The sequence below is a fragment of the Enterobacter sp. 725m/11 genome (genome assembly GCF_011683705.1).
Classification (GTDB): domain Bacteria; phylum Pseudomonadota; class Gammaproteobacteria; order Enterobacterales; family Enterobacteriaceae; genus Enterobacter; species Enterobacter bugandensis.
This window is the reverse complement of record NZ_JAAQOK010000033.1, coordinates 1-57671: the sequence shown is the minus strand read 5'-3', so window position 1 is coordinate 57671 and position 57671 is coordinate 1. Positions and strand designations below refer to the sequence as shown.

Here is a 57671-nt window from a genome sequence, read left to right as displayed (position 1 = left end):
AAGGGGACGTAATTGTCTTGCCGGAAAATATTGTAATGGTTGAAGAGGATATAAAAAAAGCAATCCCTGTTTTTTACTATGCTCTCATTTGGAATGAACTTCTCACATGTACAAAAAGCTGTATCTATTTTGATAATCAATTATTAACGATGGAGTCAAAGGATATTCCAGAAGATTACAAGAGAGAGGGGATTGAATCAGTTGTAGTTTTTGATAGAACAATTGATAGTCTTGAGAGGTATGATGTGATCTCCAATGAAAGACTTTCAAGAAAAATTAGCCAGAATTTTTGGGAAGGAGTCGCTAAGTATAATCTTGAGGAAAATTTACTTAAAGATATTACAGAGTGGCCTGGAAAAATTGACCATAGGATGGTAATCCTTGAAGAGTTACCTGCCTTGGTTTCTCTCTTTGATGTAATTTCGAGTAATGATGTTAATACTGTAGTTCTAGGGCTCACCATCCGTGAGTGGGTTAGGGGATATTCTGTTATTACTTATATTTCCAAAAATAAAAAGAAAAAAATACATTATAGTCACAGTGCTCTTGTAGGCATTCTGCGTCTTGGAGGTTTGTCAGAGAGTAGTGCGAAAACATTTATTGATAAGCTTACATTCAGTATGAAAAGTCGAGATATATATGACTCGCCATTAATTAAAGTTGAGGATAATACATATGTATTATTCACTCCTGCTTATACATCCCCTTTAATTAGTAACATCATACTATCAAAATTCGCCTCTGAAGAAGCAGATCTTACGGCAAAAGGATATGGATTTGAAAAGGATATAATAAGTACGCTTGAAGATCATGGCTTAAATGTTAAAAAATTTAAATTTACTCGAGATAAAGAAGAATATGAATATGACGCTGTATTTTTATTAGATGATAAGTTATTTGTTCTAGAATGCAAGAATACTAATTTATCTTCTGGATCCGTTACTAGAGCCTATCAGAGGAAAAAATTTCTTTTTGAAACCACCTATCAAGTCAAGAGGCTCGTTAAAGGTCTTGAGATATATCCGGAAATATTCGAAGAATACTTTGGTTTTGATCTGCATAATTATGAAATAATCCCTGTTATTATGAATAATCTCCCCCATTCAATTCCAGGGAAAATTAATGGTGTTTATGTGACCGATTCATCTTCATTTAGTCGATTAATAAAGTCAAAGTATATAAATGCAACAATGATTTCACATGAGGAAAGGTTTAAGATGTCGGAGTCGAGAGCAATAATAAATCAATGGGAAGGGGAGGTCTTATCTGCAATGGATATAATTAGATCTTTTGAAGAACCTATACAAGTAAATGATTTCAAAAAACACGAGAAAGTTAATGTATACCCGCTTCAAGTTGACAGGGAAAGAGTATTTATTAATAAAATAATTGAAACTGATTATGATAGTATGGTAACTGAACAAAACACAATTTTGAAGTCATTACGTTAAGTTCAATATGAAAATATTATTTTATTGAATATGTATACCCAAAAAATATTTAAGCAAATTATTGTATTAAGTCTCTAAGAAATGAGTATCGTGTGGATTGTTTTCCACCGATACTCATTGCAAAATCACGCAATCCTGCACGCATCCGCTTCCCAGCGATACCCCACGCCGTACACCGCGCGAATAAATGACTGCTCGGCGTCCAGCGCCTCCAGCTTGCGGCGCAGGTTTTTGATGTGGCTGTCGATGGTGCGATCGGTCACCACGCGGTAATCGTCGTACAGGTGGTTCAACAGCTGTTCGCGGGAGAAGACTTTTCCCGGCTCGTGGGAGAGGGTTTTCAGCAGGCGGAACTCCGCAGGGGTGAGGTCCAGCAGCTTGCTGCGCCAGCTCGCCTGGAAGCGGCTCTCATCCACAATCAGCGGGCTTTCGGCGTCCAGCATCTGAAGCTCGCGCTTCGGCCTGCAGCGGCGCAGAATGGTTTTCACGCGGGCCACCACCTCACGCGGGCTGTAGGGCTTGCAGATGTAGTCGTCCGCGCCGATTTCGAGTCCCAGCAGGCGGTCAATCTCTTCGATTTTAGCGGTGACCATGACAATAGGCACGTCGGAGAAGCGACGAATTTCCCGGCACAGGGTCAGGCCATCAACGCCAGGCAGCATTAAATCCAGCAGGATAAGATCCGGCGGAGTCTGGCGCACGTACGGCAGCACCTGGTCGCCGTGGCTGATCAGTGACGGGGCATAGCTGGCCGCGCGTAAATAGTCGATCAGCAGCTGTCCCAGCTTGGGTTCGTCTTCGACGATCAAAATGCGCGGCGTGTTTTCGTCAATCGGTAACTCGGTCATACTTCTCTCGATAAATCCCGTTCCAGAGGTAACTCTACTGTAATGCTAACCCCGCCAAAAGGCGAATGGGCGGCGCGAATGGTGCCATTATGCGCCTCGACGATGTTAACGCAAATCGCCAGCCCCAGGCCGGAACCGCCGCTGGCGCGGTTGCGGGAGCCTTCGGTGCGGTAAAAGCGCTCGAACAATTTTTCCAGCTGTGCGTCCTGCACGCCGGGGGCGGAATCCGCGAAGGTGAGGGCGAAGCGCCCGTTGTCCTGCCTGCCGGAGATATGCAGCCCGCCACCGCTGTCGGTGTAGCGCAGGCTGTTCTCCAGCAGGTTGTTGAACAGCTGCATCAGCCGGTCTTTGTCGCCAAATACCACCGCGCTGTCCGGCAGGGAGAGGTCGATTTTCAGGTTGCGGCTGGCAAACCGTTCCCGGAAGGCGCCGCTGGCAACTTCGAGCACGTTAATGACATCGACGGGCGCCTTCTGGTAGGCCAGTGCGCCTTCGTCGGACATGGAGAGCTGGTGGAGATCGTCCACCAGCTTGGTGAGCGTGCCCACCTCCGCCTGCAGGGAGGCCACCGATTCGGGCGTAAACTGGCGCACGCCGTCCTGAATGGCTTCCAGCTCGCCGCGCAGCACCGCCAGTGGGGTGCGTAGCTCGTGGGAAATATCGGCCATAAAGTCGCGGCGCATCTGCTGGTTTTTCTCCAGCGTGCTGGCGAGCTGGTTAAAGTCCTGCGCCAGCTTGCCTAGTTCGTCCTGGCTGCGGGTGTCGACGCGGGTGGTGAAATCCCCGGCGGCCAGCTTGTGCGTGCCTTCCACCAGCCGTTTCACCGGCGCGAGCAGACCGCGCGCCAGCGGGAAGGTGGCGAGCGCAGCGAGCAGGGTGGAGAGAGCGACGATCAGCCAGCTGGTCCGGCGCTGCTGGCGGTCAAAGTTGATATCGGTGTTGCGCGTCAGGCGCTCCACCGGTGAGGCGATAACCCAGCCGACGGTCGCGTTATTCACCTTAATCGCCCGGCGGGTGCCGTCCGGCGGTATCGGCGCGCGCGGGCCAACCAGCGTGCGCATATCCTGGTCAATCACCCAGAACTGGGTGCGCCAGCCGTGCGGCGGCATGCCCGGGCCAGGCCGATCGTCGCCGGCATCGTGCTCCAGCGAGCGCAGGATCTGGAAAATAAAGCGGTCGTTATTGCGCAGAAAACGCCAGTTGCCGTGCTGGGCGTACTGTTCACTCAGCGCATCGCTTAAGCCCTGTAAACGCTGTTCATTGCCATGCTTGATGTAATCAATAAAACCGCGCTCAAAGCTGATCCGCACCGCCCAGTGCATGGTGATCAGCAGGACGATACAGGTGGCAAAAATCGCCACAAAAAGCTTGCCGGTAATACCCGGACGCCAGAATTTCATGAGCCACTCCTTTTGCCGCGCCTAATCACGACGTTCTTGCTGGTATCATCCGGCACTCTGGCGAAGATGAAAGCGGGCAGGGCGATAATGACCGCCATGCTGAGATAGGTATATAAAAAGACCTGATGCGCCACCGGCGTGTCGACGCTGAGGTGATGCTGGCCGTACATGCCGAGCAGTAAACCCGCGATGGTCACGCCGACGCTCATGGAGAGCTGCATGATCATCGACAGCAGGCTGTTGCCGCTGCTCGCCAGATCGTCCGGCAGGTCTTTCAGCGTCAGGGTATTCATTGATGAGAAGCGCATGGAGTTGATCATCCCCTGGCAGAACAGCACCAGCGGCAGGACGTAGTACCAGCCCATCAGCGCCACGGTCATAAACAGCAGGCTGACCAGCGACAGCCCCAGTGTGGCGGCCACCAGCACGTGACGGTAGCCAAAGCGGTTCACCACCTGCACCACGATGCGCTTCATCCCCATGCTGCCGAGCACCATCGGGATCATCATCAGGCCCGCGTGAAACGGCGAAAACCCCATGCCAATTTGCAGAAACACGGGCGTCATAAACGGCAGCATGCCGCTGCCGATACGTCCGGCGAAGCTGCCGAACAGGCCAAGGCGGTAGGTGGGATTTTTAAATAAGTTCAGGCTGAACAGGGCCTGGTCATTCCCGCGAGCATGCCACAGATACCACAGAATGGCGGTGATGCCGATAACCACCAGCACCCCGAGCGTCAGGGCGGAGATCCCCAGTCCCTTTTGCCCGTCGAGCGCCAGGGTGAGCGTAGCCATGCCCGCCGCCAGCAGGATAAAGCCGAAGAAATCAAAGCGTCGGGTCTGCATTTTGTAGTTCGGCATCAGCGTCAGGGTGGCGATGGCGCCGATGATGCCCACCGGCAGATTGATCAAGAAGATCCAGTGCCAGGAGGCGTACTCCACCAGCATCCCGCCCAGCGCCGGGCCCAGCAGCGGCCCCACCTGGCCGGGCAGCGTGACGAAGGTCATCGCCGCCATGTACTGCTCGCGTGGCACAATCTTCATCACCGTTAACCGCCCGACGGGCACCATCATCGCCCCGCCGACGCCCTGCAGCACGCGCGCCGTCACCAACTGGTCGAGGGTGTTGGCCTGGGCGCAAAACAGCGAGCCAGCGGTAAACAGCACGATGGCGGTAAAGAAGATATTCCGCACGCCCACTTTGTCCGCCAGCCAGCCGCTGGCAGGCAGCATCACCGCAACCGTCAGCACGTAGGAGACAATCACCATGTGCATATGCAGCGGGCTCTCTCCCAGGCTTTTCGCCATCGAGGGGAGGGCGGTGTTGACGATGGTCGTATCCAGCGACTGCATAAAGAAGCCGAAGGCGACTATCCACAATTGCCAGCGAACGTTGCTGGGAAGCTCAGTCATTTACCCGTTTACCGTTTCTCTGTTTTTACGCGAAAAGCGCAGCCGCAGGCGGTCGAAGAACAGATAGACCACCGGCGTGGTGTACAGCGTCAGCAGTTGGCTCATCACCAGGCCGCCGACGATGGTGATCCCCAGCGGCTGGCGCAGCTCTGAGCCGTCGCCGCCCGAGATAACCAGCGGCAGCGCGCCAAACAGCGCCGCCAGGGTGGTCATCATAATCGGACGAAAACGCAGCAGGCAGGCCTGGAAGATCGCCTCTTCCGGCGAGAGGTTGCCGTTGCGCTGGGCGTCCAGCGCAAAGTCCACCATCATGATGGCGTTTTTTTTCACGATGCCTATTAACAGCATAATTCCGATAAGCGCGATCAGGCTGAACGGCGCGCCGAACAGCTCCAGCGCCAGCAACGCCCCCACGCCCGCCGACGGCAGCGTCGAGAGGATGGTCAGCGGGTGAACGTAGCTCTCATACAGGACGCCCAGCACAATATAGACCGTGGCGATGGTGGCCAGAATCAAAATCACCTGCGAGTTCATCGTCTCCTGGAACACCTGCGCGGTCCCGGCAAAGCTGCCGCGCACGGTGGACGGCACGCCGAGCTGCGTCATCGCGCGATTGATCGCGTCGCTGGCCTCGGAAAGCGATGAACCGGCGGGCAGGTTAAAGGAGATGGTCGACGCCGCCGACAGCCCCTGATGGTTCACCGACAGCGGCGCGTTGGCTGGTCGCCAGCTGGCAAAGTAGGAGAGCGGTATCGCCTTGCCGTCGCTGTTGATCACAAACATTTTATCCAGCGCGCTGATGTCCTGGGTGTAGCGAGGGTCGACCTCCATCACCACCTTATACTGGTTCATCGGCTGATAGATGGTGGAGATTTCCCGCTGGCCGAAGGCGTTATTTAGCAGGCTGTTGGCGGCTTCAACGTTGATGCCCAGCCGCGACATGGTTTCGCGGTCGTAGGTGAGCGCCATCTCCGCGCCGTTGTCCTGCTGATCGGAGTTCACGTCCGCCAGCTCCGGCAGGGCGGCCAGCGCCTTACGGATCTTCGGCTCCCACTCGCGCAGGGCGGCTAAATCATCCGAGAGCAACGTGTACTGGTAGCTGGCGTTCGCCTGCCGCCCGCCGACGCGGATATCCTGAACGGCCATCAAAAACAGGTTTGCGCCCGGCTCTTTGGCGAGCTTCACACGCAGGCGGTCAATCACCTGCTGCGCCGTTTCGTTGCGCTCGCCGCGCGGCTTAAGGGTAATGAACATCATCCCGCTGTTAACGCGCGAGCCGCCGGTAAAGCCAGTGACGTTGTCTACAGCCGGATCCTCACGAATGATCTTCATAAAGTCCTGCAGCTTGCCGCGCATCGCCTGGAATGAAATGCTCTGGTCCGCCTGAATGCCGCCCATCAGCACGCCGGTGTCCTGCTCCGGGAAGAAGGTTTTCGGGATGGTGATGTACATCCAGACGTTGAGCCCAATGGTGGCGATCAGCACCAGGCCGACCAGCCGCGTATGGTTCAGCACCCACTTCAGCGATTTGCCGTAGCCTTCCTGCATCGCCATCAGAAAACGACCAAAGCCTTTGCGGCGCGGCTGCGAGTGAGGCTTGCTGCGCTTGAGCATCCAGCCGCACATCATCGGCGTCAGCGTCAGGGAAATCACCAGCGAAATCCCGATGGCGACCGAGAGCGTGACGGCAAACTCCCGCAGCAGCCTGCCCGGCAGCCCGCCCATCAGCAGCAGTGGCAGGAATACCGCCACCAGCGACAGGCTCATGGAAAGTACCGTAAAGCCCACCTCGCGCGTGCCCTGCAGCGCGGCCTGCAGCGGTTTCACGCCCGCTTCAAGGTGGCGGGAAATGTTCTCCAGCACCACGATGGCGTCATCCACTACGAAGCCCGTCGCAATCGTCAGGGCCATCAGCGACAGGTTGTTAAGGCTAAAGCCACACAGGTACATTGCGGCAAAGGTCCCAATCAGCGACACCGGCACGGCCACCGCCGGGATCAGCGTCGCGCGGCCGGAGCGCAGGAACAGGAACACCACCAGGATCACCAGCGCGACGGAGATAATCAACGTTTGCTCCACCTCTTCAAGCGAAGCGCGGATGGTCGGGGAGCGATCCTGGGCAATCTGCAGATCGATTGCTGCCGGGATGGTCTCCTGCAGCTCCGGGAGGCGGGCGCGAATGCTGTTCACCGTCTCAATAATGTTCGCCTCCGGCAGCTTGCGGATCATCAGCAGGATGGCCGGTTTAGCGTTGGTCATCCCGGCGTTGCGCACGTCCTGCACCGAGTCGGTGACGCTGGCGACGTCGCTCAGGCGTACCGCCGCGCCGTTGTTGTAGTGAATAATCAGCGGCTGGTATTCCGCGGCGGTTTTTAGCTCGTCGTTGGTCTGTATCTGCCAGCGGTGGCTGCCGTCCTCAATCGCCCCCTGCGGTTTACGCACGTTGGCGCTGCTGATGGCGGAGCGAACGTCGTCCAGCGACACGCCCTGGTTGAACAGCGCCTGCGGGTTCAGGCCCACGCGCACGGCGGGCAGAGAACTGCCGCCAACGCTCACGTCACCCACGCCGTTGATTTGTGAGATCGTCTGCGCCAGCTGGGTCGACGCAAAGTCGTAGAGCTGCCCCTGTGAATAGGTGTCCGAGATCAGCGTCAGGATCATGATTGGCGCGTCGGACGGATTGGCCTTGCGGTAGGTCGGACGGCTCGGCATCCCGCTCGGCAGAAGGCTTTGCGCGGCGTTGATGGCCGCCTGCACGTCACGGGCGGCACCGTTAATATCCCGGTCGAAGCTGAATTCCAGAATGATGCGCGTGCTGCCCAGCGAGCTGCTGGAGGTCATCTCGTTGACCCCCGCAATCCGCCCAAGAGAACGCTCCAGCGGCGTGGCAACGGACGAGGCCATGGTCTCCGGTGACGCACCCGGCAGCGAGGCGCTGACCATGATCACCGGGAAATCCACCTGCGGCAGGGGGGCTACTGGCAGCAGCCGGAAGCCCAGTACGCCGCACAGGGTAATGGCGACGGAGAGTAAAATCGTCGCCACCGGACGGTAAATGAAGAGGGCGAAAAACTTCACTTACGCCTCCTCTTCACGTTTCGGGAAACGGCTTTTGGTCCACATCGCCAGGCGGTCAAACAGCAGATAGATCACCGGCGTGGTGAAGAGCGTCAGCACCTGACTCACCAGCAGGCCACCGACCATACCGATACCCAGCGGGCGGCGCAGCTCCGCGCCGACGCCGGTGCTGAGCATCAGCGGCAGCGCCCCCAACAGGGCGGCCAGCGTGGTCATCAGGATCGGGCGGAAACGCAGCAGGCAGGCCTGGAAGATGGCATCGCGCGGCGACATGCCCTGCTCGCGCTCGGCGGCCAGCGCAAAGTCGATCATCATAATGGCGTTTTTCTTCACGATCCCGATAAGCAGGATGATGCCGATGATGGCAATAACGTCCAGCTCGCTGCCCGCCAGCATCAATGCCAGCAGCGCCCCCACGCCCGCCGTTGGCAGGGTAGAGAGGATGGTGATCGGGTGGATAAAGCTTTCGTACAGCACGCCAAGCACGATGTACATCGCCACGACCGCCGCGACGATCAGCCAGACGGTGTTGCCCAGCGCGGCCTGGAACGCCAGCGTGCTGCCCTGGAACTGGGTCTGAATGTCGGACGGGAAGCTGAGCGCTTTTTCAGCAGCCTGGATGGCTTCCACCGCCTCGCCCAGCGAGTAACCGTCCGGCACGTTGAAGGAAATGGTGGTGGACGGGAACTGATCCAGGTGGTTAATCGACAGCGGGGTATAGCGCTCCTCCACCGTGGCGATGGCGCTCAGCGGCACAATGCCGCCGTCTTTGCTGGTCAGGCGCACCGAGTCCAGCGCGGCCAGGCCGGGGGTGTGCTCGGTGTTGTGCTCCAGCACCACGCGGTACTGGTTCGCCTGGGTGTAGATGGTGGAGATCAGGCGCTGACCGAAGGCGTTATACAGGGCGTTGTCTACGTCCGACATGGTGATGCCCAGACGGCTGGCGGTGTCGCGGTTAACGTTGACGTAGGCCGCCAGCCCCTTGTCCTGCCAGTCGCTGCTGACGTCGGCGAGCTGCGGCAGGGTGTTAAGTTTTTCAACCAGCTGCGGCACCCAGGTGCTGAGGGCGTCAAGCGACGTAGCCTGGAGCGTGAACTGATACTGCGTGCGGCTGACCTGGGTATCAATGGTCAGATCCTGAATCGGCTGCAGGTAAAGCTCAACGCCCGGCACGCGGGCCACGGCGCTTTGCAGGCGCTCGATGACGGCGTTCACGCGGTCGTCGCGCTCATCCAGCGGCTTGAGGTTGATCTGCAGACGCGCGCTGTTGAGCGACGGATTGGTGCCATCCACCCCCACGTAGGACGTCAGGCTCTCAACCGCCGGGTCTTTCATGATGATTTCAGACACCTGCTGCTGGCGCTGCGCCATGTTCGCGAAGGAGACCGACTGCGGAGCCTGAAGCGTGCCCTGAATAATGCCGTTATCCTGGATGGGGAAGAAACCTTTCGGAATAAAAATCCACAGCATTACGCTGAGCGCCAGCGTGCCCAGCGCCACGCCAAGCGTTGCCCACGGATGGTTCAGCACTTTCGCCAGCACGCGACCGTAGGCGGCAATAATTTGCTCGAACATCCGCTCGGAGGCGCGGGAGAAGCGGTTTTGCTTGCGCAGAGACTCGTGGCTCAGCATGCGGGCGCACATCATCGGCGTCAGGGTCAGCGACACCACGGCAGAGATCAGAATGGCGACCGCCAGCGTCACGGCAAACTCGCGGAACAGCCGCCCGACGATGTCGCCCATAAACAGTAGCGGGATCAGCACCGCAATCAGGGAGAAGGTCAACGAGATAATGGTAAAGCCGATTTCCCCTGCGCCCTTCAGCGCGGCGGCCAGCGGCTTTTCACCTTTCTCGATATAGCGCGAGATGTTCTCGATAACGACGATGGCGTCATCCACCACGAACCCGGTGGCGATGGTGAGCGCCATCAGCGTCAGGTTGTTAATCGAAAAGTCGAGGAACACCATCACCGCAAAGGTCCCGACCAGCGAGAGCGGCACGGCGACGGCGGGGATAATGGTTGCCGGAACGTTGCGCAGGAACAGGTAAATGATCATTACCACCAGCGCAATCGCCAGCATCAGCTCGAACTGGGTATCGGTGACCGACGCACGAATGTTGGTGGTGCGGTCGGAAAGGACTTTTACGCTGACCGATTTCGGCAGGCTTTCAATCAGCTGCGGCAGCATGGTGCGGATGCTGTCGGCGGTTTCGATGATGTTGGCGCCCGGCTGGCGCTGCACGTTCATCACGATCGCCTGCTGCTTGTTCGCCCACGCGCCGAGCCAGCTGTTTTCCGCGCCTTGTTCCACGGTGGCGACGTCGCCCAGGCGGATCGGCGCGCCGTTCTGGTAGGCCACAATCAGCTGACGGTATTCGTCGGCGGACTGCATCTGGTCGTTTGCCGAGAGGGTGACCGCACGGGTCGGGCCGTCAAGCGAGCCTTTTGCCGAGTTGACGTTGGCACTGCTGATGGCGGTGCGGATGGTTTCGCTGGTCAGCCCCAGCGCGGCAATCGCCTGTGCGTTAAGCTTCACGCGCACGGCCGGGCGCTGGCCGCCCGCCAGCGTGACGAGGCCGACGCCGGAGACCTGAGAAATCTTCTGCGCCACGCGGGTTTCGACCATGTCTTCGACCTGGGTCATCGGCATGGCGGAGGAGGTGACGGCAAGCGTCATGATCGGCGGATCCGCCGGGTTCACCTTGCTGTAGACCGGCGGGTTAGGCAGGTCCGACGGCAGCAGGTTGGTGGCGGCGTTGATGGCGGCCTGCACTTCCTGCTCGGCGACGTCCAATGACAGCGTTAGCTGGAACTGCAGCGTCACGACGGATGCCCCGCCGGAACTCTGGGAGGACATCTGTTTTAACCCGGACATCTGGCCAAACTGGCGCTCCAGCGGGGCGGTAATGGCGGACGTCACCACGTCCGGGCTGGCGCCAGGATAGAGAGTGACAACCTGAATCGTTGGATAATCCACCTCCGGCAGCGCCGACACGGGCAGGAAGCGGTAGCCAATGATCCCGGCCAGCAGGATCGCCACCATCAACAGCGTGGTGGCGACAGGGCGGAGGATAAACAGGCGTGACGGCCCACCTGTAGAGCTCGGGGGCATAACCTGCATCAGGAGGTCGCTCCCTGTTTCGCAGGTTCAACCACCTCAACTTTCGCGCCTTCGGTGAGGCGGTCGATGCCGTCGGTGACCACGCGGTCGCCGGCGGAGAGTCCGGCGCTGATGACCACCGTCTGGCTGTCCTGAATCCCGGTTTTCACCAGATGCTTGCTCACTTTATTGTCGCTGTTCAGCACCCAGACAAAGCTTCCTTCGTTACCCATCTGCAGCGCTGCGGTGGGGATCACTACCGCGTTCTCTTCGGTAGCGACCAGCATTCGCGCGTTGACGAACTGGTTCGGGAAGAGAGCATCGTCCTGGTTGTTAAAGCGCGCCTTCAGCTTGATGGTGCCGGTGGTGGTATCGATCTGGTTGTCCAGACTAAGCAGGGAACCCTCGCTCAGCTTCTGCTTGTTGGTGCGGTCCCAGGCTTCCACCACCAGGCCTTTACCGGCTTTTTGCGCCTGCATGACGGTTGCGATATCGCTTTCCGGCAGGGTAAAGACTAAATCAATCGGGTGGGTCTGGGTGATCACCACGATGCCCGTGGTGTCGCCGCTCGAGATCTGGTTACCGATATCGACCTGCTTCAGGCCCACGCGTCCGTCAATCGGCGCGGTGATGCGGCTCCAGTCGAGTTGCAGCTGCGCGCTGGCGACGGCGGCCTCGTCGGCTTTGATGGTGCCCTGCGTTTCGCTGACCAGCGACTGCTGGGTGTCCAGCTCCTGACGAGAAACGAGGTTGGTTTTCACCAGCTGCTGGTAGCGCGCCAGATCGCGACGGGCGTTGGCGAGGGTGGCTTTGTCTTTCGCGAGCTGCCCCTGCGCCTGAGCGAGGGCGACTTTAAACTGGCTCGGGTCGATTTCCGCCAGCAGATCGCCCGCTTTGACCTGCTGACCTTCCTGGAAGTGGATCGCGATGAGCTGACCGTCAACGCGGCTGCGCACCGTGGCGGTGTTGGCGGCGGTGATGGTTCCGAGCCCCGTCAGATAACGCGGAACGGCTTTGCTCACCGCCGTTGCCGCCTGAACCGGTGCCAGCGCGCCGCCGCGCATGCCGTGACGGCCGCCGCCAGTCGGGCGCTGGGCCTGGCTGCTGGCGCCAGCGGGAGCGGCGGAGTTCGCAGACTGACTGTGCCAGTACCAGGCGGCGGCAAGGACCACCACAATGATGCCAGCGGCGATTGCCCAGCGGGATTTGTTACTGCCTTTCATCGTTATACGTTCTCATCCTGAATACTTCGGGGAATGATACTAGTTTAGTCAGCTAACACAGCGGAAAAATGGAGGAAATATGGAAGACTGTCAGGAATGGTCTGAGTGTGGCGATCGTTTTAGCCGGGTAAGGCGAAGCCGCCACCCGGCACAACCGCATTAGCTAAACATCACCTGCGCCCAGCGTGCCAGCCCTGCGGTAACGGAGCCAAAGTCATCCCCACCGGCAATCGGAATGCCCGGCAGTTGTTCCGCCAGCGCTTTCTTGATCAGCGGCGAACGGGCGCTTCCGCCGGTCAGGTAGATCACATCCGGCTTCTCTTTGCCGTTCTCCAGCGCCAGCTGGACCTGCTCCAGAATGCGCTGCAGCGGCTGAGCAAGCGCCGTCTCCAGCCCCTCCTGTGAAATCGCCGTGGCCAGATCCTCGCTGATAAACGGCAAGGAGACCGCATGTTCAGGACGGTCGGAAAGGGCGATTTTGCACTCCTCCGCAGTTCGCACCACGCGGTAGCTCAGGCGCTGACGCCACACTTTATAGAGCAGGGCGACCTTCTCGGCATCCTGCGCGTCGCGCACCAGATCGTTGAGGAAGCGCCCGTTCGCGGTGCTGTAAAAATCACTCTGCGCCGGAACGTCGTTGATGGCAATCGCGTTCCACCACGGCAGGATCGGGAGGGCGATGCCTTTTTCCGTTTGCCCGCCCATGCCCAGCAGCGGCATCAGGCTCTTAAAGGCCAGGGCGATATCCAGATCGTTACCGCCTACGCGGCAGCCGCTGTGCCCGAGCAGGCTGTTTTCGCGGTCACGACGGTGATGCCACTGCGGTCCCATCAGCAGCAGCGAGCAGTCCGTTGTACCGCCCCCGATGTCGACGACCAGCACGCGCTTCTCTTCCGTCAGCGTGGCTTCAAAATCCAGCCCCGCCGCAACCGGCTCGTACTGAAACACCACGTCGCGGAATCCCGCCCGGTGCGCCGCACGCTCAAGTATCCCCTGCGCCTGCTGGTTGGCTTCGTCACCGCCCAGCCCCTGGAAGTTGATCGGGCGGCCAATCACCGCCTGGGTGATAGTATCCGGCACCTGCGACTGCGCCTGATTGCGGATATGCAGCATCATGGCGCACACCAGATCTTCAAACATCGCCACCTGCTGCGGCTTCAGGCCGCTCGCGCCGAGGAAGGATTTTGGCGATTTAACGAAGTAGACCTCTTCCGGGTCTTCAATGTAATGCCCGAGCGAGGAGAGGCCAAACTGCACGCTTGAAGGGGTAACGTCGATGTCTTCCTCGCGGTTAAAACTGACCGCCCGACGCAGCAGCGCCTGGGTCTCCGCCGCGGTAGCCGGAACCTGATGGTGGCGGAACAGCCACTCGCTCACCGCTTCGCGCGTCGGCGCGCAGAGCATTGATGGCAGCAGCGTGCTCTCTTTTTCCATTTTCAGAAGCTGCGGTTGGCCGTTTTGCATGATCGCAACCGAGCAGTTTGCCGTACCGTAGTCAAATCCAATAAACACGATTAATCCCCATGCCGGTGAGAAGGGGCGAGACTTTAACGAAATGTCTGCATCGCGACAACAGGAATATGAAAGCAAGGCAAAACAAGGTCTTTCCGTTTATGCTGATAAAAATAAAAAAGGAGCAGCGATGTATACCCTGACGTGGCAACCCCCTTACGACTGGCAGTGGATGTTTGGCTTTCTCGGCGCGCGTGCGGTGACGGGCATTGAAACCGTCACTAGCGACTACTACGAGCGCAGCTTTGCCTGCGACGGCCATCAGGGGATATTTCGCGTGACGCCGGATATCGCTACCCATACGCTGATTGTGACGCTCAGCCCGGGGTTGGTTCCGGTTGCGCAGACGTGTCTTGAACGCATCGCACGCCTGTTCGATCTCGCCTGTAACCCGCAGCACATCGCGGATACGCTGGGGGATCTAGGCGCTGCCCGCCCCGGCTTGCGTCTGCCGGGGGCGATGGATGCGTACGAGCAGGGCGTACGGGCCATTCTCGGGCAGTTGGTCAGCGTGGCGATGGCGGCGAAACTGGCTTTCCGCGTTGTCGCCCTGTGCGGTGAGCCGGTGAAGGATGCACCGGGTTATGTCTGCTTTCCCTCCCCGCAAGCGCTGGCCGCTGCCGATCCGCTGGCGCTCAAGGCGCTCGGGATGCCGGTAAAACGCGCGGAGGCGCTGATTCATCTGGCGCAGTCGGTTGTTGACGGGACGTTTCCGTTGACGCCGCCTGAGGACATTGAGGCGGGCATGAAGGCGCTACAGCAGCGGCCGGGCATCGGGCGCTGGACGGCAAATTACCTGGCCCTGAGAGGCTGGCAGGCGAAAGATGTGTTCCTGCCGGATGATTATCTGATTAAGCAACGCTTCGCCGGGATGACTCCCGCGCAGATCCGTCGTTACGCCGAGCGCTGGCAGCCGTGGCGCTCCTACGCGCTGCTGCACATCTGGTATACCGACGGCTGGACGCCGTCAGTTGATGGCGAAATAACTGGTGTTGAGCAGTAGATCCAGCGGCTGCGGCTCGGCGATGGTGTCGCCATAGATAAAATCAATGCCGATGCCGGAAAGCGTATCCATCATGATGGGCTGGTTGCAGGGGCCCGCGATGGTTTTCATCCCCAGACGCTGGGCGTGGCCCTGAACGATGGTCACCATCATCTCATCCATCAGATTACCATACACGTTGCTCACCACCTCGGCGTCGAGCATCAGATAATCGGCCATGTTCGGGCTCAGGTGGCTGAAGACGTTCATGTCGCGCCCTATCTGGCTGAAGATCACCCGGCAGCCCGCCTGGCGAAGCTTTTGCAGCCCTCGCTGCAGATTCTCATCCGGGTTACACACCACGTCGCCCGCGATAACCAGATGCAGCAGACGGCCCGGCATGGGGCTGTTATCGAGCAGGTCGAGGAGTTCATCGACCAGCGTTACGCTGGCTAAACCGGCGGCAGAAAGCGGCAGTGCTACCCCCATCCCTTTACGGGCGACCTGTGCGGCAGAGGTGCGGAAAAACTCACCAAAGATACGTCTGTCGAGGGCGTGCAGCAGTTCGGGCTCCGCCAGACCAGAACGGAAGGCGTGCTCCTCCTGGACTTCACCCTGGCTGGTCCACAGGCGTAGCGAAATCAGCCAGAAGTTACAGCTTTCCGGTATGCGCGGGGAGGCGACGCTGCGGGCTATCATCATCAGATGATTGTCTTTGATCATATGCCACTGTTCGTCCAGCGACATCATGCTGCGCGCGCTCCGATCCCGCTCCTGCTGCGGTTCGTACACCGTCACGATGCCGCGGCCGCTGTTTTTCGAGGCATAACAGGCAATATCCGCCTGCGACATCACTTCTGACGCCTGGTTATTATGCTCATCAATCAGCGTGATCCCTGCGCTGGCGCCAATCCGGTGCAGGCGACCTTCCCACATAAAGTGATAGTCATTGATGGTATGGATCAAACGACCGGTGATATAGCGCGCGCTCTCAATATTGCAGTCCGGCAGCAGCAGCCCAAACTCGTCGCCGCCCAGGCGCGCCAGCACGTCGCTGGAGCGAAGCATGGTTAACATCATGGAAGAGAGTTCCCGCAGCAGGGCATCTCCCGCCGCATGGCCTGCGGTATCATTGACGGCTTTGAAGCGGTCCAGATCGATAAAGACCAGCGCATGACGCTGACGCGTCTCGCGAACGGTTTGCAGAAGCCGTTTGAGATGGTTTTCGAAGCTGACCCGATTTGCCAGGTGGGTGAGGGCATCGTGCGACGCGCTGTAGCTTAGCTGACGCAGCATTTTGCGCGACTCGGTGACGTCCTGAATAACGATCACCGAGCCAATACTGTGCCCATCAAGGGTACTGAGTGGCGTAATGCTGTAGTGGATATCAAACGATCCGCCGGTGCGGCAGTTCAGCACTACATCCTGGTCGATATCGGAGCGTGACATATCGCCGCTGTGAATATTCTCCATCAGCTGGCCCCGTTCCCCAAAGGTGATGTGTAACACCTTCAGGATCGGCTGGCCGATGGCCTCGGTCTGCAGCCAGCCGCTCATCTTCTCGGCGACCGGGTTCATAAAGGTGACGTTCATGTCGATATCGGTACAGAGCACCGCTTCGCCGATGGAGTCGAGCGTGATGTGCAGACGCTCTTTTTCCTGGAACAGCGCTTCGTTAAGCTCCTTCACCTCGGTCATGTCCATATTGATGCCGAGCAAACGTTCGACTTCACCCTCTTTATTCAGCACCCGGTTTGCCAGGGAGCGTATATGGCGCACGCCTTCCTTCACGCGGATACGGAATTCAAGCTTAAACGGCAGACGAGAAACCAGTGAATCCCGCAGCACCTGCTCCGCATGGGCGCGATCCTCCGGCAATATTCTTTCGTGCCAGAGCTGCCAGGTGGGCTTGATGTGCGGCGGAATTTCATACAGCTCAAACATCCGCTTATCCCAGCTGATGATGTCTGGCTCCAGATCCCACTCCCAGATGCCGATGCCGCCCGCTTCGTTGGCCAGCGTAATGCGCTCCATCAGCCGTTTATTGACCCACTCGGTCTGCTTCAGATCGTTAATGTCTTCAATCTGGGCGATGAAATAGAGCGGCGAGCCATCGGCATGGCGCACGACGGAGACGGCCAAAAGCGCCCATACGACCTCTCCGTTGCGCGTGTAATAGCGCTTTTCAAGGGTGTAGGTGTTGATCTCGCCGTTGACCAGCTGTTCCAGCTGTTCCAGGTCGGTATGCAAATCTTCCGGCCAGGTGAGCTGCTGGAAGGTGAGCGACTGTAGCTCGGTCTGGCTGTAACCGAGGAAATTGCACAGCGCCTTGTTGGCCTGAAGCCACTGGCCCTCCATGCTGACTAACGCCATACCGATGGCGGAATACTCCATTGCATTACGAAAGCGCTCTTCGCTCTCGGTGATGTGTTTGCGTTCGGCACGGAAGGCATACATCACCATGGTCATCACGTTAGCGGGGAGGAGGAGCATCAGGAACGGCAGCCACGGCGCGTTCATCATCGGCCCGGCATGTTGGGTGGTCAGCGCCGAAGGGTTATGGGCAATCATCAGTGAAACGACCATCACGGTAACCAGAAACACCATGAACGCTTCCATCCGCGGCAAGCGCACGGCGCTCCACATCAGCAGGACAATCACGCAGGTAAAGGGCCACGGCAGCCAGGTGATGGATGCCCAGCTGAGGGCCAGCGTTACGGCCATGGTAACCAGGGTTTCCAGCAGCAATCTCGGATCACGGTGGCGGAGCAGGTAATGGGATTTAAACAGCAGCCCCAGCGGCACCAGCGCCAGCGCGCCAATGGATTCAGATAGCACCCAGACGATGAAATTACGCAGCGGCTCAGGGCCGGGGATCAGAAGCGTCATCAGAATACCGCCCACCAGCGGCGGCACCAGCGCGCTGCCTATTGCCAGGCGGATCCAGTCGTTTAAATTTTGCAGCGGGTTGTACCACGGAAGCAGCTTGCGCAGTAACACGGCACCGATGATGGCCTCAATAACGTTTATTGCGGTGTAGGTGGGGTTTATCGACGCCCAGGAGAACAGCATCCACGAGGCCAGAATATTGCCAAATGAACAGGCCAGGGCTATCCCGGGCCACATTTTTCCTGCATGGCGGTAAAACGCCACCATCATAATGGCGGTAGGAAACCAGAGTGGCGCCAGCAGGGTACCGAAGCGGGTAAGCTCCAGCGAAAATAAGGTAAAGATAAAGGTGACCAGGCCCAGACAGACAAGTCGTAATAAAGGATGTGGGGTGGTAACCAAAACCCGCTGGTATTGTTTATTCATTACCGCTTTATCCAGAGACGCCATGCCGTCAGGAGAGAAGTGCGCACGAGTGAATTTGATAATTTGGTTTATGCTAGTACAAACAATTTACAATTCATATGGCGACTGCTCATAATTTGACATCATAGACTTATTAAATAGTTACTCGCTAAAAAATTCCTGTTAAACGCTGAAAAAACGGTCATTAAAATTTCTCTCAGGGATCAATGCGCCACTTTTCAGCCTGTCTCGCAGAACCTGCGCATTCGACTGGTATCACGCCCCCGAAATCCCTATAATTGCCGCGTTTGACGCTCCGGCGTCGTCCTTCCTTAACATCCAGGTTATTCAGGTCGCTAAATTTATGACTGATAAGTCTCATCAGTGCGTCATTATAGGCATCGCCGGCGCATCGGCTTCAGGTAAAAGTCTAATTGCCAGTACGCTTTATCGCGAACTGCGTGAACAGGTAGGTGATGAGCATATCGGCGTCATTCCCGAAGACAGCTACTACAAAGATCAATCCCATCTGTCGATGGAAGAACGTGTAAAAACCAACTACGACCACCCGAATGCGATGGATCACAGTTTACTGTTCCAGCATTTAGAAGCGCTTAAGAGCGGCCAGGCGATCGAACTGCCCGTTTACAGTTACGTAGAACACACCCGTACCCAGGAAACGATCCGCATCGAGCCGAAGAAGGTCATTATCCTTGAAGGCATCCTGCTCCTGACCGATGCCCGCCTGCGTGAATCCATGAACTTCTCCATCTTCGTCGATACCCCGCTGGATATCTGCCTGATGCGCCGCATCAAGCGTGACGTTAACGAGCGCGGCCGTTCGATGGACTCCGTCATGGCGCAATACCAGAAAACGGTCCGTCCGATGTTCCTGCAGTTTATTGAACCATCCAAACAATACGCCGATATCATCGTGCCTCGCGGGGGCAAAAACCGCATTGCTATTGATATCTTAAAAGCGAAAATCAGCCAGTTTTTTGAATAAGCCGCGCGAATTGTGTACCGTTCAGAGATAACCTGGTTTTACCCTGAGCGTTCAACGGCTCAGGGTACGATGCATGAAAGGAGAAAGAACCATGCGTCTTTGCGATCGTGATATTGAAGCCTGGCTGGATGAAGGCCGCTTGTCTATTACCCCACGTCCCCCCGTGGAGCGCATCAATGGGGTGACCGTTGATGTACGGTTGGGGAATAAATTCCGCACCTTTAGCGGCCATACTGCGCCGTTCATCGACCTCAGCGGGCCGAAGGATGAAGTCAGCGCCGCGCTCGATCGCGTCATGAGTGATGAAATCATCATTGACGAAGGTGAAGCTTTTTATCTGCACCCGGGTGAACTGGCGCTGGCGGTGACGTATGAATCCGTGACCCTGCCTGCGGATCTCGTCGGCTGGCTTGATGGCCGTTCTTCTCTGGCCCGCCTGGGGCTGATGGTTCACGTAACCGCGCACCGTATCGACCCAGGCTGGTCCGGCCGTATCGTGCTGGAGTTCTTCAACGCCGGTAAACTGCCGCTGGCGCTGCGACCCGGAATGATGATCGGTGCATTAAGCTTTGAACCGCTCACAGGCCCGGCAGACAGGCCTTATAACCGCCGCCAGGACGCAAAATACCGCGACCAGCAGGGTGCGGTTGCCAGCCGTATTGATAAAGACTGATCGTTAGTCCATTGAGGATGCCATGAGAAGAGTTCTGACAACGCTGATGATTTTGCTGGTAGTGCTGGTTGCTGGCCTTTCGGCGTTGGTTCTGCTGGTTAACCCGAATGATTTCCGCGCTTACATGGTGCGGCAGGTCGAGGCACGCAGTGGTTACCAACTGAAGCTTGACGGGCCGCTGCGCTGGCACGTCTGGCCGCAGCTCAGCATTCTCTCTGGCCGCATGTCGTTAACCGCGCCTGGCGCGGCACAGCCGCTGGTCTCTGCGGACAACATGCGTCTCGATGTGGCGCTGATCCCGCTCATCTCCCATCAGCTGCAGGTTAATCAGGTGATGCTGAAGGGCGCGGTCATTCAGCTTACCCCGCAGACCGAAACCGTGCGCGACGCGAATGCGCCGGTTGCGCCGCGCGAGAATACCTTACCGGATGAACCGTCCGATACGGGCTGGTCCTTTGATATAGGCAAACTGAAAGTGGCCGATAGCGTGCTGGTGTTCCAGCATGAGGATCAGGAGCAGGTCACCGTTCGCAACATCAACCTGCAGATGGAACAGGATGAACACCATCTTGCGTCGCTGGAATTTAGCGGACGGGTAAACCGCGACCAGCGCGATCTGTCCCTCTCGTTGAATGCAAACGTGAATGCGTCGGACTACCCGCATCAGCTGACGGCCGACATCCAGCAGCTTAGCTGGCAGCTGACGGGAGCGGATCTCCCGACCCAGGGGATCGCCGGGCAGGGGACGCTGCAGGCCGTATGGCGCGAAGAGCAAAAACAGCTGGCGCTGGATAACCTTAACCTGCAGGCCAACGACAGCAGCCTGAAAGGGCAGGCGAGCGTCACGCTCGACGATAAGCCGAAGTGGGTGCTGAACCTGCAGTTTGACAAGCTCAACCTGGAGAACATCCTGCCACCGGTGCCGGCAAGCGCAACGGACAGCGATGCCGTGCAGACGGGGCAAAGCCAGTCACCGGTGTCGCGTCCGGTTATCTCATCCAACCTTGAACAGCCTGACTATAACGTGCTGCGCGGCTTCACGGCGGATATTCTGCTGAAAGCCAACAGCGTGCGCTGGCGCGGTATTGATTTTACCGACGTGAGCGGCCAGATGTTCAACCACAACGGGTTGCTGGTAATTTCAGAACTGAGCGGCAAAATGGGGGCGGGTCACCTGTCACTTCCGGGTACGCTGGACGTGCGTAAGGACGTTGCCAGCGCTGAATTCCAGCCGCGTCTCGACAACGTTGAGATTGGCAGCATCCTCAAAGCCTTTAACTATCCGATATCCCTGACGGGTCAGCTGACGCTGGCGGGCGATTTCTCAGGCACCAAAATTGATGCCAACGCCTTCCGCCGCGAGTGGCAGGGCGAGGCGCATGTTGACCTGAAAGATTCGCGAATGGAAGGGCTCAACTTCCAGCAGCTGGTTCAGCAGGCGGTGGAGCGCAGCAGCGATGTTAAAGCCCAGGAAAACTACGACAGCGCAACTCGCCTCGACAGCTTCACCACTGACCTGACGCTGGATAACGGGGTGCTGACGCTGGCCGGGATGCAGGGAACTTCATCTATGCTGTCGTTAACCGGAGAAGGCTCGCTGGATCTGGTCAAAGAGACGGCGGACACGCGCTTTAACGTCCGGGTGCTTTCCGGCTGGCAGGGCGAAAGCAAGCTGATTGACTTCCTCAAAGAGACGCCGGTTCCGCTTAGCGTATACGGCAAATGGCAGGCGCTGAACTACAGCCTTCAGGTAGATCAGATCCTGCGTAAGCATCTGCAGGATGAAGCGAAGCGTCGGCTCAACAGCTGGGCGGATCGTAATAAAGATTCCCAGAACGGCAAGGATGTGAAGAAGCTGCTGGATAAGCTTTGACGGCGGTGCGGCCTGATGCCCTCACCCGGACCCTCTCCCACGGAGAGGGAGCAAACACCAAAACGGCAACGGGGTTGCCGTTTTGGTTTACCTAAACCTCAAAATCCAGCTCTTCCTCATCCCGCAGTGGAATAAGCTGCACTTTCTGCACGCGATGGTTTTCAATCTGCAGGGTTTTAAGCAGATAGTCGCCCACCTGAACCTCTTCTCCCGGCTGCGGGATGCGCTGCAAATACTCCATCAGCAGACCGGCAATGGTGTGGTATTCCCGTTTTTCATCCAGCGGTAGCGGCACGTACTGCACAAGGTCTTCCAGCGGCATGTGGCCGTTGGCCGTCCACGAGCCGTCAGCGTTTTTCTGAATGTCGTGGCGGGCATCAATCTCATCCACCTCGTTTGGCAGATTACCAGCGATGGTTTCCATTACGTCGCTGAGCGTGACCAGCCCTTCCACCGAACCAAATTCATCCACCACAAACGCGAAGTGGGTGCGCGCGTTGCGGAACTGCTCCAGCGCTGAGAGCAGCGGAAGCGCTTCCGGGAAAACCAGCGGCTGGCGTACCAGCGCGCGGAGGTTGAGCGGCTCGCCGTGTAGCTGCTGCTGGAGCAGGTCAATCACGTGTACCACCCCCAGCAGCTCCTCTTCCTCTTCACCGCCGGTGACCACCACCCGGGTGTGCTGGTTTTTATCCAGCAGGGCACGGATCTGCTCTTCCGGTGCCGTGAGGTCAATATGCTCAATGTCATGCCGGGAGGTCATGATGCTGCTGACCGTGCGCTGATTCAGGTTGAGCACGCGCTCGATCATCAGCCGCTCCTGCGGGTTAAAGATTTGCCCGTCGCTGTGATCGGCCAGCAGGGCAGAGGATTCGGCGTCCAGCTCGGCATCCTCTTTCCTGCCGCTCAACAGGCGCATCACGGTGTCGGCCGTGCGCTGGCGCAGGGTCTGATTCGCGGAGAGAAACCGGCGGCGGTTAAATATCGCCAGCTGGTTGAGCGCTTCAATCATGACGGAGAAGCCAATGGCGGCGTACAGGTAGCCTTTCGGAATGTGGAAGCCGAAACCGTCGGCGACCAGGCTGAAGCCAATCATCAGCAGGAAGCTGAGACAGAGGATCACGATTGTCGGGTGGCTGTTCACAAAGCGGGTCAGTGCTTTGCTCGCCATCACCATCAGCGTGATGGCGATAATTACCGCGGCCATCATGACGGCGAGATGGTCCACCATCCCGACGGCGGTAATCACCGAATCCAGGGAGAAGACCGCATCGAGCACCACAATTTGCGCCACCACCGGCCAGAATCTCGCCCCGCGTCGCTGGGTCGGGTTCTCGCTGTCCTTGCCTTCGAGCCGCTCGTTAAGCTCCACCGTGGCTTTGAACAGCAGGAACAGCCCGCCGAAGAGCATGATCAGGTCGCGCGCGCTAAAGCTCAGGCCGCGAACGGAGAACAGAGGCTGAGTGAGTGTGACCATCCAGGAGATAGAGGCCAGCAGCAGTAAACGCATCACCATCGCCAGCAGCAGACCCGTCACGCGCGCGCGGTCGCGCTGGGAAGGGGGCAGTTTTTCAGCGAGGATGGCGATAAACACCAGATTATCGATACCGAGCACTAATTCGATGACGACCAGCGTCACCAGCCCGGCCCAGATTGATGGATCGGCAATCCATTCCATAGTAATAGCAATACCTTCTGTTATATGACGAATGTCACACTTCGATCATGGATAAAGCTGGGGGAAAATGCAATGTCGGGCTGAGATTTCTCTTAATACGATGCGTAAAAAAGAGAGCAGTCTCAGATGAGTGTAAATAAGCAAAATACGTATATTTTATTATTTTGAGTGCTTTTTAGGATATATCGCAGATAATGGTTTTTACTCTCTTTTTGTCAATATAAAGAAAATCCTAAAAGGTCAAAACTTTGCTCTTAATATTAATCTTAAAAACAGATATTAGGACAGTTGTCTCCTTGCCTGCTATTAGGTTAGCTGCAACAATTCTCCCAGCATCAAATGTTAAATCTTGTTGTTGCTATTATTGTTTTGGTCTTCGGAATGGTCATTCATTATCCGTTGTGTATTTCAAGCGGCTGATATATTTCCAGAAGACCTTACTCAAGAGGGTGTCTATCCATAACACATTGTTTAGTCAGTGGATTGGTAACTGAAAGCCAAGGGCGGTAGCGTGCCTGAAAGCGTGTGAATCAGCCTCGATTATTCTGTCAATAGCCAATGGATGAATAAGCTTTTTTTAGGACTGATGCCAGTTATATTTCTATTTGATTAACTGCATGCTGAAACCCAATACGTCTCAGGCTTATTTAAATTGCACAGGATAATTACTCTGCCAAAGTGATAAATAATCAATGATGAAATCCAAAATGAAATTGATGCCATTATTGGTGTCTGTGACCTTGATGAGTGGTTGCACGGTCTTTCCCGGCAGCAATATGTCAACAATGGGTAAGGATGTGATCAAGCAACAGGATGCCGATTTTGATCTCGACAAAATGGTGAATGTTTATCCACTTACGCCACGTCTGGTCGAACAATTACGTCCACGTCCGAATGTTGCCCAGCCGAATATGTCTCTGGACCAGGAAATTGCCTCCTATCAGTATCGCGTGGGGCCGGGCGACGTGATCAACGTGACCGTCTGGGACCACCCTGAACTGACCACGCCAGCGGGCCAGTACCGTAGCTCAAGCGACACCGGGAACTGGGTACAGTCAGATGGCACCATGTTCTATCCGTACATTGGTAAAGTACATGTCGCCGGGAAAACGCTTGCCGAGATCCGTAGTGATATTACCGGCCGCTTAGCGCAGTACATCGCCGACCCGCAGGTGGACGTTAATATCGCCGCATTCCGCTCGCAAAAAGCCTATATCTCCGGTCAGGTGAACAAATCCGGCCAGCAGGCCATCACCAACGTTCCGCTCACCGTTCTGGACGCCATTAACGCCGCGGGCGGCTTAACCGACGGCGCCGACTGGCGCAACGTGGTGCTGACCCACAACGGCAAAGAGCAGCGCATTTCGCTGCAGGCGCTGATGCAAAACGGCGACCTGACCCAGAACCGCCTGCTCTATCCAGGCGATATTCTCTACGTACCGCGCAACGACGATCTGAAAGTCTTCGTGATGGGTGAAGTGAAGAAACAGAGCACCCTCAAAATGGACTTCAGCGGCATGACCCTGACCGAAGCGCTGGGCAATGCTGAAGGTATCGATCTGACCACCTCTAACGCGACCGGTATCTTCGTCATCCGTCCGCTGAAAGGTGAAGGCAGTGCGAAGGGCAAGATTGCCAACATCTACCAGCTGGATATGTCCGATGCGACGTCTCTGGTGATGGCGACGGAGTTCCGTCTCCAGCCATACGATGTGGTTTACGTCACCACCGCGCCGGTTGCCCGCTGGAACCGTCTGATCAACCAGTTGCTGCCAACCATCAGTGGCGTTCGCTACATGACGGATACGGCGCGCGACATTCATACCTGGTAATCCGCGATGTTTAACAAAATTCTGGTGGTATGCGTGGGGAACATTTGCCGTTCCCCCACGGCTGAACGGCTGTTGAAACAGTACCAGCCCGAGTTAACGGTCGAGTCCGCAGGGCTGGGCGCGCTGGTGGGAAAAGGTGCCGACGAGCGCGCCACGAGCGTGGCCCGCGATCACAACCTCTCTCTTGACGGGCATATCGCCCGCCAGGTCACCGGCCGCATGTGCCGGGAGTATGACCTGATTCTGGCAATGGAAAAACGACATATTCATGCGCTATGCGATATCGCTCCGGAGATGCGCGGCAAGGTGATGCTGTTTGGTCACTGGGACAACGAACGCGAAATCCCCGATCCGTATCGCAAGAGCCATGAAGCCTTCGAGGCGGTTTACACCTTACTTGACCAGTCTGCCCAACAGTGGGCGCAGGCACTGAAAGCTCAGCAGGGATAACAATGACAGAAAAAACAAGACCTTCTGCCGCCCCGACTTCGGGCAGTGATGAAATTGATATTGGTCGCCTGGTCGGCACGGTTATCGAGGCAAAGTGGTGGGTGCTTGGCATTACTGCCGTGTTTGCCGCAGCGGCCGTCGTGTATACGCTGTTCGCCACACCTATCTACAGCGCCGACGCGCTGGTGCAGATCGAGCAGAATACCGGCAACTCTCTGGTGCAGGATATCGGCTCCGCGCTGGCGAACAAACCGCCAGCATCCGACGCTGAAATTCAGCTGATCCAGTCGCGTCTGGTGCTGGGTAAAACGGTTCACGACCTCGGACTCGACATCTCCGTCACCAAAAATACGTTCCCGATCTTCGGTGCCGGCTGGGACCGTCTGATGGGGCGCAACAATGACACCGTAAAAGTCACTGACTTTGTGCTGCCGAAAGGGGCGGGGGATCAAACCTTTACCCTGACGGTGCTGGGCCCGAAACAGTATCAGCTGACCAGCGATGCGGGCTTTAGCGCACGCGGCGAAGTGGGGCAGATGCTGAACAAAGACGGCGTTAGCATGATGGTTAGCGCGATCCACGCCCAAGAGGGCGGTGAATTCACCGTCACCAAATTCTCCACGCTGGGGATGATCAACAATCTGCAGAACAACCTGACCGTCACCGAAAACGGTAAGGACACCGGCGTGCTGAGCATGACCTTTACCGGTGAAGATAAGGATCAAATTCGCGACATCCTGAACAGCATAACCCGCAACTACCTTGAGCAGAACGTCGAGCGCAAGTCGGCGGAAGCGGCGAAAAGCCTGGCGTTCCTCGCTAAACAGCTCCCGGAAGTGCGTGCCCGTCTGGATGATGCCGAGAACAAGCTGAACGCCTACCGTCAGGATAAAGACTCCGTCGACCTGCCGCTGGAGGCGAAATCGGTTCTCGACTCGATGGTGAATATTGATGCGCAGCTCAACGAGTTGACCTTCAAAGAGGCGGAGATTTCCAAGCTTTACACCAAACGCCACCCGGCCTACCGCACGCTGCTGGAGAAGCGCCGCACTCTCGAAGAGGAGAAGGCGAAGCTGAACGACCGCGTGACCGCGATGCCGAAAACGCAGCAGGAGATCGTCCGTCTGACCCGCGACGTGGAATCCGGACAGCAGGTTTACATGCAGCTGCTGAACAAACAGCAGGAGCTGAAAATAACCGAGGCCAGCACCGTGGGTGACGTGCGTATCGTCGACCCGGCCATTACCCAGCCTGGCGTGCTGAAGCCGAAGAAAGCGCTGATTATTCTCGGCAGCATTATTCTTGGCCTGATGCTCTCTATCGTTGGCGTCCTGCTGCGCTCGCTGTTCAACCGCGGCATCGAAAGCCCGCAGGTGCTGGAAGAGAGTGGTATCAACGTCTATGCCAGCATTCCGCTGTCTGAGTGGCAAAAATCCCGTGACAGCGTCAAGACCATCAAGGGCGTTAAGCGTTACAAACAGAGCCAGCTGCTGGCCGTGGGTAACCCAACCGACCTGGCGATTGAAGCGATCCGCAGCCTGCGTACCAGTCTGCACTTCGCCATGATGCAGGCTAAAAACAACGTCCTGATGTTAACCGGCGTCAGCCCGTCAATCGGTAAGACCTTTGTCTGTGCCAACCTGGCGGCCGTGGTGAGCCAGACCAACAAGCGCGTGCTGCTGATCGACTGTGATATGCGTAAGGGTTATACCCACGAACTGCTGGGCACCAACAACGTGAACGGTCTGTCGGAAATCCTGCTGGGTCAGGGAGAGATTAGCCAGAGCGCCAAGCCGACCTCGATTCCGAGATTCGACCTGATCCCGCGTGGTCAGGTGCCACCGAACCCGTCTGAACTGCTGATGAGCGAACGCTTCACCCAGCTGATTGAGTGGGCGAGCAAAAACTATGACCTGGTGCTGATCGATACGCCGCCAATTCTGGCCGTGACCGATGCCGCCGTGGTTGGCCGTCATGCGGGTACCACGCTGATGGTGGCGCGCTATGCGGTGAATACCCTGAAGGAAGTGGAAACCAGCCTGAGCCGCTTCGAGCAGAACGGCATTGAGGTGAAAGGGGTCATCCTGAACTCCATCTTCCGTCGTGCGACCGGGTACCAGGATTACGGTTATTACGAGTACGAATACAAGTCTGACAGCAAATAACAAAACACCCCCCCTCACCCTAACCCTCTCCCCAGAGGGGAGAGGGAACTGTCCGGTGCCGCCTTTCACCCTCTCCCCTCAGGGGAGAGGGCCGGGGTGAGGGGTAGGAGGAAAAGATGACCACACAACGCCCTTTAGTTTCTATCTATATGCCGACATGGAACCGTCAGCAGCTGGCGATCCGCGCTATTAAGTCGGTCTTACGTCAGGATTACGATAACTGGGAACTGATCATCGTGGATGACTGTTCTTCCTCGTATGAACAGCTGCAAAAATTTGTCACCGAACTCAACGATCCGCGCGTGATGTATACCCATAACCCGATTAACTCCGGGGCGTGCGCGGTGCGTAATCAGGCGATTATGCAGGCCAAAGGGCAGTATCTGACCGGCATCGACGATGACGACGAATGGACGCCGAACCGCCTGTCCGTCTTCCTTTCGCATAAAGAGCAGCTGGTCACGCACGCTTTTCTGTATGCCAACGACTATGTCTGCCAGGGCGAGGTTTACTCGCAGCCCGCGAGCCTGCCGCTGTACCCGAAATCACCGTACTCCCGTCGCCTGTTCTACAAGCGCAACATTATCGGTAATCAGGTCTTTACCTGGGCGTGGCGCTTTAAGGAGTGCCTGTTCGATACCGAACTGAAGGCCGCGCAGGATTACGACATCTTCTTGCGGATGGTGGTGGAGTACGGCGAGCCGTGGAAAGTGGAAGAGGCCACGCAGATCCTGCACATCAACCACGGGGAGATGCAGATCACCTCCTCACCGAAGAAGTTTTCAGGCTATTTCCATTTTTACCGCAAGCACAAGGACAAGTTTGACCGTGCCAGCCGCAAGTATCAGCTCTTTACCCTGTATCAGATCCGCAATAAGCGCATGAACTGGCGCACGCTGCTGACGCTGCTGTCGGTGCGTAACGGCAAGCGCCTGGCTGACGGGCTTCGGGGGAAATAATGTTTCTGGAAGATTGCCGCGCAAACAGCTGGAGCCTGCGCCCGTGCTGCATGGTTCTGGCGTACCGCATCGCGCACTTTTGCTCGGTGTGGCGCAAGAAAAACGTACTGAACAATATCTGGGCGGCACCGATTCTGGTGCTGTACCGCATCATCACCGAATGCTTTTTTGGCTATGAAATCCAGGCCGCTGCCACCATTGGCCGCCGCTTTACCATCCACCACGGCTATGCGGTCGTCATTAACAAGTTCGTGGTTGCGGGCGATGATTTCACCATTCGCCACGGGGTGACGATCGGCAACCGCGGGCCGGACAGCCTGGCCTGCCCGGTGATCGGTAATAACGTCGAGCTGGGGGCGAACGTGGTGATGATTGGCGACATTACGATTGGTAACAACGTGACGATCGGGGCGGGCAGCGTGGTGCTGGACAGCATTCCGGATAACGCGCTGGTGGTGGGAGAGAAAGCCCGCGTGAAGGTGATTAAATGAACATTCTGCAATTTAACGTACGCCTCGCAGAAGGCGGAGCGGCAGGCGTGGCGCTGGATCTGCACCAGCGTGCCTTGCAAAAAGGACTTCAGTCCCGGTTTATTTACGGCTACGGCAAAGGCGGCAAGAAAAGCGTCAGCCATGATAACTTCCCGCAGGTGCACAAGCACACGCCGCGTCTGACCTCTGTTGCCAACATTGCGCTGTTCCGCCTGTTTAACCGCGATCTGTTTGGCAACCTGAACAGTCTTTATCGCACCGTGACCCGCACCAGCGGCCCGGTTGTGCTGCATTTTCACGTGCTGCACAGCTACTGGCTGAATCTGGAAGAGGTGGTGGCGTTTTGTCAGAAGGTGCAGGCCCACAAGCCCGACACCCGCTTCGTCTGGACGCTGCACGATCACTGGAGCGTAACCGGACGCTGCGCGTTTACCGACGGCTGCGAAGGCTGGAAAGATAGCTGCCAGAAATGCCCGACGTTGAGCAACTATCCGCCGGTGAAGGTGGATCGCGCGCATCAGCTGGTAGACGGAAAGCGTCAGTTGTTCCGCGACATGCTTTCGCTCGGCTGCACGTTTATCTCCCCGAGCCAGCACGTGGCCGACGCCTTCAACAGCCTGTATGGGGCAGGGCGCTGTCAGATTATCAACAACGGTATCGACGTGGCGACGGAAGCCATCCTGGCCGAGCTGACGCCGGTGGCGGAAACCGCGGGCAAACCGAAAATTGCCATCGTTGCGCACGATCTGCGCTACGACGGCAAAACCAACCAGCAGCTGGTGCGCGACATGATGGCGCTCGGCGACAAAATTGAACTGCATACCTTTGGTAAATTCTCGCCGTTCGAAGGCGCTAACGTGGTGAATCACGGGTTTGAAACCGACAAGCGCAAGCTGATGAGCGCCCTGAATGGTATGGACGCGCTGGTGTTCAGCTCCCGCGTGGATAATTACCCGCTGATCCTCTGCGAGGCGCTCTCCATCGGCGTGCCGGTGATTGCCACCCACAGCGATGCAGCGCGCGAAGTGCTGGAAAAATCTGGCGGAAAAACCTTCGCCGGGCACGAGGTCCTGCCTCTGGTGCAGCTGCCGAAGGCGCAGATCGCCGAGGCCGTTTTTGGCACTGACCTGGAATCGTTCCGCAACCGCAGCCGCAAGGCCTACAGTGGACAACAGATGCTGGAGGAGTATGTCTCGTTCTATCAGAATCTGTAGTTATCTGCTGCTGCCGCTGATCTACCTGCTGGTTAACGTTAAAATTGCCCAGCTCGGCGAAAGCTTCCCGATAACCATCGTAACTTTTTTGCCCGTTCTGCTTCTGCTGTATGTCGATAAAATCAACCTGAAGAAGCTGATGATTGCCCTGGGGCTGGGCACGGGCCTGACGCTGTTTAACTACATCTTTGGCCAGTCGCTGGATGCCAGTAAATACGTCACTTCAACCATGCTGTTTGTTTATATCGTTATTATTATTGGCATGGTCTGGAGTATTCGCTTCAAAACTATTTCACCGCACAATTATCGGAAAATCCTCAGGTTCTTTTATATTGCCGTTGCGTTAATTGTTGTGCTTGCCGCACTGGAAATGACGCAGATTATTTTGACCGGTGGCAGCAGCCTGATGGAGATAATTTCGAAATATCTCATTTACAGTAACAGCTATGTACTGAACTTCATTAAGTTTGGTGGTAAGCGTACAACGGCGCTCTATTTTGAACCGGCGTTTTTCGCTCTGGCGTTAATCTCAATTTGGCTCAGCATCAAACAGTTTGGTATCAAAACGCCTAAGACCGATGCTATGATTCTTGCAGGAATCGTTCTGTCTGGATCGTTCTCAGGGGTAATGACATTTATCCTGTTTTACCTGCTGGAGTGGGCGTTCCAGTACCTGAACAAAGATGCGATTAAGAAAAAGCTGCCGCTGGCGATAATCTCTCTGACGGTATTTTTAGTGGGCGTCATATTCGCGTTTCCGTACATTTCAGAACGTCTGGGTGATTTGGGAACGGAAGGGTCATCGTCCTATTATCGCATCATTGGTCCGCTGGTGATGGTGGGTTATTCCTTAACCCACATCGATGGTGTAGTAAGATTCGGCTCACTTTACGAATATGTTGCATCATTCGGAATCTTTAACGGTGCGGATGTCGGTAAAACCATAGACAATGGTCTGTATCTGTTAATTATTTATTTTTCATGGTTCGCCGTGCTGTTGACGCTGTGGTATCTGTTTAAAGTTTTCAAAATGATGATCAACGCGTTTGGTGATAACCAGAACTTTCGCGTGCAGCTTTATCTTTTTACGCCGGTGTCGCTGTTTTTTACCGGGTCAATATTTAGCCCGGAATATGCTTTCTTGATTGTCTGTCCGTTTATTTTGCGTAAGGCGCTTAATATTACGAACGTATGACGAAATGAGGTGATTTATGTTTCTTAGCGTCATTACTGTCGCTTTTCGTAATTACGAAGGGGTGGTAAAAACCTGGCGCTCGCTGCGCAACCTGGCGCGCGATCCAAGCCTCACCTTTGAGTGGATCGTGGTCGACGGCGGCTCGAACGATGGCACGGCGGAGTTTCTGGAAAAACTCAACGGTGAGTTCAACTTACGCTACATCAGCGAGAAAGATAAAGGCATCTACGATGCGATGAACAAGGGCATTACTATGGCTCAGGGCCGTTATGCCATCTTCCTCAACTCGGGCGATATTTTCCACGACGACGTGGCGCTGTTTGCTCGTCAGCTGGCGCGCCAGAAAGAGGATGCCATGTATATTGGCGATGCGCTGCTCGATTTTGGCGACGGGCATAAAGTCTGCCGCAGCGCCAAGCCAGGCTGGTATATCTACCATAGCCTGCCGGCCAGCCATCAGGCCATTTTCTTCCCGGTAAACGGTCTTAAAAAACAGCCTTACGATTTGCAGTACAAGGTGTCATCCGATTATGCGCTGGCCGCCAGCCTGTATAAATCAGGTTACCCGTTCCGTCGACTTAAAGGGCTGGTGTCTGAATTTTCGATGGGCGGCGTGTCAACGTCTAATAATCTGGAATTATGCCAGGATGCAAAAAAGGTGCAGCGACAAATATTACGCGTGCCGGGATTCTGGGCGGAATTGTCTTATTTATTACGCCTGCGTACGACAGGTAAAACGAAAACCTTATATAACAAAGCCTGAATATAAGGAAACGCAATGCAGGATTTAAAAGGTTTCTCCGTGCCGAAAGGTTTTCGGGGCGGGAACGGTATTAAGGTACAGCTGTGGTGGGCGGTTCAGGCAACCTTATTTGCCTGGTCGCCGCAAATACTGTACCGCTGGCGAGCCTTTTTATTGCGCCTGTTTGGCGCAAAAATCGGAAAAAACGTAGTTATTCGACCTTCGGTGAAGATTACCTACCCCTGGAAATTAACCCTCGGGGATTACGCCTGGGTAGGGGATGACGCGGTGTTATATACCCTGGGCGAGATTACGATTGGCGCAAATTCGGTGGTTTCACAGAAGTGTTATTTGTGCACCGGCAGCCACGACTTTATGAGCCCGCATTTTGATATTACCGCTTCGCCTATTGTGATCGGTGAAAAGTGCTGGCTGGCAACGGATGTTTTTGTTGCACCAGGTATTTCTGTTGGCGATGGCACGGTAGTCGGTGCCCGCAGCAGCGTTTTTAAATCGCTACCGGCAAATAAAGTTTGCCGTGGCAACCCCGCAGTGGTGATACGCGAACGCGTTGAAACTGATTAAATTCATAAGTAGAGGAATATAAACATGTCTAAAGTCGCTCTCATCACCGGCGTTACCGGGCAGGATGGTTCTTACCTGGCAGAACTGCTGCTGGAGAAAGGGTATGAAGTGCACGGTATTAAGCGTCGTGCGTCTTCTTTCAACACCGAACGTGTGGATCACATCTATCAGGATCCTCACGCGGCGAACCCGAAATTCCACCTGCACTACGGCGACCTGACCGATACCTCCAACCTGACCCGTATCTTGCAGGAAGTACAGCCGGATGAAGTGTACAACCTGGGGGCGATGAGCCACGTTGCGGTCTCCTTCGAGTCCCCGGAATACACCGCTGACGTTGACGCCATGGGTACCCTGCGTCTGCTGGAGGCGATTCGCTTCCTCGGTCTTGAGAAGAAAACTCGCTTCTACCAGGCATCTACCTCCGAGCTGTACGGCCTGGTGCAGGAAATTCCACAGAAAGAGACCACGCCGTTCTACCCGCGCTCTCCGTATGCGGTAGCAAAACTGTACGCCTACTGGATCACCGTGAACTACCGTGAATCCTACGGTATGTACGCCTGTAACGGCATTCTGTTCAACCACGAATCCCCGCGCCGCGGCGAAACCTTCGTGACCCGTAAAATCACCCGCGCGATCGCCAATATTGCTCAGGGTCTGGAATCTTGCCTGCACCTCGGCAACATGGACTCCCTGCGTGACTGGGGCCATGCCAAAGACTACGTGAAAATGCAGTGGATGATGCTGCAGCAGGAACAGCCAGAAGACTTCGTGATCGCGACCGGCGTGCAGTACTCCGTGCGTCAGTTCGTTGAAATGGCTGCGGCACAGCTGGGCATCAAGCTGCGCTTCGAAGGCACCGGCGTGGAAGAGAAGGGTATCGTTGTATCCGTGACCGGCCACGACGCGCCGGGCGTGAAGCCAGGCGACGTGATTGTCCAGGTTGATCCGCGCTACTTCCGTCCTGCTGAAGTAGAAACCCTGCTGGGTGACCCAACCAAAGCGCACGAGAAGCTGGGCTGGAAACCAGAAACCACTCTGCAGGAGATGGTTTCCGAGATGGTGGCCAAAGATCTTGAAGCAGCGAAAAAACACTCCCTGCTCAAGTCTCATGGCTACGAGGTTGCCATCGCGCTGGAGTCCTGAGAATGACAAAACAACGTATTTTTGTCGCCGGTCATCGCGGAATGGTGGGTTCCGCGATTGTCCGCCAGCTGGAACAGCGCGGTGACGTAGAGGTGATTGTCCGCACCCGTGACGAGCTGAACCTGCTCGACAGCCGTGCGGTACAGGACTTCTTTGCCAACGAACGCATTGACCAGGTGTATCTGGCGGCGGCGAAGGTGGGCGGCATTGTCGCTAATAACACCTACCCGGCGGATTTCATCTACGAGAACATGATGATCGAGAGCAACATCATTCACGCGGCGCATCTGCACAACGTGAACAAGCTGCTGTTCCTCGGTTCATCCTGTATCTACCCGAAGATGGCGAAGCAGCCGATTGCCGAGAGCGAACTGTTGCAGGGCACGCTTGAAGCCACTAACGAGCCGTATGCGATTGCCAAAATTGCCGGGATCAAGCTGTGTGAATCCTACAACCGTCAGTATAACCGCGACTATCGCTCGGTGATGCCGACCAACCTGTACGGACCGCACGACAACTTCCACCCGAGCAACTCGCACGTGATCCCGGCGCTGCTGCGTCGCTTCCACGAGGCGACTGCCGAAAACGCCCCGGACGTGGTGGTGTGGGGCAGCGGAACACCAATGCGCGAGTTCCTGCACGTGGACGACATGGCGGCTGCCAGCATTCACGTGATGGAACTGGATCGCGAGGTGTGGCAGGAAAACACCGAGCCGATGCTGTCGCACATTAACGTGGGTACCGGCGTGGACTGCACCATCCGCGAGCTGGCGCAGACCATCGCGCAGGTGGTGGGCTACAAGGGCCGCGTGGTGTTTGACGCGACCAAACCGGACGGCACGCCGCGCAAGCTGCTGGACGTGACCCGTCTGCATCAGCTGGGCTGGTATCACGAGGTCTCACTGGAGCAGGGGCTGGCCAGCACCTACCAGTGGTTCCTGGAAAACCAGCACCGCTTCCGGGGGTAATGATGTTTTTAAGTCAGGAAGATTTTGCCACGGTAGTGCGTTCCACTCCGCTCATCTCGATTGATTTGATCGTGGAGAACGAACGCGGCGAGTTCTTGCTGGGAAAACGAACCAATCGTCCTGCACAGGGCTTCTGGTTCGTGCCCGGCGGGCGCGTGCAGAAGGATGAGACGTTGGTTGATGCGTTTGAGCGTCTCACTCTGGCGGAACTGGGCCTGCAGTTGCCGATGGCAGCGGGCCAGTTTTACGGGGTCTGGCAGCACTTCTATGACGATAACTTTTCGGGCACCGGGTTCTCCACGCACTACATCGTGCTGGGGTTCCGCCTGAAGGTGAGTGAGGCAGACCTGCGTCTGCCTGATTCTCAGCATGACGATTACCGCTGGTTAGCGCCAGAGGCGCTGCTGGCAAGCGACAACGTCCATGACAACAGTCGGGCGTACTTCCTCGCGGAACGTCAGGCCGAGGTGCCAGGACTATGAAAATCCTCGTCTACGGAATTAACTACTCGCCGGAATTAACCGGTATCGGGAAATACACCGGCGAGATGGTGGAGTGGATGGCGAGCCAGGGACATGACGTGCGGGTGATTACTGCCCCGCCGTACTACCCGGAGTGGAAGGTAGGCGAACGCTATTCCAGCTGGCGCTATCGCCGCGAAGAGGGTGCCGCGACCGTCTGGCGCTGCCCGCTCTACGTGCCGAAACAGCCCTCGACGCTGAAACGTTTAATTCATCTGGGCAGCTTTGCCCTCAGCAGTTTCTTCCCGCTGATGGCGCAGCGTCGCTGGAAGCCGGATCGCATTATCGGCGTGGTGCCGACGCTGTTCTGCACGCCGGGCATGCGCCTGCTGGGAAAACTCTCCGGCGCGCGCACCCTGCTGCACATTCAGGATTATGAAGTGGACGCCATGCTCGGTCTGGGTATGGCCGGGAAAGGCAAGGGCGGCAAGGTGGCGAAGCTCGCCAGCGCCTTTGAGCGCAGTGGCTTACACAACGTGGATTACGTTTCGACGATCTCTCGCTCGATGATGAATAAGGCGCAGGAGAAGGGCGTCCCGGCGGAGAAGGTGATCTTCTTCCCGAACTGGTCCGAAGTGGCGCGTTTTCGCGACGTGACGGAGCAAGAGGCTCAGGCGCTGCGCGCCCGGCTCGGCTTGCCTGAAGACCAAAAAATCATTCTTTACTCAGGCAACATCGGCGAAAAGCAGGGGCTGGAGAGCGTTATTGAAGCGGCCCAGCTGCTGATCGAACAGCCGTGGACGTTTGTGATTGTCGGACAGGGCGGGGGAAAAGCGCGGCTGGAAAAGATGGCCAGTGAACGCGGCCTGACCAACGTGAAGTTTTTCCCGCTGCAATCGTACGACGCGCTGCCCGCGCTGCTGAAAATGGCGGATTGCCATCTGGTCGTGCAAAAACGCGGCGCGGCGGATGCGGTGCTGCCGTCCAAGCTGACCAACATTCTGGCAGTGGGCGGTAACGCGGTGATTACGGCCGAAGCCGAAACTGAATTAGGCCAGCTGTGCGGCAGCTATCCGGGGATAGCCGTGTGCGTGGAGCCGGAATCCGTTCCCGCGCTGGTCACCGGCATTGAACAGGCACTCGCCATGCCAAAAGTGAACACGGTGGCACGTGAATATGCCGAACGCACGCTCGAGAAAGAGAACGTGCTGAGCCAATTTATTGCAGATATACGGGGATAAATCATGAGTCAAACCACTTTGTATCCGGTTGTGATGGCTGGTGGCTCTGGTAGCCGGTTGTGGCCGCTGTCCCGCGTGCTCTATCCAAAACAGTTCCTCTGCCTGAAAGGGGATCTCACCATGCTGCAGACGACGGTAAACCGTCTGCACGGCGTGGAGTGTGAAAGCCCGGTGGTGATTTGTAACGAACAGCACCGCTTTATCGTTGCCGAGCAGCTGCGCCAGCTGAACAAGCTCACGGAAAACATCATCCTGGAGCCTGCCGGACGTAATACCGCGCCCGCGATCGCCCTGGCGGCGCTGGCGGCAAAACGCAGCAGCCCTGACTGTGACCCGCTGATGCTGGTCCTGGCGGCAGATCACGTTATCCAGCAGGAAGACGCATTCCGCGACGCGGTGCGTGCCGCGATCCCTTACGCCGAGAGCGGCAAGCTGGTGACCTTCGGCATTGTGCCGGATCTGCCGGAAACCGGCTACGGTTACATCCGTCGCGGCAGCGTAACGCCGGGTGAGGGCGACAGCGTAGCGTTTGACGTGGCGCAGTTTGTCGAAAAACCGAATCTCGAAACCGCGCAGGCCTATGTCGCCAGCGGTGAATATTACTGGAACAGCGGGATGTTCCTGTTCCGCGTCGGACGCTATCTCGAAGAGCTGCGCAAATACCGCCCGGATATTCTGAACGCCTGCGAAAAAGCGATGGCGGTGGTGGACCCGGATCTCGACTTTATCCGCGTGGATGAAGAGGCGTTCCTCGCCTGCCCGGAAGAGTCTATCGACTACGCCGTGATGGAACGCACGGCTGACGCGGTGGTGGTACCGATGGATGCAGGCTGGAGCGATGTGGGCTCCTGGTCCTCCCTGTGGGAGATCAGCGCCCATACCCCGGAGGGTAACGTCCATCACGGCGATGTGATTAGCCACAAAACCGAGAACAGCTACGTTTACGCCGAGTCTGGCCTCGTCACTACCGTCGGGGTGAAGGATCTGGTGGTTGTCCAGACCAAAGACGCGGTGCTGATTGCCGACCGTAACGCCGTGCAGGACGTTAAAAAAGTGGTTGAGAAGATTAAGGCCGATGGCCGTCACGAACACCACATTCACCGTGAAGTGTACCGTCCGTGGGGCAAATATGACTCCATCGACGCGGGCGACCGCTATCAGGTGAAGCGCATCACCGTGAAGCCGGGCGAGGGGCTGTCGGTGCAGATGCACCATCACCGCGCTGAACACTGGGTGGTGGTGGCGGGTACGGCCAAAGTCACCATCGACGGCGAAGTGAAGCTGCTGGGTGAAAACGAGTCCATTTATATTCCGCTGGGCGCCACGCACTGTCTGGAAAACCCGGGGAAAATTCCTCTCGACTTAATTGAGGTGCGCTCCGGCTCGTATCTGGAAGAGGACGATATTGTGCGCTTCCAGGATCGCTACGGCCGCGTGTAGCACGCCGCATCATGCCCGGCGGCGCTGCGCCTGCCGGGCCTACGAATGACAAAAATAAATTTGGCCATTAAGTGGTCAGGGCCAACTGTTGCCTGAAAAAGGGGTCATCATGGAAAAATTAACCTGTTTTAAAGCCTACGATATTCGCGGCAAGCTGGGCGAAGAGCTGAATGAAGACATCGCGTGGCGCATCGGCCGCGCGTACGGCGAATATTTAAAACCTAAGACCATCGTGCTGGGCGGCGACGTGCGTCTGACCAGTGAATCCCTGAAGCTGGCGCTGGCAAAAGGGCTGCAGGACGCGGGCGTGGACGTGCTGGACATCGGCCTGTCCGGTACCGAAGAGATCTATTTTGCCACCTTCCACCTCGGCGTGGACGGCGGTATCGAAGTGACGGCCAGCCACAACCCGATGGACTACAACGGCATGAAGCTGGTGCGCAAGGGCGCGCGCCCGATTAGCGGCGACACCGGTCTGCGCGACGTGCAGCGCCTCGCGGAAGCCAACGACTTCCCGCCGGTGAACGACGCGAAGCGCGGCAGCTACAAGCAGATTAACCTGCAGAAAGAGTACATCGACCACCTGCTGGGCTACATCAACGTGGCGAACCTCAAGCCGCTGAAGCTGGTCATCAACTCTGGTAACGGCGCGGCAGGCCCGGTTGTCGATGCGCTGGAAGCCCGCTTTAAGGCGCTGAACGTGCCGGTGACCTTCGTCAAGGTACACAACACGCCGGACGGTAACTTCCCGAACGGTATTCCTAACCCGCTGCTGCCGGAGTGCCGCGACGACACCCGTAACGCGGTGATTAAGCACGGTGCCGATATGGGCATCGCCTTCGACGGCGACTTCGACCGCTGCTTCCTGTTCGACGAGAAAGGGCAGTTTATCGAAGGCTACTACATCGTTGGCCTGCTGGCGGAAGCGTTCCTCGAGAAAAATCCGGGCGCGAAGATCATTCACGATCCGCGTCTTTCCTGGAACACCGTCGACGTGGTGAAGGCCGCGGGCGGCGAGCCGGTGATGTCTAAAACCGGCCATGCCTTCATCAAAGAGCGCATGCGCGAAGAAGACGCCATCTACGGCGGCGAGATGAGCGCGCACCACTATTTCCGTGATTTTGCCTACTGCGACAGCGGGATGATCCCGTGGCTGCTGGTGACCGAGCTGCTGTGCCTGAAGGGGCAGAGCCTGGGCGAGCTGGTGCGCGACCGTATGGCGGCCTTCCCGGCGAGCGGGGAGATCAACAGCAAGCTGGCGCAGCCGGCCGAGGCGATTGCCCGCGTTGAACAGCACTTTGCCATTCACGCGCTGGAGATTGACCGTACGGACGGCATCAGCATGGCGTTCCCGCAGTGGCGCTTTAACCTGCGTTCGTCCAACACCGAGCCGGTGGTGCGTCTGAACGTGGAATCCCGCGCTGATACGGCGCTGATGGAAGCCCGAACGAAGGACATTCTGGCGCTGTTGAATCAGTAACAATTGCCCCTCCCGGCGGGAGGGGGAACCGAATACAGGAACAACGATGACGAATCTAAAAAAACGCGAACGAGCGAGAACGAATGCATCGTTAATCTCTATGGTGCAGCGTTTTTCTGATATCACCATCATGGTCGGTGGATTGTGGGCGGTGTGTCGGATCAGCGGGCTGCCGTTCTTATATATGCATCTTCTGATGGCCCTGATTGCGCTGGTTGTGTTTCAGATGATCGGCGGAATGACCGATTTCTACCGCTCGTGGCGCGGCGTGAAAATGACCACCGAACTGATGCTGCTGCTGCAGAACTGGACTCTGAGCCTGATCTTCAGCGCCGGTCTGGTGGCGTTCAGCCATGATTTTGACAACCGCTTTGTGACCTATCTCTGCTGGTACCTGTTAACCAGCGTCGGCATGGTGGTGTGCCGTTCCCTGATCCGCTTTGGCGCGGGCTGGCTGCGTAACCGCGGCTATAACCGTCGTTTCGTCGCCGTGGCGGGTGATTTACCGGTCGGGAGAGTGCTGCTCGACAGCTTCCGCAAAGAGCCGTGGTTAGGGTTTGAAGTGGTGGGGATTTACCACGACGCGAAGCCGGGCGGCGTGCCTGCGGACTGGGCGGGCAATTACGCGCAGCTTATTGAAGACGCGAAGGCCGGAAAAATTCATAACGTCTATATCGCCATGCAGATGAAAGACGAAACCCGCATCAAGCAGCTGATGCGCGAGCTGGCGGACACCACCTGTTCGGTGATCCTGATCCCGGACGTGTTTACCTTCAATATTCTGCATTCCCGCATTGAAGAGGTGAACGGCGTACCGGTGGTACCGCTGTACGACACGCCGCTGTCGGGTATCAACCGCGTGCTCAAGCGCGTGGAAGATATCGTACTCTCTTCCCTGATTTTACTGCTCATTTCCCCGGTGCTGTGCTGCATCGCTCTGGCGGTGAAGTTGAGCTCTCCCGGCCCGGTTATCTTCCGTCAGACCCGCTACGGCATGGACGGTAAGCCAATCATGGTGTGGAAATTCCGCTCCATGAAGGTGATGGAGAACGACAAGGTAGTGACCCAGGCGACGCAGAACGATCCGCGCGTCACCCGCGTGGGGAACTTCCTGCGCCGCACTTCGCTTGACGAGCTGCCGCAGTTCATCAACGTCTTTACCGGCGGCATGTCGATTGTTGGCCCGCGTCCGCACGCGGTGGCGCATAACGAGCAGTACCGTTCGCTGATTGAAGGCTACATGCTGCGCCATAAGGTGAAACCGGGCATCACCGGCTGGGCGCAGATCAACGGCTGGCGCGGCGAGACCGACACGCTGGAAAAAATGGAAAAACGCATCGAATTCGATCTGGAGTACATCCGCGAGTGGAGCCTCTGGTTCGATATCAAGATTGTTTTTCTGACCATCTTCAAAGGCTTCGTGAACAAAGCGGCGTACTAAGATGAGCTTACGTGAAAAAACCATCAGCGGCGCCAAGTGGTCAGCGATGGCGACCATCGTCATCATTGGCCTCGGCCTGGTGCAGATGACGGTGCTGGCGCGCATTATCGATAACCACCAGTTCGGCCTGCTGACCGTCTCGCTGGTGATTATCGCGCTGGCCGACACGCTGTCTGACTTTGGTATCGCCAACTCGATTATCCAGCGCAAAGAGATCAGCCATCTTGAGCTGACCACGCTCTACTGGCTGAACGTCGGGCTGGGCATTTTCGTGTTTGTGCTGGTGTTCCTGCTGAGCGACACCATCGCCAGCGTGCTGCACAACCCGGATCTCGCCCCGCTGATGCGCACGCTGTCGTTTGCCTTTGTGGTGATCCCACACGGGCAGCAGTTCCGCGCTCTGATGCAAAAAGAGCTGGAGTTCAACAAGATCGGCATGATTGAAACCAGCGCGGTGCTGGCGGGCTTTACCTTTACCGTGGTGAGCGCCCATTTCTGGCCGCTGGCGATGACCGCCATCCTCGGTTACCTGGTTAACTCTGCCGTGCGTACGCTGCTGTTCGGCTACTTTGGCCGCAAGATTTATCGTCCGGGGCTGCACTTCTCTCTCGCGTCCGTCTCGTCCAACCTGCGCTTTGGCGCGTGGCTGACGGCGGACAGCATTATTAACTATGTGAATACCAACCTCTCGACGCTGGTGCTGGCGCGCATCCTGGGCGCGAGCGTGGCGGGGGGCTACAACCTGGCCTATAACGTTGCGGTTGTTCCTCCTATGAAGCTGAACCCCATTATCACCCGCGTGCTGTTCCCGGCGTTCGCCAAGATTCAGGACGACACCGAGAAGCTGCGCGTCAACTTCTACAAGCTGCTTTCCGTGGTGGGGATTATCAACTTCCCGGTGCTGCTGGGGCTGATGGTGGTTTCCAGCAACTTCGTGCCGCTGGTGTTTGGCGAGAAGTGGAACGGCATTATCCCGATCCTGCAGCTGTTGTGCGTGGTGGGGCTGCTGCGCTCCGTGGGCAATCCGATTGGTTCTCTGCTGATGGCGAAGGCGCGCGTGGATATCAGCTTTAAGTTCAACGTGTTCAAAACCTTCTTGTTTATTCCGGCGATTATCGTCGGCGGGCATATGGCGGGCGCCATCGGCGTCACGCTGGGCTTCCTGCTGGTGCAGATCGTCAATACCGTTCTGAGCTACTTCATCATGATCAAACCGGTGCTGGGCTCCAGCTACCGTCAGTACATCCTGAGCCTGTGGCTGCCGTTCTATCTCTCATTGCCGACCCTGGCGGTGAGCTACGGTCTGGGCATTATCCTCAGCGGGCATCTGCCGCTGGCCGCGCTGCTGGCGGTGCAGGTTGCCGCAGGCGCGCTGGCGTTTGGCGTGATGATTGTGCTGTCGCGCAACGCGCTGGTGGTAGAGATGAAGCGCCAGTTTTGCCGTAACGAAAAAATGAAAACGCTGCTTCGCGCAGGCTAGTTCTTTAAGAGGCCATTATGAAATTATTAATTCTTGGCAACCATACCTGCGGCAACCGTGGCGACAGCGCCATCCTGCGCGGTTTACTGGATGCAATTAACACCCTTAAGCCTGAGACTGAAGTGGACGTGATGAGCCGTTATCCGGTCAGCTCATCCTGGTTACTGAACCGCCCGGTAATGGGCGACCCGCTTTACAGCCAGATGAAACAGCACAATAACGCCGCGGGCGTGATGGGGCGCGTGAAGAAAGTGCTGCGCCGTCGCTACCAGCATCAGGTGCTGCTTTCCCGCGTCACCGACACCGGCAGGCTGCGCAACATCGCGATCGCGCAGGGATTTACGGACTTCGTGCGTCTGCTTTCCGGCTATGACGCCATTATTCAGGTCGGCGGCTCGTTCTTCGTCGATCTTTACGGCGTGCCGCAGTTTGAGCATGCGCTGTGCACGTTCATGGCGAAAAAGCCGCTGTTTATGATCGGCCACAGCGTCGGGCCGTTCCAGGATCCGCAATTTAACCAACTGGCAAATTATGTGTTTGGCCACTGCGACGCGCTGATCCTGCGTGAATCGGTCAGCCTCGACATGATGAAGCGTAGCGAAATTGACACCTCTAAAGTAGAACACGGCGTGGATACCGCCTGGCTGGTGGATCACCAGGACGATAACTTCCAGCCGAGCTACGCGGTGCAGCACTGGCTCGACGTGACGGCGAAACAGAAGACCGTTGCGATTACCCTGCGTGAACTCGCCCCGTTCGATAAGCGTCTTGGCACCACCCAGGCAGCCTATGAGAAAGCGTTTGCCGACGTGGTGAATCGCGTGCTGGACAGCGGTTACCAGGTGCTGGCGCTCTCAACCTGTACCGGCATCGACAGCTACAACAAAGATGACCGCATGGTGGCGCTGAACCTGCGCAATCTGGTGAACGACCCGTCCCGCTACCACGTGGTGATGGACGAGCTGAACGACCTGGAGATGGGCAAACTGCTTGCAGCCTGCGACCTGACCGTGGGTACCCGTCTGCACTCGGCAATTATCTCCATGAACTTTGGCACGCCGGCCATCGCCATTAACTATGAGCACAAGTCCGCCGGGATTATGCAGCAGCTTGGTATGCCGGAAATGGCCGTGGATATTCGTCATCTGCTGGACGGATCGCTCGGTGCAATGGTGGGGGACACCCTGGGTCAACTGCCTGCGATCAATGAACGCCTGGCGGTGGCGGTGAAAGCCGAGCGCGAGAAGGGCATTGGGATGGTGAAATCGGTACTTGACCGCGTGCGGGAGGGGAAATGAAGGTTGGTTTCTTCTTGCTGAAATTTCCGCTGTCTTCTGAGACCTTTGTACTGAACCAAATTACCGCGTTTATCGATATGGGATATGACGTGGAGATCGTTGCCCTGCAAAAGGGCGACACCAAAAATACCCATGCGGCGTATGCCCAGTATGGGCTGGAGGCGAAGACCCGCTGGCTGCAGGACGAACCGGCCGGGAAGCTGAGCAAGCTACGCTACCGGGCCAGCCAGACGTTACGCGGGATCCACCGCGCGTCGACGTGGCGCGCGCTGAACGTTTCCCGCTATGGATCGGAATCTCGCAATTTAATTCTGTCGGCCATCTGCGGGCAAACGGCGCAGCCGTATCGTGCCGACGTGTTTATCGCCCACTTTGGCCCGGCGGGGGTCACCGCCGCGAAACTGCGTGAGCTTGGCGTAATTGACGGCAAAATTGCGACCATCTTCCACGGTATCGACATTTCCAGCCGCGAGGTGCTGAACCACTACACGCCGGAGTATCAGGCGCTTTTCCACCGCGGCGACATGATGCTGCCCATCAGCGACCTGTGGGCCGGACGACTGAAAAGCATGGGCTGTCCGGGGGAGAAAATTGCCGTGTCGCGTATGGGCGTGGATTTAACGCGCTTCACTCGCCGCCCGATTAAGGTGCCGGGAAAACCGCTGCAGATCATCTCCGTAGCCCGTCTGACCGAGAAGAAAGGTCTGCACGTGGCCATCGAAGCCTGCCGACAGCTGAAGGCGCGCGGGGTGGCGTTCCACTATCGCATTCTCGGCATTGGCCCGTGGGAACGTCGTCTGCGCACGCTTATCGAACAGTATCAGCTGGACGATGTCGTCGAGATGCCGGGCTTCAAGCCGAGCCATGAGGTCAAGGCCATGCTCGATGAGGCGGACGTGTTCCTGCTGCCTTCGGTAACGGGCGCCGATGGCGATATGGAAGGCATTCCGGTGGCGCTGATGGAGGCGATGGCCGTTGGGATCCCGGTGGTATCGACGCTGCACAGCGGGATCCCGGAGCTGATCAAATCTGATCATTCCGGCTGGCTGGTACCGGAGAATAACGCGATGGCTCTTGCGGATCGATTGGCTGCCTTCAGCGACATCGACCAGCAGGCGCTGGAGCCTGTGCTCCAGAATGCCCGACAAAAAGTTGAAACCGATTTTAACCAGCAGGTAATCAATCGCCAGTTAGCGAGCCTGCTGCAAACGCTGTAACGCCGAGGTTGTATGCTGAAAAAGATTACCCGACGCACCTTTGTCTCTTCTCTGTCTGTTCTGGCGGCCTCGCCGCTGCTGTCGTCCCGCATGGCGCGGGCGGCAAGCGGAAAGACGGTCTCCATTAATCAGTACAATAACAACGACTGGATCGCCGCTTTTAAGCAGGCGTTTAAGGACGGTGACACCGTCGTTGTCCCGGCCGGACTTACCTGCGAAAACATCAATACGGGCATTTTCATTCCCGACGGTAAAACGCTGCTGATCCGCGGAGCGTTGACCGGCAACGGACGTGGGCGTTTTGTGCTGCAGGAAGGCTGCAAAGTGATCGGTGAAGGCAGCGGGCGCACGGAGAACATCACGCTCGACGTTCGCGGCTCGGACTGCGCGATCAAAGGGCTGGCGATGAGCGGGTTTGGGCCGGTGACGCAGATTTACATTGGTGGCAAGAAACCTCGCGTGATGCGCAATCTGGTGATTGATAACATCAGCGTGAGCCAGGCTAACTACGCCATCCTGCGCCAGGGCTTTCACAATCAGGTTGATGGCGCCCGGATCACCAACAGCAAATTCAGCCATCTGCAGGGCGATGCGATCGAGTGGAACGTTGCCATCAATGACCGCAATATTCTGATCTCCGATCATGTGATCGATAACATCAACTGCACCAACGGCAAGATCAACTGGGGCATCGGCATCGGCCTCGCCGGCAGCACCTACGATAACGACTACCCGGAAAAGCAAACCGTGAAGAACTTCGTGGTGGCAAATATCACCGGCAGCAACTGTCGCCAACTGGTGCACGTTGAGAACGGGAAACACTTTGTTATCCGCAATATAAAGGCCAAAAATATTACCCCCGATTTCAGTAAGAAGGCGGGTATAGACAACGCAACGGTCGCCATTTATGGCTGTGATAATTTCATTATTGATAATGTCGACATGGTCAATAGTGCCGGAATGTTAATCGGCTATGGCGTTATTAAAGGCGATTATTTGTCCATACCCCAGAACTTCAAGCTCAACAATATTCACCTCGATAATCGCCAGCTAGCGTATAAGCTGCGCGGAATTCAAATTTCATCCGGTAATGCGACCTCCTTTGTCGCGATCACCAACGTGGAGATGAAGCGGGCGACGCTTGAGCTGCACAATAAGCCGCAGCATCTTTTCTTACGTAATATCAACGTGATGCAGGAGGCAGCTATTGGCCCCGCGCTGAAGATCAACTTCGACCTGCGTAAAGATGTGCGGGGTAAATTTATGGCCAAAGACGAAACCTTGCTGTCGCTGGCGAACATTAAAGCGGTGAATGAGAAGGGGCAGAGTTCGGTGGATATTGACCGGGTGGATCAGCAGGTAGTGAATGTGGAAAGGCTGAATTTTGCGCTTCCGCACAGATAATCGACAACTTTCTTTTTTGAGACTATTCCTGGCACAGAAGTGTGATCTATTCAGATTACAACTACAGAAATTTGTGGGGCTAAGGCGTAACATTGTCAAAGGATTACGGCAAATCATGCTGGCGAAAACATGTTTAAGAGCTATAATTCGTCAACCATTTTAAGGTGGAAGAAATAATGATTAATTTGAAAGCAGTCATTCCGGTAGCAGGCTTGGGCATGCATATGCTGCCAGCCACTAAAGCAATCCCTAAAGAGATGCTGCCGATCGTCGACAAACCGATGATTCAATACATCGTCGACGAGATTGTTGCTGCAGGGATCAAAGAAATCGTCCTGGTTACGCATTCTTCTAAGAATGCCGTAGAAAACCACTTCGACACCTCTTACGAACTCGAAGCGTTGCTTGAGCAGCGCGTTAAGCGCCAGCTGCTGGCGGAAGTGCAGTCAATCTGCCCGCCAGGCGTAACCATTATGAACGTGCGTCAGGCACAGCCGCTGGGTCTGGGTCACTCGATTTTGTGTGCCCGTCCGGTAGTGGGTGATAACCCATTCATCGTTGTTCTTCCGGACATCATTATCGATACCGCTTCAGCCGATCCGCTGCGTTACAACCTGGCGGCAATGGTGGCGCGTTTCAATGAAACGGGCCGTAGTCAGGTGCTGGCGAAACGCATGAAGGGCGATCTCTCCGAGTACTCCGTTATCCAGACAAAAGAAGCGCTGGAGACGGAAGGGCAGGTGAGCCGCATCGTTGAGTTCATCGAAAAACCCGATCAGCCGCAGACGCTGGATTCGGATCTGATGGCGGTTGGCCGTTATGTCCTGAATGCCGATATCTGGGCGGAGCTGGAAAAAACTGAGCCAGGCGCCTGGGATCGTATCCAGTTGACCGATGCAATTGCAGCACTGGCGAAAAAACAGTCCGTTGACGCGATGCTGATGACAGGTGACAGCTACGACTGCGGTAAGAAGCTGGGATACATGCAGGCGTTTGTGAACTATGGACTGCGCAACCTGAAGGAAGGGGCGAAGTTCAGAAACCGGATTGAAAAGCTGTTGGCTAACGACTGATATTCATTCCGCGTCCATAACAAACGGCAGTTATCATTTTTGGTGTTGAGACATAACCAAAATGATAACTGCCGTTTTTTGTTATTAATTTTAATGATTACATAGGGTTATCTGATTCAAATCTCAGCAGCTTTGTAGCGATTTGTGCTTGTTTCTCTGGTCGTTTAGGACGACAATTAACGCCAGTTTTTGTCTGTAACCAGACAAGCAAAATCATTAATCAAACATCGCTCAGTGCACTGGTAGCTGTTAAGCCAGGGGCGGTAGCGTGCCTGGCATTTACAATTGAATTTTAAACGAACAGTTGTGAACGAGACAGTCTCACGCAAATCTGCACTACGTGCGGGCGTAAATATCAGATTGAGCGGATAGGGGATGTCAATGAAAGTAATGGTGACGGGCGGGACCGGGTTTCTTGGAACTGCTTTAGTCCAGGCGTTGAAGTCATCAGGACACGAGGTGATATTAACAACGCGCAAGCAGGAGAACCCTGAACAGGGCATTTACAACCTGGGTGATATCTCAGCAAATACCAACTGGTTAAATCTCCTGCAAGGATGCGACACTGTCATTCATACCGCAGGAAGGGCGCATATCCTTAATGATGATGCTCAGGACGCTTTAGCGGAATTTCGCCGTGTCAATCACGACGCAACGATGAAATTAGCGAGCGATGCTGCGACCAGCGGAGTTAAACATTTTATCTTTGTAAGCTCAATCGGCGTTAACGGTAATGCCACCTCAGGGATCCCATTTACTGAGGCCTCGGAACCACAACCCACTTCTGATTACGCTATTTCCAAGCGAGAAGCCGAGCAGAGCCTGCTTAATCAATTTGCAGAAAGCGATATGGCGATCACCATTGTTCGCCCGGCGTTGATTTGTGGTGAAAATGCACCGGGTAATATACAGCGCCTTTTAAAACTGGTTTCTAAAAACCTACCGTTGCCCTTTAAAAATGTCAGGAACAAGCGAGCGCTGGTGTCTCTGGATAATGTCGTCAGTTTCATCAGCGAATGCGTGGTAAATGAGAAATCTAAAAATCAACTCTATTTACTGGCCGATGCAGAACGTCCTTCAACCGAAGATATGATTAATGCCTTTGCCTCAGGAATGGGCATTAAAGCGAAACTGGTCTCATTTCCAACGGGTATCTTCAGGTTATTGCTTTCTTCAGTTGGTAAACGAGGTATTTACGATCAGCTGTTTGGCGATCTGGAAGTCGATGCCTCTAAATCCCGGGAACATTTAAACTGGACGCCCCCGATAACGCTTTTTGAAACAATGAAAAAAACGGCGAAATATTATATCGAAGGTAATAAATAATGATGAGTTTTGGGATTTTGATATTCGCTTTTTTAGTATCATGCGCGCTGACCTGGGGGCTACGCGGTTATGCCATTAAGCATAACGTTATTGACCGTCCAAACCAGCGAAGTTCGCATTCGGTACCAACCCCACGAGGGGGGGGGGTGGCTATCGTTCTGACGCTCCTGGCGGCGTTAGTCTGGTTTTATTTCAGCCGCGCGCTGACGCTGGATAGCTTCCTGGGGTTATTTATTCCAGGATTGATTGTTGCCATCATCGGTTTCCTTGACGATCACGGCCATATCGCGGCACGCTGGCGTCTGTTGATGCATTTCCTGGCGGCAGCAATCGGCATCTACTTCTTAGGTTCTTTCCCTGTCATTACGCTGTTTGGTTATGACGTTTCCTTATCCTGGGTGGGTATGATTCTGGGCTGCGTTTATCTGGTCTGGATGCTTAACTTATATAATTTTATGGATGGGATTAATGGCTTAGCGAGCTCGCAGGCCATCACTTTTGCCGCATGTAGTGCGGTATTGATCGTTATCAACCAATATTCAGACGCACCAGGCAATCTTTATCCTCTCACGCTTGCCCTTATTGGTGCCGGAGCCGGCTTTCTTGTCTGGAACTTCCCGGTCGCGAAAATCTTCATGGGTGATGCCGGAAGTGGTTTTCTTGGGATAACAATCGGACTGATGATCCTGCATATTGCGAAAGTAGACTCGCACTTCTTTATTGCAGAATTATGCCTGCTGGGCGTTTTTATCGTCGATGCCACGACAACGTTATTGAGGAGGCTCGTAGCAGGTAAAAAGGTCTATGAAGCACATGCCAGCCATGGCTACCAAATCCTCGCAAGAAAATATGGCAGCCACGTCCCGGTGACATCATTGGCAATTGCCGTCAATCTGCTGTGGCTTTTCCCCTTCGCCTTTTTTATTGCCTCAGGCAAAATTGATGGTGTTGTGGGGCTGCTCATCGCCTGGTTCCCGCTTCTCGTTGTTGCGCTGAAATGTGGTGCAGGCGTTAAAGACAAAGAGAGCAACGTCAATGCATGACTTATTGATTTTGGGCGCAGGTGGTCATGGTCGTACGCTGTACGAGACAGCGAGACTGCTGGGATATAAGGATATCGTTTTCCTCGACGATAATACCTCTGCTTGCCAGGAAATTAACCAGCTGATTATCGGAAAAATTTCCGAACTACAGTTACATATCGGTAAGGTCAGTCATGTCGCTATTGGCATCGGAAACAATAAAGTCAGAGGGCAGCTCTATCAGCAACTGCTCGACTTAGGTATTCATCCTGTAACGCTTATACATCCCTTTGCATTTGTCAGTCCATCGGCGACCCTTGCTGAGGGAACTGTTGTGTTAGCGGGAGCTGTAGTGGGTGCCAACGCAAAATTAGGTTTGGCGACGATTGTGAATAGCCACTCGACCATAGATCACGATTCCATTCTTGGTGATTTCGCTCATTTAGGTGTCGGTGTCCATCTTGCGGGCAGCGCTGTGATTGGGAAATCAGCGTTTCTCCAGGCGGGGACAGTGGGCGGTTATAATACTAAAGTAGACGATTACTCAGTGTGTCCTGCTGGTACTATTTTATAAACTGAATGCAAGCTTTAGTGAGGCGACCAGTTTTTAGTATGCTAAATTATTTAATATCTTTACCCAGACCAATTAAGCGAATTATTACTCTCTTTATAGATGTTATACTGCTCTTATGCGCTTTTTGGTTTGCATTTTGGGTGCGTATTGATTCAATGACTCCGATATATAGCACGGAACATTGGCTTTTTATTTTCTCAATAATTTCAGTTACTCTGGCAATATTTGTTAAGTTAGGGCTGTATCGGGCCGTAATCCGTTATATTACTGCCAAGATATTATTGGTCGTAACGATGGGGATGGTCATATCGTCCATTTTGCTTATTATCGCAGCGTTCTATACCAACCTCTATTTGCCGAGAACGATTCCGTTTATCTATTTCTCATTCGGCCTGCTGCTTGTTGCCGGATCACGGCTTGGAATGAGGATGTTGGTGAATCGTGGGTTGAATCTGGGCACCCGGGTAGTTATTTATGGTGCAGGTGCATCGGGTCGTCAATTACTGCCTGCGCTGAGCCAAATGGACGAATATTACCCCGTTGCTTTTGTCGACGATAATCGCGCCCTGCAAGGTCAGGTGATTCACGGGGTAAGCGTCTTCGCACCAGAAAAACTGCCCTGGCTGGTTGAGAAATACGAAGCGAAGAAAATTCTGCTGGCCATGCCAAGCGCAAGCCGGGCCAGAAAAAACGAAGTCATTAAAACCCTTGAAGGTCTGCCGTGTGAAGTGCTCTCCATCCCGGGAATGGTCGATCTGGTGGAGGGGAAGGCAAGTATTGATTCCTTGCGCAAAGTCGTTATTACAGACCTGCTGGGCCGCGATCCTGTCTCACCCATTCCGGAACTGATATCCCGTAATATCAACGGGAAAACAGTGATGGTTACCGGGGCAGGGGGGTCTATAGGGTCTGAACTTTGCCGACAGATAATTAAAAATAAGCCAAACCAGCTTATTCTGTTCGAATTGTCTGAGTTCTCCCTCTATTCCATTGATTCTGAACTGCGTAACCTGAATCTGGGTCAGGATTTTAAGGTTAAAATCTATCCAATCCTCGGAAACGTTCAGGATAAAGAGCATCTCGAAAGGTTAATCAGAGCATTCAACGTCGACACAATTTATCATGCTGCGGCGTACAAGCATGTACCGCTTGTCGAGTTCAACGTACTTGATGGCGTGCGCAATAATATCTTTGGTACGTTGAGCTGCGCTCAGGCTGCGGCAAGTTGCGGTGTTGAAAACTTTGTCTTGATTTCGACTGATAAAGCCGTTCGCCCTACCAACACCATGGGGGCGACCAAGCGCATGGCGGAGTTGGTGCTGCAAGCGCTGGCGAAGGAATCCAGTAAAACCTGCTTCAGTATGGTTCGTTTCGGCAACGTGTTAGGCTCATCAGGCTCAGTTGTGCCGTTATTTGAAAAACAGATTGCTGCAGGTGGACCGGTGACGCTGACTCACGAAGATATCACGCGTTACTTTATGACTATTCCTGAAGCGGCTCAATTGGTTATCCAGGCGGGAGCCATGGGCACGGGCGGCGATGTTTTTGTTCTGGATATGGGGGAACCCGTCAAGATCATCGACCTTGCGCACCGCATGATTACGTTGCAAGGGCTTACCGTTCGCGATGATAAAAACCCTTATGGTGATATCGCGATAAAAACAACGGGTCTGCGGCCTGGTGAGAAACTGTATGAAGAGTTGCTTATCGGCGACAATGTATCCATTACGCAGCACCCGCGTATCAGGACTGCTAACGAGGTGATGTTGCCGTGGAGTGAGATGAGCATTATCCTCGGTGACCTCGACAACGCCTGCTGTCAGTTCGACTACGAACGCGTGCGAGAGATACTTTTACAGGCACCTGCAGCATTTAATCCAACCGACGGTATCTGCGATTTACTTTGGAATGTAAAGGTAAGTTAAAATAGCAGATTGTCAGTTTCTCCGCCTTGGAAGCTTATCAATAGTTACCTGGGCGACAGCAACTAATTAATTGTTTCTGATAACATTAAGAGCGAAATAAACGTGAAAATTCTGGTCACTGGTGGAGCAGGCTTTATTGGGTCTGCGGTGGTACGACACATTATTAATGATACGCAAGATTCTGTTATTAACGTCGATAAACTGACTTATGCAGGGAATCTTGAATCGCTGGCCGAAGTCTCGCACAGCGAACGCTATCATTTTGAACATGCCGATATCTGCGACAGCAATGCCATGGCGCGTATTTTTGCAGAGCACCAGCCGGATGCGGTGATGCACCTGGCCGCCGAAAGCCACGTTGATCGCTCGATCACCGGCCCGGCAGCCTTTATTGAGACTAACATTGTTGGTACCTATGTACTGCTGGAAGCAAGCCGCCAATACTGGTCAGCGTTAGATGCTGATAAAAAAGCGTCTTTCCGTTTCCACCATATCTCAACAGATGAAGTCTATGGCGATCTTCCGCATCCGGATGAAATGGCCAAGGGAGCTGAACTGCCGCTGTTTACTGAAAAAACGGCCTATGCCCCAAGCAGTCCCTATTCTGCTTCTAAAGCATCCAGCGATCATTTGGTCCGTGCCTGGCTGCGTACCTATGGTTTCCCTACCATTGTGACTAACTGTTCTAACAATTACGGTCCATATCACTTCCCGGAAAAACTTATCCCGCTGGTCATTCTCAATGCGTTGGAGGGTAAAGCCCTGCCTGTTTACGGTAAAGGAGACCAAATCCGCGACTGGCTGTACGTAGAAGATCACGCCCGTGCGTTATACACCGTGGTAACCCAGGGCAAGATTGGCGAAACCTATAACATCGGCGGCCACAATGAGAAGCAGAATCTTGATGTGGTAAATACCATCTGCTCATTGCTGGATGAAATCGTGCCGAAGGAAGGTTCCTATCGTGACCAGATAACGTATGTGGCTGACCGCCCGGGTCACGATCGCCGCTACGCGATTGATGCAGAGAAAATTGGTCAGGAGTTGGGCTGGAAGCCTCAGGAAACTTTCGAAAGTGGCATTCGTAAAACCGTAGAATGGTACCTGGCGAACACAAAATGGGTAGAGAACGTGAAAAGCGGCAGCTACAAGTCCTGGATTGAAGAAAACTATGGAGATCGCGCCTGATGAATATTCTTCTGTTCGGTAAAACCGGTCAGGTGGGTTGGGAGCTACAGCGTGCTCTGGCACCGCTGGGCAATTTGATTGCGGTTGACGTCCATTCGCAGGAGTATTGCGGTGATTTCAGCAACCCTGAAGGCATTGCAGAAACGGTGCGCCGCATTAAGCCTGATGTCATCGTCAACGCGGCTGCGCATACCGCCGTCGATAAGGCCGAGTCAGAACCTGAATTTGCTCAGCTGCTGAATGCCACGAGTGTCGAGGCGATTGCCAAAGAGGCCCAAATATTGGGAGCCTGGGTTGTTCACTACTCTACTGATTACGTATTCCCGGGTAATGGCGATACGCCGTGGCTTGAGACGGACGCCACAGCGCCGCTTAATGTGTATGGCGAGACCAAACTTGCGGGTGAAAAAGCCTTAAGTGAAAATTGCTCACGCCATTTGATCTTCCGGACTAGCTGGGTTTATGCCGGTAAAGGGAATAATTTTGCGCGTACCATGCTGCGACTGGCAAAAGAGCGTTCTGAGCTGTCTGTTATTAACGACCAATTCGGGGCCCCTACGGGTGCTGAATTATTAGCAGACTGTACGGCTCATGCTATTCGGGTTGCCCTGAATAAACCTGAAGTGGCAGGGACTTATCATCTGGTTGCCAGTGGTACAACAACCTGGTACGACTATGCCTCTCTGGTATTTGATGAAGCGCGCAAAGCAGGAATTGAACTGGCATTAAAGCAACTTCATGGCGTGCCGACCAGTGCGTACCCTACGCCTGCAAAACGTCCGGCAAACTCGCGCCTCAATACGTTAAAGTTCCAGCAGAATTTCAACCTCGTACTGCCTCAGTGGGACGTGGGGGTTAAGCGTATGCTGACTGAGTGGTTTACAGCGACAGCGATTTAATAATGATCGGGATGCCTGGGAGTGGGCATCTTATGACTATAGAGATGATGAAATGAAAACGCGTAAAGGTATTATTCTGGCGGGTGGCTCTGGTACTCGTCTGTATCCAGTGACAATGGCTGTTAGTAAACAATTATTGCCTATTTATGATAAGCCGATGATTTACTATCCGCTTTCAACGCTAATGCTGGCTGGTATTCGAGATATTTTAATTATTAGTACTCCGCAGGATACACCGCGTTTTGAACAACTTCTGGGTGATGGAAGCCAGTGGGGGCTGAATCTGCAATATAAAATCCAGCCAAGCCCGGATGGTCTGGCGCAGGCTTTCATTATTGGCGAAGAATTCATTGGTAACGATGATTGCGCCCTGGTGTTGGGGGATAACATTTTCTATGGTCACGACCTTCCTAAATTGATGGATGCAGCGGTTAATAAAGAAAATGGTGCAACGGTTTTTGCCTATCACGTGAACGATCCTGAGCGTTACGGTGTTGTCGAGTTTGATAAAAATGGTACCGCCATCAGCCTCGAAGAAAAACCGCTGGAACCGAAGAGTAATTATGCAGTGACGGGACTCTATTTCTACGATAACAGTGTCGTTGAGATGGCGAAGAATTTAAAACCGTCAGCACGTGGTGAACTGGAAATCACGGATATTAACCGTATTTACATGGAGCAAGGAAAGCTTTCCGTGGCTATGATGGGCCGTGGCTTTGCCTGGCTTGATACAGGGACTCACCAGAGCCTGATTGAAGCGAGTAACTTCATTGCAACTATTGAAGAGCGTCAGGGGCTGAAAGTGGCTTGTCCTGAAGAAATTGCTTACCGCAAAGGATTTATTGATGATGAGCAGGTTAAAAAACTCGCTGCTCCGTTGTCAAAAAACCAATACGGACAATATTTACTGAAAATGATCAAAGGTTATTAATTAATGAATATCATTAAAACAGAAATACCCGATGTGCTAATTTTTGAGCCGAAAGTTTTTGGTGATGATCGTGGTTTCTTTATGGAAAGTTTCAATCAGCGAATTTTCAACGAAGCCGTTGGTAAAGAAGTGAATTTTATTCAGGATAATCACTCTAAATCCAGCAAAAATGTACTTCGTGGTTTGCACTACCAACTACAGCCCTATGCTCAAGGTAAATTAGTCCGTTGTGTCGTCGGTGAAGTTTTCGATGTCGCTGTCGATATTCGTAAAGACTCACCCTATTATGGGAAATGGGTTGGCGTACATTTATCTGCAGAAAATAAAAAACAATTATGGATCCCTGAGGGATTTGCTCATGGATTTTATGTTCTGAGCGATACAGCAGAATTTGTGTATAAAACAACTAATTATTATTCTCCTGAACATGAGCGTTCAATCTTATGGTCAGACAGCGAACTGAACATTGCATGGCCTGTCAGCCACGATTGTTCACCGAGTTTGTCTTCGAAAGATCTTGCTGGTAAAGCTTTTAAAGATTCAGACTATTAATTTCTACTCAGGCCTGTAAATAGCATACAGGCTTTTTTCACATTACTGAGTGTATCATACCAGTGAAAAAAAACATTATACTGCTATTTTTTGTTCAGGCTTCAAACTATTTATTCCCTTTGTTAACCCTCCCATATTTAATGCGAGTGTTAGGAGCCGAAAATTTTGGAATTGTAGCTATGGTCCAGGCGTGGCTACAATACATTATAATTTTTGTTGATTATGGCTTTAACTTTAGTGCGACGTTACTGGTTTCAGTTAATAAGAATAATCAATCCAAAATTGATTCTATTTATACAGCAGTAACTGCTGCTAAGTTAGCGTTATTACTGATAGTTTCATGTATTTTTGCTTTATATGTAATTATTAATGGTACGAGTATATACTCTTATCTGATCCTGTTAGGGATGATATCCGTAATAGGTACAGTTTTATTCCCTGTATGGTTATTTCAAGGGATTGAAAAAATGCAGGGTATTGCAATATGTACAACCATTGCAAAATTCGTCTCCCTTATTCTTATTTTCCTTTTAGTAAAAACGCCTGAAGATATGAATATGGCCGTTATAAGCCAATCATCAGGGATGTTTATCTCAGGTATTTTGGCTTGTTTCTTTATAAAAAAACAAAAATTGGCCAAATTTACAAGAGTTTCAATAAAAGAAATCTATTCGGTTTTATCTAAGGGATTTGACCTTTTTGTATCTAATATAACTATAAGTTTTTATACGACTTTAAATATATTAATTATAGGATATTTTGGTGGCCCGACGCTGGCAGGTTATTTCTCAGCAGCAGATAAAATCCGAACTGCAGCGCAAGGTTTGATGAGTCCTGTTCAGCAAGCGATGTTCCCAAGAGTCAGTTCATTGATTAGTGAAGGAAAAACACTCAATGAAATCTGGTACTTGTATGGTAAGAAGTTTATTGCGTTCGGATTGTTAATATCGGTCGCAATGGCTGTCATAGGATACCCTGTATCACTTTATTATTACAGTGAAGAATATCGAATATCGTCGATGATATTGTTGATGATGTCTCCTTTGCCATTTATCGTTTCAGTGGGCGTTGTATATGGACAATGGTGGTTAATACCTAATCATTTCACAAAAGTTGTCAGGAAAACATATCTTGCTGTGAGTTTTATGCATATTATAGTTTCTATACTATTAATGCATCTGACTCCAACATATGGCGTGACAATTAGCGTGATTATTACAGAAATAATTGTTTCGGCTATTTTTGTCCTTGTGAGTTTTAATAGCGAAAAGAATTCAAGATGATTAAACGAAGACCTAGAAATCCATCTTTTTATTTATGCCTGTATGTTGTCTTTGCATTAGTATTATGGGTTTCACAAAGTAGCCTCTACATCACATTTGATTCTGGTTTGATGATCCTAATTGCTGTCTCTTATACACATCTGACGCTGCCGACGACGGA

44 protein-coding genes (1 of these 44 running past the window's edge) are annotated in these 57671 nt (G+C 54.7%); 35 read left to right on the top strand and 9 right to left on the bottom strand.

The annotated features are described in order from the left end of the window. Nucleotides 1–1451, top strand: partial view of a hypothetical protein gene (locus HBA26_RS15255; RefSeq protein WP_166720947.1) — the 3' portion only. 565 nt of this gene lie to the left of the window's left edge; only the last 1451 of its 2016 coding nucleotides appear in the window; its start codon lies beyond the left edge, outside the window; its stop codon occupies nt 1449–1451. A 125-nt stretch (nt 1452–1576) separates the two neighbouring features. Here HBA26_RS15255 and baeR read toward each other — a convergent pair whose 3' ends face one another. The 7 genes from baeR to yegD all read right to left on the bottom strand — a co-directional run bounded on the left by baeR (nt 1577) and on the right by yegD (nt 14026). Then, nucleotides 1577–2299 (bottom strand): two-component system response regulator BaeR, encoded by a 723-nt coding sequence (gene baeR, locus HBA26_RS15250; RefSeq protein WP_047367938.1) that lies wholly within the window; start codon nt 2297–2299, stop codon nt 1577–1579. Further along, nucleotides 2296–3699, bottom strand: a complete 1404-nt coding sequence (baeS, locus tag HBA26_RS15245; RefSeq protein ID WP_028013813.1) for a two-component system sensor histidine kinase BaeS — start codon at nt 3697–3699, stop codon at nt 2296–2298. Before baeS ends, baeR begins: the two co-directional genes overlap by 4 nt. Beyond that, complete coding sequence (locus HBA26_RS15240) at nt 3696–5111, bottom strand: MFS transporter (protein WP_126345321.1); 1416 nt, start codon at nt 5109–5111, stop codon at nt 3696–3698. Before HBA26_RS15240 ends, baeS begins: the two co-directional genes overlap by 4 nt. Next, entirely contained in the window at nt 5112–8189 is a 3078-nt protein-coding gene (gene mdtC, locus HBA26_RS15235) for a multidrug efflux RND transporter permease subunit MdtC (protein WP_166720946.1), read from the bottom strand. Continuing rightward, nucleotides 8190–11312 (bottom strand): MdtB/MuxB family multidrug efflux RND transporter permease subunit, encoded by a 3123-nt coding sequence (locus HBA26_RS15230; RefSeq protein ID WP_126345319.1) that lies wholly within the window; start codon nt 11310–11312, stop codon nt 8190–8192. Further along, nucleotides 11312–12514: an MdtA/MuxA family multidrug efflux RND transporter periplasmic adaptor subunit gene (locus HBA26_RS15225; protein ID WP_126345318.1), complete on the bottom strand. Its 1203-nt coding sequence runs from the start codon at nt 12512–12514 to the stop codon at nt 11312–11314. Before HBA26_RS15225 ends, HBA26_RS15230 begins: the two co-directional genes overlap by 1 nt. A 159-nt stretch (nt 12515–12673) precedes the next feature. Continuing rightward, entirely contained in the window at nt 12674–14026 is a 1353-nt protein-coding gene (yegD, locus tag HBA26_RS15220) for a molecular chaperone (protein WP_041909098.1), read from the bottom strand. Nucleotides 14027–14156: 130 nt separating this feature from the next. On the opposite strand from yegD, the gene alkA reads away from it, so the two are divergent. Further along, nucleotides 14157–15029, top strand: coding sequence for a DNA-3-methyladenine glycosylase 2 (gene alkA / locus HBA26_RS15215; RefSeq protein WP_049137362.1), 873 nt, complete (start codon nt 14157–14159; stop codon nt 15027–15029). Here the strand turns inward: alkA and HBA26_RS15210 are convergent. Beyond that, nucleotides 14994–18323, bottom strand: a complete 3330-nt coding sequence (locus HBA26_RS15210; protein ID WP_126345316.1) for a diguanylate cyclase — start codon at nt 18321–18323, stop codon at nt 14994–14996. The two genes, alkA and HBA26_RS15210, sit on opposite strands and share 36 nt — an antisense overlap. Before the next feature lie 343 nt (nt 18324–18666). Between HBA26_RS15210 and udk the strand changes: the two genes are divergently transcribed. The 3 genes from udk (at nt 18667) to asmA (ending at nt 21854) form a co-directional block, all read left to right on the top strand. Continuing rightward, nucleotides 18667–19308: a uridine kinase gene (gene udk / locus HBA26_RS15205; RefSeq protein ID WP_008500855.1), complete on the top strand. Its 642-nt coding sequence runs from the start codon at nt 18667–18669 to the stop codon at nt 19306–19308. A 91-nt stretch (nt 19309–19399) separates the two neighbouring features. Beyond that, nucleotides 19400–19981: a dCTP deaminase gene (gene dcd / locus HBA26_RS15200; protein WP_028013805.1), complete on the top strand. Its 582-nt coding sequence runs from the start codon at nt 19400–19402 to the stop codon at nt 19979–19981. Between the two features lie 22 nt (nt 19982–20003). After that, the gene (gene asmA, locus HBA26_RS15195) at nt 20004–21854 is read left to right on the top strand and encodes an outer membrane assembly protein AsmA (RefSeq protein ID WP_126345315.1); all 1851 of its coding nucleotides are present in this window, start codon (nt 20004–20006) and stop codon (nt 21852–21854) included. Between the two features lie 91 nt (nt 21855–21945). On the opposite strand, the gene HBA26_RS15190 is transcribed toward asmA, so the two are convergent. Next, a complete protein-coding gene (locus tag HBA26_RS15190) occupies nt 21946–23529 on the bottom strand; it encodes a TerC family protein (protein WP_047363153.1) in 1584 nt (527 codons plus the stop codon). Nucleotides 23530–24221: 692 nt separating this feature from the next. Between HBA26_RS15190 and HBA26_RS15185 the strand changes: the two genes are divergently transcribed. The 30 genes from HBA26_RS15185 to HBA26_RS15040 all read left to right on the top strand — a co-directional run bounded on the left by HBA26_RS15185 (nt 24222) and on the right by HBA26_RS15040 (nt 57511). After that, nucleotides 24222–25361 (top strand): polysaccharide export protein, encoded by a 1140-nt coding sequence (locus HBA26_RS15185; protein ID WP_014170829.1) that lies wholly within the window; start codon nt 24222–24224, stop codon nt 25359–25361. A gap of 6 nt (nt 25362–25367) precedes the next feature. Next, on the top strand, nt 25368–25811 hold the full coding sequence (wzb, locus tag HBA26_RS15180; RefSeq protein ID WP_045629833.1) for a low molecular weight protein-tyrosine-phosphatase Wzb: 444 nt from the start codon (nt 25368–25370) through the stop codon (nt 25809–25811). Nucleotides 25812–25813: 2 nt separating this feature from the next. Next, nucleotides 25814–27976, top strand: a complete 2163-nt coding sequence (gene wzc, locus HBA26_RS15175) for a tyrosine-protein kinase Wzc (RefSeq protein WP_049137370.1) — start codon at nt 25814–25816, stop codon at nt 27974–27976. 116 nt (nt 27977–28092) lie between these two features. Continuing rightward, entirely contained in the window at nt 28093–28935 is an 843-nt protein-coding gene (wcaA, locus tag HBA26_RS15170) for a colanic acid biosynthesis glycosyltransferase WcaA (protein WP_028013800.1), read from the top strand. Then, complete coding sequence (gene wcaB / locus HBA26_RS15165) at nt 28935–29426, top strand: colanic acid biosynthesis acetyltransferase WcaB (protein WP_045260418.1); 492 nt, start codon at nt 28935–28937, stop codon at nt 29424–29426. The genes wcaA and wcaB overlap by 1 nt, the downstream gene beginning before the upstream one ends. Further along, nucleotides 29423–30640 (top strand): colanic acid biosynthesis glycosyltransferase WcaC, encoded by a 1218-nt coding sequence (gene wcaC, locus HBA26_RS15160; protein ID WP_126345314.1) that lies wholly within the window; start codon nt 29423–29425, stop codon nt 30638–30640. Before wcaB ends, wcaC begins: the two co-directional genes overlap by 4 nt. Next, nucleotides 30615–31835, top strand: coding sequence for a colanic acid polymerase WcaD (gene wcaD / locus HBA26_RS15155; RefSeq protein WP_063437115.1), 1221 nt, complete (start codon nt 30615–30617; stop codon nt 31833–31835). The genes wcaC and wcaD overlap by 26 nt, the downstream gene beginning before the upstream one ends. Nucleotides 31836–31851: 16 nt before the next feature. Continuing rightward, nucleotides 31852–32598 (top strand): colanic acid biosynthesis glycosyltransferase WcaE, encoded by a 747-nt coding sequence (gene wcaE / locus HBA26_RS15150; protein ID WP_126345313.1) that lies wholly within the window; start codon nt 31852–31854, stop codon nt 32596–32598. Nucleotides 32599–32613: 15 nt separating this feature from the next. Further along, nucleotides 32614–33162, top strand: a complete 549-nt coding sequence (gene wcaF, locus HBA26_RS15145; protein WP_045260414.1) for a colanic acid biosynthesis acetyltransferase WcaF — start codon at nt 32614–32616, stop codon at nt 33160–33162. A gap of 24 nt (nt 33163–33186) precedes the next feature. Then, complete coding sequence (gene gmd / locus HBA26_RS15140) at nt 33187–34308, top strand: GDP-mannose 4,6-dehydratase (protein ID WP_003863514.1); 1122 nt, start codon at nt 33187–33189, stop codon at nt 34306–34308. A 2-nt stretch (nt 34309–34310) separates the two neighbouring features. Next, entirely contained in the window at nt 34311–35276 is a 966-nt protein-coding gene (locus tag HBA26_RS15135) for a GDP-L-fucose synthase (protein ID WP_024908102.1), read from the top strand. A gap of 2 nt (nt 35277–35278) precedes the next feature. Continuing rightward, nucleotides 35279–35758, top strand: a complete 480-nt coding sequence (locus HBA26_RS15130; RefSeq protein ID WP_048999739.1) for a GDP-mannose mannosyl hydrolase — start codon at nt 35279–35281, stop codon at nt 35756–35758. Continuing rightward, complete coding sequence (wcaI, locus tag HBA26_RS15125) at nt 35755–36978, top strand: colanic acid biosynthesis fucosyltransferase WcaI (protein WP_045260413.1); 1224 nt, start codon at nt 35755–35757, stop codon at nt 36976–36978. The genes HBA26_RS15130 and wcaI overlap by 4 nt, the downstream gene beginning before the upstream one ends. A 3-nt stretch (nt 36979–36981) precedes the next feature. Beyond that, nucleotides 36982–38418, top strand: a complete 1437-nt coding sequence (gene cpsB / locus HBA26_RS15120) for a mannose-1-phosphate guanyltransferase (protein WP_166720945.1) — start codon at nt 36982–36984, stop codon at nt 38416–38418. 109 nt (nt 38419–38527) lie between these two features. Continuing rightward, nucleotides 38528–39898: a colanic acid biosynthesis phosphomannomutase CpsG gene (cpsG, locus tag HBA26_RS15115; protein ID WP_166720944.1), complete on the top strand. Its 1371-nt coding sequence runs from the start codon at nt 38528–38530 to the stop codon at nt 39896–39898. A gap of 46 nt (nt 39899–39944) precedes the next feature. Beyond that, nucleotides 39945–41339 carry an undecaprenyl-phosphate glucose phosphotransferase gene (gene wcaJ, locus HBA26_RS15110; protein WP_041909129.1) on the top strand — a complete coding sequence of 465 codons (1395 nt, stop codon included), beginning with the start codon at nt 39945–39947 and terminating at the stop codon, nt 41337–41339. Between the two features lies 1 nt (nt 41340). Continuing rightward, nucleotides 41341–42819, top strand: a complete 1479-nt coding sequence (wzxC, locus tag HBA26_RS15105; protein WP_044596701.1) for a colanic acid undecaprenyl disphosphate flippase WzxC — start codon at nt 41341–41343, stop codon at nt 42817–42819. A gap of 17 nt (nt 42820–42836) precedes the next feature. After that, nucleotides 42837–44117, top strand: coding sequence for a colanic acid biosynthesis pyruvyl transferase WcaK (gene wcaK / locus HBA26_RS15100; RefSeq protein ID WP_041909132.1), 1281 nt, complete (start codon nt 42837–42839; stop codon nt 44115–44117). After that, nucleotides 44114–45334 carry a colanic acid biosynthesis glycosyltransferase WcaL gene (wcaL, locus tag HBA26_RS15095; RefSeq protein WP_126345311.1) on the top strand — a complete coding sequence of 407 codons (1221 nt, stop codon included), beginning with the start codon at nt 44114–44116 and terminating at the stop codon, nt 45332–45334. Before wcaK ends, wcaL begins: the two co-directional genes overlap by 4 nt. A 12-nt stretch (nt 45335–45346) precedes the next feature. Beyond that, nucleotides 45347–46738, top strand: a complete 1392-nt coding sequence (wcaM, locus tag HBA26_RS15090) for a colanic acid biosynthesis protein WcaM (RefSeq protein ID WP_041909137.1) — start codon at nt 45347–45349, stop codon at nt 46736–46738. 176 nt (nt 46739–46914) lie between these two features. Continuing rightward, nucleotides 46915–47811: a GalU regulator GalF gene (galF, locus tag HBA26_RS15085; RefSeq protein ID WP_048957548.1), complete on the top strand. Its 897-nt coding sequence runs from the start codon at nt 46915–46917 to the stop codon at nt 47809–47811. A 375-nt stretch (nt 47812–48186) separates the two neighbouring features. After that, a complete protein-coding gene (locus HBA26_RS15080) occupies nt 48187–49137 on the top strand; it encodes an NAD-dependent epimerase/dehydratase family protein (RefSeq protein ID WP_080454789.1) in 951 nt (316 codons plus the stop codon). Then, nucleotides 49137–50180 carry a glycosyltransferase family 4 protein gene (locus tag HBA26_RS15075; RefSeq protein WP_063155004.1) on the top strand — a complete coding sequence of 348 codons (1044 nt, stop codon included), beginning with the start codon at nt 49137–49139 and terminating at the stop codon, nt 50178–50180. The genes HBA26_RS15080 and HBA26_RS15075 overlap by 1 nt, the downstream gene beginning before the upstream one ends. Further along, nucleotides 50173–50733, top strand: a complete 561-nt coding sequence (locus HBA26_RS15070) for a sugar O-acyltransferase (protein WP_063155003.1) — start codon at nt 50173–50175, stop codon at nt 50731–50733. Before HBA26_RS15075 ends, HBA26_RS15070 begins: the two co-directional genes overlap by 8 nt. Before the next feature lie 38 nt (nt 50734–50771). Beyond that, entirely contained in the window at nt 50772–52658 is a 1887-nt protein-coding gene (locus HBA26_RS15065; protein WP_126345310.1) for a nucleoside-diphosphate sugar epimerase/dehydratase, read from the top strand. 102 nt (nt 52659–52760) lie between these two features. Then, on the top strand, nt 52761–53846 hold the full coding sequence (gene rfbB, locus HBA26_RS15060; RefSeq protein ID WP_045355505.1) for a dTDP-glucose 4,6-dehydratase: 1086 nt from the start codon (nt 52761–52763) through the stop codon (nt 53844–53846). Continuing rightward, nucleotides 53846–54745, top strand: a complete 900-nt coding sequence (gene rfbD, locus HBA26_RS15055; protein ID WP_126345309.1) for a dTDP-4-dehydrorhamnose reductase — start codon at nt 53846–53848, stop codon at nt 54743–54745. Before rfbB ends, rfbD begins: the two co-directional genes overlap by 1 nt. A gap of 52 nt (nt 54746–54797) precedes the next feature. Beyond that, nucleotides 54798–55676, top strand: coding sequence for a glucose-1-phosphate thymidylyltransferase RfbA (rfbA, locus tag HBA26_RS15050; protein ID WP_047174557.1), 879 nt, complete (start codon nt 54798–54800; stop codon nt 55674–55676). A 3-nt stretch (nt 55677–55679) separates the two neighbouring features. Beyond that, nucleotides 55680–56228, top strand: a complete 549-nt coding sequence (rfbC, locus tag HBA26_RS15045) for a dTDP-4-dehydrorhamnose 3,5-epimerase (RefSeq protein ID WP_041909150.1) — start codon at nt 55680–55682, stop codon at nt 56226–56228. 62 nt (nt 56229–56290) lie between these two features. Next, nucleotides 56291–57511 (top strand): oligosaccharide flippase family protein, encoded by a 1221-nt coding sequence (locus HBA26_RS15040; RefSeq protein WP_164558223.1) that lies wholly within the window; start codon nt 56291–56293, stop codon nt 57509–57511. The last annotated feature ends 160 nt before the right edge of the window (nt 57512–57671 follow it).

Bases quoted from the DNA above. Each gene is read 5' to 3' on its own strand.
- baeR (WP_047367938.1), bottom strand. From the start codon at position 2,299: ATGACCGAGTTACCGATTGACGAAAACACGCCGCGCATTTTGATCGTC.
- baeS (WP_028013813.1), bottom strand. From the start codon at position 3,699: ATGAAATTCTGGCGTCCGGGTATTACCGGCAAGCTTTTTGTGGCGATT.
- HBA26_RS15240 (WP_126345321.1), bottom strand. From the start codon at position 5,111: ATGACTGAGCTTCCCAGCAACGTTCGCTGGCAATTGTGGATAGTCGCC.
- HBA26_RS15230 (WP_126345319.1), bottom strand. From the start codon at position 11,312: ATGCAGGTTATGCCCCCGAGCTCTACAGGTGGGCCGTCACGCCTGTTT.
- HBA26_RS15225 (WP_126345318.1), bottom strand. From the start codon at position 12,514: ATGAAAGGCAGTAACAAATCCCGCTGGGCAATCGCCGCTGGCATCATT.
- alkA (WP_049137362.1), top strand. From the start codon at position 14,157: ATGTATACCCTGACGTGGCAACCCCCTTACGACTGGCAGTGGATGTTT.
- HBA26_RS15210 (WP_126345316.1), bottom strand. From the start codon at position 18,323: ATGAATAAACAATACCAGCGGGTTTTGGTTACCACCCCACATCCTTTA.
- udk (WP_008500855.1), top strand. From the start codon at position 18,667: ATGACTGATAAGTCTCATCAGTGCGTCATTATAGGCATCGCCGGCGCA.
- dcd (WP_028013805.1), top strand. From the start codon at position 19,400: ATGCGTCTTTGCGATCGTGATATTGAAGCCTGGCTGGATGAAGGCCGC.
- asmA (WP_126345315.1), top strand. From the start codon at position 20,004: ATGAGAAGAGTTCTGACAACGCTGATGATTTTGCTGGTAGTGCTGGTT.
- HBA26_RS15190 (WP_047363153.1), bottom strand. From the start codon at position 23,529: ATGGAATGGATTGCCGATCCATCAATCTGGGCCGGGCTGGTGACGCTG.
- HBA26_RS15185 (WP_014170829.1), top strand. From the start codon at position 24,222: ATGATGAAATCCAAAATGAAATTGATGCCATTATTGGTGTCTGTGACC.
- wzb (WP_045629833.1), top strand. From the start codon at position 25,368: ATGTTTAACAAAATTCTGGTGGTATGCGTGGGGAACATTTGCCGTTCC.
- wzc (WP_049137370.1), top strand. From the start codon at position 25,814: ATGACAGAAAAAACAAGACCTTCTGCCGCCCCGACTTCGGGCAGTGAT.
- wcaA (WP_028013800.1), top strand. From the start codon at position 28,093: ATGACCACACAACGCCCTTTAGTTTCTATCTATATGCCGACATGGAAC.
- wcaB (WP_045260418.1), top strand. From the start codon at position 28,935: ATGTTTCTGGAAGATTGCCGCGCAAACAGCTGGAGCCTGCGCCCGTGC.
- wcaC (WP_126345314.1), top strand. From the start codon at position 29,423: ATGAACATTCTGCAATTTAACGTACGCCTCGCAGAAGGCGGAGCGGCA.
- wcaD (WP_063437115.1), top strand. From the start codon at position 30,615: ATGTCTCGTTCTATCAGAATCTGTAGTTATCTGCTGCTGCCGCTGATC.
- wcaE (WP_126345313.1), top strand. From the start codon at position 31,852: ATGTTTCTTAGCGTCATTACTGTCGCTTTTCGTAATTACGAAGGGGTG.
- wcaF (WP_045260414.1), top strand. From the start codon at position 32,614: ATGCAGGATTTAAAAGGTTTCTCCGTGCCGAAAGGTTTTCGGGGCGGG.
- gmd (WP_003863514.1), top strand. From the start codon at position 33,187: ATGTCTAAAGTCGCTCTCATCACCGGCGTTACCGGGCAGGATGGTTCT.
- HBA26_RS15135 (WP_024908102.1), top strand. From the start codon at position 34,311: ATGACAAAACAACGTATTTTTGTCGCCGGTCATCGCGGAATGGTGGGT.
- HBA26_RS15130 (WP_048999739.1), top strand. From the start codon at position 35,279: ATGTTTTTAAGTCAGGAAGATTTTGCCACGGTAGTGCGTTCCACTCCG.
- wcaI (WP_045260413.1), top strand. From the start codon at position 35,755: ATGAAAATCCTCGTCTACGGAATTAACTACTCGCCGGAATTAACCGGT.
- cpsB (WP_166720945.1), top strand. From the start codon at position 36,982: ATGAGTCAAACCACTTTGTATCCGGTTGTGATGGCTGGTGGCTCTGGT.
- cpsG (WP_166720944.1), top strand. From the start codon at position 38,528: ATGGAAAAATTAACCTGTTTTAAAGCCTACGATATTCGCGGCAAGCTG.
- wcaJ (WP_041909129.1), top strand. From the start codon at position 39,945: ATGACGAATCTAAAAAAACGCGAACGAGCGAGAACGAATGCATCGTTA.
- wzxC (WP_044596701.1), top strand. From the start codon at position 41,341: ATGAGCTTACGTGAAAAAACCATCAGCGGCGCCAAGTGGTCAGCGATG.
- wcaK (WP_041909132.1), top strand. From the start codon at position 42,837: ATGAAATTATTAATTCTTGGCAACCATACCTGCGGCAACCGTGGCGAC.
- wcaL (WP_126345311.1), top strand. From the start codon at position 44,114: ATGAAGGTTGGTTTCTTCTTGCTGAAATTTCCGCTGTCTTCTGAGACC.
- wcaM (WP_041909137.1), top strand. From the start codon at position 45,347: ATGCTGAAAAAGATTACCCGACGCACCTTTGTCTCTTCTCTGTCTGTT.
- galF (WP_048957548.1), top strand. From the start codon at position 46,915: ATGATTAATTTGAAAGCAGTCATTCCGGTAGCAGGCTTGGGCATGCAT.
- HBA26_RS15080 (WP_080454789.1), top strand. From the start codon at position 48,187: ATGTCAATGAAAGTAATGGTGACGGGCGGGACCGGGTTTCTTGGAACT.
- HBA26_RS15075 (WP_063155004.1), top strand. From the start codon at position 49,137: ATGATGAGTTTTGGGATTTTGATATTCGCTTTTTTAGTATCATGCGCG.
- HBA26_RS15070 (WP_063155003.1), top strand. From the start codon at position 50,173: ATGCATGACTTATTGATTTTGGGCGCAGGTGGTCATGGTCGTACGCTG.
- HBA26_RS15065 (WP_126345310.1), top strand. From the start codon at position 50,772: ATGCTAAATTATTTAATATCTTTACCCAGACCAATTAAGCGAATTATT.
- rfbD (WP_126345309.1), top strand. From the start codon at position 53,846: ATGAATATTCTTCTGTTCGGTAAAACCGGTCAGGTGGGTTGGGAGCTA.
- rfbA (WP_047174557.1), top strand. From the start codon at position 54,798: ATGAAAACGCGTAAAGGTATTATTCTGGCGGGTGGCTCTGGTACTCGT.
- rfbC (WP_041909150.1), top strand. From the start codon at position 55,680: ATGAATATCATTAAAACAGAAATACCCGATGTGCTAATTTTTGAGCCG.